The sequence below is a fragment of the Bifidobacterium sp. LH_730 genome, assembly GCF_056355835.1.
In genome coordinates this window covers 1-57,671 of sequence record NZ_JBKETB010000006.1, presented here as the reverse complement: position 1 = coordinate 57,671, position 57,671 = coordinate 1, and the positions used below count along the sequence as shown (strand labels likewise).

Annotated in this window: 44 protein-coding genes, 2 tRNA genes and 1 pseudogene (1 of these 47 running past the window's edge); 31 read left to right on the top strand and 16 right to left on the bottom strand. The window is 63.4% G+C overall.

Annotated features, from left to right (window positions below):
* Positions 1-209, top strand: partial view of a DUF3566 domain-containing protein gene (locus tag AC1AUD_RS08535; protein ID WP_476573925.1) — the 3' end only. Its footprint begins 343 nt before the window's first position; the window shows 209 of its 552 coding nt (coding positions 344-552); its start codon lies off the left edge, out of view; its stop codon occupies positions 207-209.
* Positions 210-306: 97 nt separating this feature from the next.
* Here the strand turns inward: AC1AUD_RS08535 and AC1AUD_RS08530 are convergent, their stop codons facing one another.
* A complete protein-coding gene (locus AC1AUD_RS08530; RefSeq protein WP_476573924.1) occupies positions 307-1,347 on the bottom strand; it encodes a LacI family DNA-binding transcriptional regulator in 1,041 nt (346 codons plus the stop codon).
* A 124-nt stretch (positions 1,348-1,471) separates the two neighbouring features.
* Between AC1AUD_RS08530 and AC1AUD_RS08525 the strand changes: the two genes are divergently transcribed.
* The 6 genes from AC1AUD_RS08525 (at position 1,472) to AC1AUD_RS08500 (ending at position 9,738) form a co-directional block, all read left to right on the top strand.
* Positions 1,472-2,818 (top strand): ABC transporter substrate-binding protein, encoded by a 1,347-nt coding sequence (locus AC1AUD_RS08525; RefSeq protein WP_476573923.1) that lies wholly within the window; start codon positions 1,472-1,474, stop codon positions 2,816-2,818.
* A 316-nt stretch (positions 2,819-3,134) separates the two neighbouring features.
* Positions 3,135-3,584 carry a hypothetical protein gene (locus AC1AUD_RS08520; RefSeq protein ID WP_476573922.1) on the top strand — a complete coding sequence of 150 codons (450 nt, stop codon included), beginning with the start codon at positions 3,135-3,137 and terminating at the stop codon, positions 3,582-3,584.
* 55 nt (positions 3,585-3,639) lie between these two features.
* A complete protein-coding gene (locus AC1AUD_RS08515) occupies positions 3,640-5,538 on the top strand; it encodes an ABC transporter ATP-binding protein (protein ID WP_476573921.1) in 1,899 nt (632 codons plus the stop codon).
* Entirely contained in the window at positions 5,535-7,352 is a 1,818-nt protein-coding gene (locus AC1AUD_RS08510; RefSeq protein WP_476573920.1) for an ABC transporter ATP-binding protein, read from the top strand. Before AC1AUD_RS08515 ends, AC1AUD_RS08510 begins: the two co-directional genes overlap by 4 nt.
* 173 nt (positions 7,353-7,525) lie before the next feature.
* Positions 7,526-8,035 (top strand): hypothetical protein, encoded by a 510-nt coding sequence (locus AC1AUD_RS08505; RefSeq protein WP_476574012.1) that lies wholly within the window; start codon positions 7,526-7,528, stop codon positions 8,033-8,035.
* Between the two features lie 53 nt (positions 8,036-8,088).
* Positions 8,089-9,738, top strand: a complete 1,650-nt coding sequence (locus tag AC1AUD_RS08500; protein WP_476573919.1) for an RNA-binding domain-containing protein — start codon at positions 8,089-8,091, stop codon at positions 9,736-9,738.
* A gap of 204 nt (positions 9,739-9,942) precedes the next feature.
* Here AC1AUD_RS08500 and gdhA read toward each other — a convergent pair whose 3' ends face one another.
* A complete protein-coding gene (gdhA, locus tag AC1AUD_RS08495; RefSeq protein ID WP_476573918.1) occupies positions 9,943-11,289 on the bottom strand; it encodes an NADP-specific glutamate dehydrogenase in 1,347 nt (448 codons plus the stop codon).
* A 184-nt stretch (positions 11,290-11,473) separates the two neighbouring features.
* Entirely contained in the window at positions 11,474-12,865 is a 1,392-nt protein-coding gene (locus AC1AUD_RS08490) for an ABC transporter substrate-binding protein (protein ID WP_476573917.1), read from the bottom strand.
* A gap of 245 nt (positions 12,866-13,110) precedes the next feature.
* Here AC1AUD_RS08490 and AC1AUD_RS08485 point away from each other — a divergent pair, with 245 nt between their 5' ends.
* Positions 13,111-14,454: an MFS transporter gene (locus AC1AUD_RS08485; protein ID WP_476573916.1), complete on the top strand. Its 1,344-nt coding sequence runs from the start codon at positions 13,111-13,113 to the stop codon at positions 14,452-14,454.
* On the top strand, positions 14,454-16,589 hold the full coding sequence (locus AC1AUD_RS08480; protein ID WP_476573915.1) for a CocE/NonD family hydrolase: 2,136 nt from the start codon (positions 14,454-14,456) through the stop codon (positions 16,587-16,589). The genes AC1AUD_RS08485 and AC1AUD_RS08480 overlap by 1 nt, the downstream gene beginning before the upstream one ends.
* A 4-nt stretch (positions 16,590-16,593) precedes the next feature.
* Here AC1AUD_RS08480 and AC1AUD_RS08475 read toward each other — a convergent pair whose 3' ends face one another.
* A complete protein-coding gene (locus tag AC1AUD_RS08475; RefSeq protein WP_476573914.1) occupies positions 16,594-17,916 on the bottom strand; it encodes an ATP-binding protein in 1,323 nt (440 codons plus the stop codon).
* A 317-nt stretch (positions 17,917-18,233) separates the two neighbouring features.
* On the opposite strand from AC1AUD_RS08475, the gene AC1AUD_RS08470 reads away from it, so the two are divergent.
* From AC1AUD_RS08470 to hxlB, 6 genes are all read left to right on the top strand, one after another.
* Positions 18,234-19,256 carry a LacI family DNA-binding transcriptional regulator gene (locus AC1AUD_RS08470; RefSeq protein WP_476573913.1) on the top strand — a complete coding sequence of 341 codons (1,023 nt, stop codon included), beginning with the start codon at positions 18,234-18,236 and terminating at the stop codon, positions 19,254-19,256.
* Positions 19,257-19,448: 192 nt separating this feature from the next.
* Positions 19,449-20,774, top strand: a complete 1,326-nt coding sequence (locus AC1AUD_RS08465; protein ID WP_476573912.1) for a gluconate:proton symporter — start codon at positions 19,449-19,451, stop codon at positions 20,772-20,774.
* A gap of 53 nt (positions 20,775-20,827) precedes the next feature.
* Positions 20,828-21,571 carry a sugar phosphate isomerase/epimerase family protein gene (locus AC1AUD_RS08460; protein WP_476573911.1) on the top strand — a complete coding sequence of 248 codons (744 nt, stop codon included), beginning with the start codon at positions 20,828-20,830 and terminating at the stop codon, positions 21,569-21,571.
* A 76-nt stretch (positions 21,572-21,647) separates the two neighbouring features.
* A complete protein-coding gene (locus tag AC1AUD_RS08455; protein ID WP_476573910.1) occupies positions 21,648-22,619 on the top strand; it encodes a sugar kinase in 972 nt (323 codons plus the stop codon).
* Entirely contained in the window at positions 22,616-23,239 is a 624-nt protein-coding gene (locus AC1AUD_RS08450; protein WP_476573909.1) for an orotidine 5'-phosphate decarboxylase / HUMPS family protein, read from the top strand. The genes AC1AUD_RS08455 and AC1AUD_RS08450 overlap by 4 nt, the downstream gene beginning before the upstream one ends.
* Complete coding sequence (gene hxlB, locus AC1AUD_RS08445) at positions 23,236-23,820, top strand: 6-phospho-3-hexuloisomerase (RefSeq protein ID WP_476573908.1); 585 nt, start codon at positions 23,236-23,238, stop codon at positions 23,818-23,820. Before AC1AUD_RS08450 ends, hxlB begins: the two co-directional genes overlap by 4 nt.
* A gap of 97 nt (positions 23,821-23,917) precedes the next feature.
* Here the strand turns inward: hxlB and AC1AUD_RS08440 are convergent, their stop codons facing one another.
* From AC1AUD_RS08440 to AC1AUD_RS08420, 5 genes and pseudogenes are all read right to left on the bottom strand, one after another.
* A complete protein-coding gene (locus AC1AUD_RS08440; RefSeq protein ID WP_476573907.1) occupies positions 23,918-25,228 on the bottom strand; it encodes an MFS transporter in 1,311 nt (436 codons plus the stop codon).
* Between the two features lie 289 nt (positions 25,229-25,517).
* A tRNA-Ala gene (locus AC1AUD_RS08435) sits at positions 25,518-25,590 on the bottom strand.
* 69 nt (positions 25,591-25,659) lie between these two features.
* Positions 25,660-25,733 (bottom strand) — tRNA-Ile (locus tag AC1AUD_RS08430).
* A 155-nt stretch (positions 25,734-25,888) separates the two neighbouring features.
* A pseudogene (locus AC1AUD_RS08425) lies at positions 25,889-27,968 on the bottom strand (DHA2 family efflux MFS transporter permease subunit).
* A 128-nt stretch (positions 27,969-28,096) separates the two neighbouring features.
* Positions 28,097-28,300, bottom strand: coding sequence for a hypothetical protein (locus tag AC1AUD_RS08420; RefSeq protein WP_476573906.1), 204 nt, complete (start codon positions 28,298-28,300; stop codon positions 28,097-28,099).
* A gap of 175 nt (positions 28,301-28,475) precedes the next feature.
* Here AC1AUD_RS08420 and AC1AUD_RS08415 point away from each other — a divergent pair, with 175 nt between their 5' ends.
* Positions 28,476-29,024 (top strand): M48 family metallopeptidase, encoded by a 549-nt coding sequence (locus AC1AUD_RS08415; protein WP_476574011.1) that lies wholly within the window; start codon positions 28,476-28,478, stop codon positions 29,022-29,024.
* Positions 29,025-29,307: 283 nt separating this feature from the next.
* Here the strand turns inward: AC1AUD_RS08415 and AC1AUD_RS08410 are convergent, their stop codons facing one another.
* The gene (locus AC1AUD_RS08410; protein WP_476573905.1) at positions 29,308-29,787 is read right to left on the bottom strand and encodes a Dps family protein; all 480 of its coding nucleotides are present in this window, start codon (positions 29,785-29,787) and stop codon (positions 29,308-29,310) included.
* A gap of 153 nt (positions 29,788-29,940) precedes the next feature.
* Entirely contained in the window at positions 29,941-31,272 is a 1,332-nt protein-coding gene (locus AC1AUD_RS08405; RefSeq protein ID WP_476573904.1) for a hemolysin family protein, read from the bottom strand.
* A 216-nt stretch (positions 31,273-31,488) separates the two neighbouring features.
* Here AC1AUD_RS08405 and AC1AUD_RS08400 point away from each other — a divergent pair, with 216 nt between their 5' ends.
* Both AC1AUD_RS08400 and AC1AUD_RS08395 read left to right on the top strand, forming a co-directional pair.
* Positions 31,489-32,748, top strand: coding sequence for an MDR family MFS transporter (locus AC1AUD_RS08400; protein ID WP_476574010.1), 1,260 nt, complete (start codon positions 31,489-31,491; stop codon positions 32,746-32,748).
* A 181-nt stretch (positions 32,749-32,929) separates the two neighbouring features.
* The gene (locus AC1AUD_RS08395; protein ID WP_476573903.1) at positions 32,930-35,890 is read left to right on the top strand and encodes a cation-translocating P-type ATPase; all 2,961 of its coding nucleotides are present in this window, start codon (positions 32,930-32,932) and stop codon (positions 35,888-35,890) included.
* 300 nt (positions 35,891-36,190) lie between these two features.
* On the opposite strand, the gene AC1AUD_RS08390 is transcribed toward AC1AUD_RS08395, so the two are convergent.
* On the bottom strand, positions 36,191-37,756 hold the full coding sequence (locus AC1AUD_RS08390) for a hypothetical protein (RefSeq protein ID WP_476573902.1): 1,566 nt from the start codon (positions 37,754-37,756) through the stop codon (positions 36,191-36,193).
* 109 nt (positions 37,757-37,865) lie between these two features.
* Positions 37,866-38,447 carry a dCTP deaminase gene (dcd, locus tag AC1AUD_RS08385; RefSeq protein ID WP_476573901.1) on the bottom strand — a complete coding sequence of 194 codons (582 nt, stop codon included), beginning with the start codon at positions 38,445-38,447 and terminating at the stop codon, positions 37,866-37,868.
* Positions 38,448-38,729: 282 nt separating this feature from the next.
* On the opposite strand from dcd, the gene AC1AUD_RS08380 reads away from it, so the two are divergent.
* From AC1AUD_RS08380 to AC1AUD_RS08370, 3 genes are all read left to right on the top strand, one after another.
* Positions 38,730-39,584 carry a hypothetical protein gene (locus tag AC1AUD_RS08380; RefSeq protein WP_476573900.1) on the top strand — a complete coding sequence of 285 codons (855 nt, stop codon included), beginning with the start codon at positions 38,730-38,732 and terminating at the stop codon, positions 39,582-39,584.
* A 17-nt stretch (positions 39,585-39,601) separates the two neighbouring features.
* Complete coding sequence (locus tag AC1AUD_RS08375; RefSeq protein ID WP_476573899.1) at positions 39,602-40,342, top strand: alpha/beta hydrolase; 741 nt, start codon at positions 39,602-39,604, stop codon at positions 40,340-40,342.
* Positions 40,343-40,493: 151 nt separating this feature from the next.
* Positions 40,494-41,318, top strand: coding sequence for a sulfite exporter TauE/SafE family protein (locus AC1AUD_RS08370; RefSeq protein ID WP_476573898.1), 825 nt, complete (start codon positions 40,494-40,496; stop codon positions 41,316-41,318).
* A 2-nt stretch (positions 41,319-41,320) separates the two neighbouring features.
* Here AC1AUD_RS08370 and AC1AUD_RS08365 read toward each other — a convergent pair whose 3' ends face one another.
* Positions 41,321-41,455, bottom strand: coding sequence for a hypothetical protein (locus tag AC1AUD_RS08365; RefSeq protein ID WP_476573897.1), 135 nt, complete (start codon positions 41,453-41,455; stop codon positions 41,321-41,323).
* A gap of 244 nt (positions 41,456-41,699) precedes the next feature.
* On the opposite strand from AC1AUD_RS08365, the gene AC1AUD_RS08360 reads away from it, so the two are divergent.
* Complete coding sequence (locus tag AC1AUD_RS08360; RefSeq protein ID WP_476573896.1) at positions 41,700-42,149, top strand: nucleoside deaminase; 450 nt, start codon at positions 41,700-41,702, stop codon at positions 42,147-42,149.
* Between the two features lie 287 nt (positions 42,150-42,436).
* Entirely contained in the window at positions 42,437-44,737 is a 2,301-nt protein-coding gene (locus AC1AUD_RS08355; protein ID WP_476573895.1) for an alpha-galactosidase, read from the top strand.
* A gap of 290 nt (positions 44,738-45,027) precedes the next feature.
* On the opposite strand, the gene AC1AUD_RS08350 is transcribed toward AC1AUD_RS08355, so the two are convergent.
* On the bottom strand, positions 45,028-46,236 hold the full coding sequence (locus AC1AUD_RS08350) for an ROK family transcriptional regulator (protein WP_476573894.1): 1,209 nt from the start codon (positions 46,234-46,236) through the stop codon (positions 45,028-45,030).
* Between the two features lie 187 nt (positions 46,237-46,423).
* Between AC1AUD_RS08350 and AC1AUD_RS08345 the strand changes: the two genes are divergently transcribed.
* The 8 genes from AC1AUD_RS08345 (at position 46,424) to ilvA (ending at position 56,463) form a co-directional block, all read left to right on the top strand.
* Positions 46,424-47,707 (top strand): ABC transporter substrate-binding protein, encoded by a 1,284-nt coding sequence (locus tag AC1AUD_RS08345; protein WP_476573893.1) that lies wholly within the window; start codon positions 46,424-46,426, stop codon positions 47,705-47,707.
* Between the two features lie 30 nt (positions 47,708-47,737).
* Positions 47,738-48,652, top strand: a complete 915-nt coding sequence (locus tag AC1AUD_RS08340; RefSeq protein WP_476573892.1) for a carbohydrate ABC transporter permease — start codon at positions 47,738-47,740, stop codon at positions 48,650-48,652.
* A 1-nt stretch (position 48,653) separates the two neighbouring features.
* Complete coding sequence (locus AC1AUD_RS08335; protein ID WP_476573891.1) at positions 48,654-49,550, top strand: carbohydrate ABC transporter permease; 897 nt, start codon at positions 48,654-48,656, stop codon at positions 49,548-49,550.
* A 334-nt stretch (positions 49,551-49,884) separates the two neighbouring features.
* Complete coding sequence (locus AC1AUD_RS08330) at positions 49,885-51,708, top strand: alpha-glucosidase (RefSeq protein ID WP_476574009.1); 1,824 nt, start codon at positions 49,885-49,887, stop codon at positions 51,706-51,708.
* A 222-nt stretch (positions 51,709-51,930) separates the two neighbouring features.
* Positions 51,931-53,094, top strand: coding sequence for a hypothetical protein (locus AC1AUD_RS08325; RefSeq protein WP_476573890.1), 1,164 nt, complete (start codon positions 51,931-51,933; stop codon positions 53,092-53,094).
* Positions 53,095-53,177: 83 nt separating this feature from the next.
* Positions 53,178-53,885 carry an ATP-binding cassette domain-containing protein gene (locus tag AC1AUD_RS08320; RefSeq protein WP_476573889.1) on the top strand — a complete coding sequence of 236 codons (708 nt, stop codon included), beginning with the start codon at positions 53,178-53,180 and terminating at the stop codon, positions 53,883-53,885.
* Positions 53,882-55,162: a hypothetical protein gene (locus AC1AUD_RS08315; RefSeq protein WP_476573888.1), complete on the top strand. Its 1,281-nt coding sequence runs from the start codon at positions 53,882-53,884 to the stop codon at positions 55,160-55,162. Before AC1AUD_RS08320 ends, AC1AUD_RS08315 begins: the two co-directional genes overlap by 4 nt.
* 35 nt (positions 55,163-55,197) lie before the next feature.
* Positions 55,198-56,463, top strand: coding sequence for a threonine ammonia-lyase (gene ilvA, locus AC1AUD_RS08310; protein WP_476573887.1), 1,266 nt, complete (start codon positions 55,198-55,200; stop codon positions 56,461-56,463).
* A 5-nt stretch (positions 56,464-56,468) separates the two neighbouring features.
* Here ilvA and AC1AUD_RS08305 read toward each other — a convergent pair whose 3' ends face one another.
* Complete coding sequence (locus tag AC1AUD_RS08305) at positions 56,469-57,221, bottom strand: Sir2 family NAD-dependent protein deacetylase (protein ID WP_476573886.1); 753 nt, start codon at positions 57,219-57,221, stop codon at positions 56,469-56,471.
* Between the last annotated feature and the right edge of the window lie 450 nt (positions 57,222-57,671).

Genomic DNA, 57,671 nt, shown 5'->3' with positions numbered 1-57,671 from the left:
TCACGCAGATCGTCTCCTCCACCGGCCTCGACACCGAGAGCTTCGACCTGGCGAATGTGTTCAGTCTCGGCACCGTGCTGAGCGCCGTGACGATCTTCTCGATCGTCGAGATCGTCATCATCACACTGCTGGCGACCATCGGCGCGCTGCTCTATAACGTCGTCGCCTCGCTGGTCGGTGGTGTCCATGTGACGCTGGGCGACGACTGATCTCTACGGCGTTTCGTTTTCTACCGCAACTGTTCGCGCGGCCCGCAGTCCCTCATCGGACTGCGGGCCGCGGCCGTATGCTGGCTTGTGTGGTTGGTCAGGCGGATTGGCGTGCGACGATGCGCGTCGGCAGGATCACGGTCTGTTCCTGGATCGCTTCGCCGCGCAGCTGCCTGAGCAACAGGTTGGCCATCGTCTCGCCGTGCAGCATGGAGTCCTGATGCACGGTGGTGAGCTTGGGATTGGCCAGCAGCGCCATCTGCGAATCATCGAAGCCGGTGACTGCGATGTCTTCGGGAACGCGCCGGCCCATGCGGTTGATCTGGTTCATCGCCCCGACCGCGATACTGTCGTTCGCGCACACGATGCCATCGATGTCATCCAGCTTCGATTCGAAGGCGAGCACCGCCAACTCGCCGCTGGTGATCTCCCAGTCGTCGGCGTAATACACGAGATTCTCGTCGTAGCGCTCCCCCATCGCCGTTCTGAACCCGTTGAGACGGTTCAGCGAGGTCGGCGAATATCCGGGGCCGCAGATGTAGGCAAGCCTCGAACGACCCTTGTCGAGCAGATACCGGGTGATATTGGCCTGCCCCTCCTCGTTGTTGAAATCGACCGCCGGATAGTTGAGATCGCCGCGATTGCTGACCTCGGATCGGACGACAGGCCGGCGCGTGTCGAGGAAGGTGCGTGCCAATGAGTTGTCGTTGCTCATCGAGAACAGCAGATATCCGTCGGCGAAATCGCTGTGGACCAGCTGGGTGATGCGCTCGGTCGATTGGTCGGTGTTGGCGATGAGCGTGACCATCTGGTATCCGGCGTCGCCGAGCACCTGGTTCGCGCCGGACATCGCCATGGAGACGCTGGCCTGCACGATGGTGGTGTTGTTCTCGACCTGGATGATCAGGGCGACGGTCGAGGTGCGCCGGTGGGCCAGCGAGCGGGCGGCGTTGTTGGGGGTGTATTCGGTGTCCTCGATGGCCTTCGCGATCTGCGTGGCGGCGGCCTGCGAGACATGCGCGCTGCCGTTGAGATACCGGGAGACGGTGCCATAGGAGACGCCGGCCAGCTTCGCGACATCGCGGATGGTCGTTTTCTTGCGCTCCGTCATGGTTGTCATCATATCGTCGTCGATCATCGTTCGCTCCTATTGCGACACGCCGGTGTGTAACCGGTCACAAGCCAGTATATACTATCGCATGTAACCGGTCACACAAACGATGTTGTACTGCGTGTGACGCCCAAGGAAGGGAAGGAATATCATGGCATTCTCTGCGAAGAAGTCCATCGCGCTGCTTGGCGCCGCCGCGATGCTGGTGTCCGTGGCCGCCTGTGGCTCCGACACCGCGAACTCCGGCGACTCCGCCGCCAAGTCCGACGGCGGCAAGACCGAGCTCACCCTCTGGGGCTGGGACGGCACGCTGCCCGAGGTCATCGAGGGCTTCGAGAAGAAGTATCCGGACATCACGGTCAAGCTGTCCAACGTCGGCACCTCGGCCGAGACGCAGACCTCGCTGAACAACGCGCTGGCCGCCGGCAAGGGCGCGCCGGACGTGGCGCAGATGGAATACCACTCGATCACCCAGTTCGCCCTGTCCGATGGACTCGAGGATCTCACCGATCTCGCCGGCGATTACCAGGACTTCTATCAGGAAGGCACTTGGAAGGGCGTGCAGGTCGGCGGCAAGACCTATGGCATGCCGCTGGATTCCGGCCCGAACGCCCTGTTCTACAACAAGGAGGTCTTCGACAAGGCCGGTGTGACCGAGGCGCCGAAGACCTGGGACGAGTTCTATGAGGCCGCCAAGAAGATCCATGCGCTCGGCGACGACTATTACATCACCTCCGACGCCGGTGACAACAGCCAGTCCACGACGTTCATGTCGCTGGTCGCCCAGGCCGGCGGCGAGCCCTTCACCGTGGACGGTGAGAACGTGGGCATCAACCTGACCGGCGACGAAGGCACCAAGAAGACCGTCGACTACTGGCAGAAGATGATCGACGAAGGCCTGATCAACACCAAGGTGACCTCGTGGTCCGACGAGTGGAACCGTGGCCTTGGCGACGGCACGCTGGCCTCGCTGGTCATCGGCGCCTGGATGCCGACCAACCTGCTCAACGGCGCTCCCGGCGCCTCCGGCAAGTTCCGCGTCGCCACTGTTCCGCAGTGGTCCGACGGCGAGAACGTCAACTCCGAGAACGGCGGTTCCGCGCTCGTCATGCCCAAGGGCACTAAGAACAAGGACGCCGCGTGGAAGTTCATGGATTACGTCTCGCACGACGCCGAGGGCATCAAGCTCCGCGTCAACGACGGCGCCTTCCCGGCCGACAATGAGACGCTGAAGGAAGACTACTTCCTCAAGGGCACCGAGAAGCTGACGACCTACTTCGGCGGCCAGGCCTACAACGAGGTGCTCGCCGAGGCGGCCTCCCAGAAGATCGGCGACTTCCAGTTCCTTCCCTTCTGGGCCCAGGCGCAGAACACCTTCGGTGATTTCGCCGGCAAGGCCTACCGTGGCGAGGAGAAGCTGACCAAGTCCATGGAGGACTATCAGAAGTCCCTCGTCGACTACGGCAAGAACCAGGGCTTCACCATCAAGGAGGGCTGAGCCTCACATCACTGATTTCGACTTCATCTGAATCTCCTTTCTGCAAGCGGGACGTTCCTTCGGGAGCGCCCCGCTTGTCGTCTGCCACGCGTGTCGAACGGATGTTATGCCACACTTCCCGCAGCATTGTGGATAAATGTGGACAATGTGGATAACTTTGTGGATAAGTGTCGTTGTGAACGGGTGATGCGGCGTGACTCGGCTATATTTGCGTTTGTCTGAAATCGGACTATTATGCTGTAATTGTCTGTAATCAGACAAAAGTGCGGAGATGGACGGAATGAACCGTCATATGAATGTCGAAAGGAGCGGCGGTATGGCTGAGGCGGATGCATCGCCGCTGGAACGACTGAACCGGATCTGGAAGGAAAGCGACCGGATCTACCACGATGTGGCCCGTCGCTCGAGGCTGTCGGACTGCGCGTTCTGGATCATGTATGGACTGATGAACATGGACCGGCCGCTGCCGCAGAAGGATATGTCCCAATCGTGGCAATACAGCCGTCAGACCGTGGCCTCGGCCCTGCGTCAGCTGGAGGAACGCCGGCTCATCACCGTGCGGCTGGCCGACGGATCGCGCTGGGACAAGGTGATCGAACTGACCGACGCAGGCGCGGAATTCGTCGAACGATACGTGGCCCCGGTCGTCCTCGCCGAACAGACGGCTTTGCAAGGCATGGGAGATGACGCCGAACGGCTCATCGACATGATGCGGCTGTATGTGCAGCTGCTCGATACGTCTTTGAGTGTGCAAACGGAACCATAACCGAATGTGACCGAATGTAACCGAATGCGGAAACGAGGGAAGGAGTGACGCCCGCATGAGATTGCTGCTGAGATTCCTCAAACCATACAAAGGCCTGATGGCCGCGACGCTGTTCGCGCTGCTGCTCGACGTGGCCGGCGCGCTGCTGGTGCCCACGATCCTGGCCGAGATGATCAATGTGGGCGCCGACGGCGGCACCGAACATATCCTGCCCACTGGCATGGTGATGCTCGCCATCACCGTCGTCTCCGGCGTGGGCGCGCTGGTCGGCAGCTACCTGTGCGCGAAGCTGTGCGCCAATGTCGGCCGCGATATGCGCAACGCCATCTACGATTCGACGCTGAAGTATTCCGACGGCGATTTCAAGGAATTCGGCACCGGATCGATGATCACGCGCACGCTGAACGACATCAACGTGATCCAGCAGACCGTGATGATGAGCTTCCAAATGCTCATCCCCGTGCCGATTATGTTCGTCATGGGCATTTCGCTGGCCTTCATGCTCGACGCACTGATGGGATGGGTGCTGCTTGGCACCGTGCTGATCGTCGTGGCGCTCACCGTCGTCATCGTGGCGAAGGCCGCGCCGATCTTCGACAAGCTGCAGCGCTTCATCGACCGCATGAACACCGTGCTGCGCGAGAACATCACCGGCGTGCGCGTGATCCGCGCATTCGGCCGCGACCGGCACGAGCGCAAGCGTTTGGATAAGGCCTTTTCCGACTATGCCGACAGCGCCATCCGCGTGAACCTGCTGTTCGCCGGGCTGGACAGCTTCTCGTTCTTCTTCATCAATATCGTGATCGTGGCCGTGATGTGGCTGGGCGGCGATCGCGTGGGCGTGCACGCGATGCAGATCGGCGATATCACCGCGTTGATCGAATACGCCATCCTGATTCTCTTCTACATCATGATGGCCGGTTTCGTGATGTTCATGGTGCCGCGCGCGTTCATCTGCCTCGGGCGTGCGAAGGAAGTCATCGACCGCGAGCCGTCGATCAAGGATCCGGCGGGGGAGATCCTTCGACTGCGCGCTGTGCGCTCCGCTCAGGATGACGGTGAAGTGGCGTTGCGCTCCGCTCAGGATGACAGTGAAGCCGCTATTCAGGATGACGATAAAGCAATTTGTCATCCTGAGCGGAGGCCGCAGGCCGGAGTCGAAGGATCTCTTCCAGCCGCCGGCGAGAAAATCGCCTGCTTCGATCATCTCTCGTTCCGCTTCGCCGACGGTGCGGAGGACACCCTGCAGGATCTCACCTTCTCGTGCCGGCGCGGGCAGACCACCGCGATCATCGGCCCTACCGGTTCCGGCAAGTCGACGATCGCGCGGCTTATGCTGCGCCTGCTCGATGCCACCGACGGGCAGGTGAAGATCGAGGATCGTGACGTGCGCGGCATGACGCAGTCCGAACTGCGCGAGCATATCGCCTACGTTCCGCAGAAGGCTTGGCTGTTCTCCGGCACCATCGCCGAGAACCTGCGCTACGGCGACCCCAATGCCACCGACGATGACCTGTGGCATGCGCTCGACGTGGCCCAGGGCTCTTTCGTGCGCGAACTGCCCGACGGGCTCAACAGCCGCGTCGCACAAGGCGGCACGAATTTCTCCGGCGGACAGCGTCAGCGCCTCGCCATCGCCCGCGCGCTGGTCAAGAAAGCGGATCTCTATATCTTCGACGATTCGTTCTCGGCGCTCGATTTCGCCACCGACGCGGCCCTGCGCCGCGCGCTGGCGGACGAACCGGCGATCAAGGACGCGGCGATGCTCATCATCGCGCAGCGCGTGAGCACCATCGTCAAGGCGGACCAGATCATCGTGCTCGTCGACGGCAAGGTGCGGGGGCGCGGCACGCACGACGAACTTATGGAAACCTGCCCCACATATCAGGAGATCGCCCGCAGCCAGATGAAGGCGGGGGAGGAGAACGAAGACACCAAGGAGGTGACCCGATGAACGAACAGACCGATGCCTACGAAGAGGAGCTCGAAGTTCCCCGCGATTTGAAGGCCACCGTGCGGCGCCTGTGGGGTGTTGCCAAGGCGCAGCACTGGCGCATCTTCACCGTGTGCACCGGCATTGTGTTCTATGTGGCCATCACGCTTGCCGGACCGATGTACACCGCATATCTCATCGATCTGTTGTGGGAGAAGATCCAGGTGGCGTGGGCCGGCGGCGAGACCTTCCGCATCGGATGGCTCGACGGCGGCGTGCAGATCCTCGGTCTGTTCGTGATCTACACGCTGCAATGGGCCTTCTACTCGATGCAGACCTTCGTGATGGCCGGCTTCGCCGAGCGCATCAACCTGGTGCTGCGCAATCAGGTGGGGGAGAAGCTCACCAAGATGCCGCTCAAGTATTACGACGCGCATCAGCCCGGCCGCATCATCAGCCGCGTGACCAACGATCTCGACAAGATGAGCGAGGTCATGCAGACCGGTCTGCTGCGCCTGCTGGTGGCCATCGGGCAGGTGACCGGCGCCGTGGTGATGATGGTGTATATCAACGTGTGGCTGGCGTTGGTGTTCGTCGTCTTCGCCGTCGGGTCGAGCTTCGTGACGAAGATCGTCGCGGCCAAGACGCTGGTGCTGGCCGCCGAACGCCAGCGCGTCGTCGGCATCCTCACCGGGCATGTCGAGGAGGCGTATTCCGGGCGCTCGATCATCCGCGCCTTCAACCAGGAGGAGGCCAGCTCCGCGCGCATCCACAAGGCCACGCAGGAGGTGGCCGATGCGATGCGCCGCGCCGATTTCATGACCAACGCGATCAGCCCGGCCATTCGCCTGATCGTGCGTTTGTCGCAGGTGTTCATCGCCGTGATGGCGGGCCTGATGCTCGCCGCGGGGCAGCTCACCGTCGGTGTGTTCCAGGCGTTCTTCCAATACATCAACCAGGCCTCCGAACCGCTGACGCAGATGTCGTTCACGATCAACTCGCTGCAGTCGGCGCTGGCGTCGGTCGAGCGCGTCTTCGACATCCTGGACGAGGAGGAGATCGAACCGGAGCCGGCCGAGGACGAGGCGCAGCATGTCGCCGAACCGTTGCGCGGACAGGTTTCCTTCGAGCATGTGCGATTCGGATACGACCCGGAGCGCCCGCTGATGAAGGATGTGACCTTCACGGCCGAGCCGGGTCATCGCACGGCCATCGTCGGCGCCACCGGCGCGGGCAAGACCACGCTGATCAACCTGCTGATGCGGTTCTATGAGATCGATGGCGGGCGGATCACGCTTGACGGCGTGGATACGCGGAAGATCAACCGCACCGAGCTGCGCGGCGAGTTCGGCATGGTGCTGCAGGATGCTTGGCTGTTCGATGGCACGATCGCCGAGAACATCGCCTACGGCCGGCCCGATGCGACGCGCGAGGAGATCATCGCCGCCGCGAAGATGGCGCGTGTGGACTATTTCGTGCGCACCTTGCCTGACGGCTACGACACGAAGCTGGCGAATGACGCGGAGAACATCTCGCAGGGCCAGCGTCAGCTGCTGACCATCGCGCGCGTGATTCTATGCGATCCGAAGATCCTGATTCTCGATGAGGCGACCTCGTCGGTCGACACGCACACTGAGCAGGAGATCGGCAAGGCAATGAACACGCTGATGCACGGCCGGACCAGCTTCGTCATCGCGCACCGTCTGTCGACAATCGTCGACGCCGACCTGATCCTCGTCATGGACCACGGCACGATCATCGAACAGGGCACCCATCGCTCCCTGTTGGCCGCCGGCGGCGCCTACGCCCGCCTCTACAACAGTCAGTTCGCGTAAGTCGGCGGTGAAACCTCGCGCCATACACAGGGCGGCGGGCATGCTCATCCAGCGTTCGGCGGCCTCGGCGGGCGACCGTGACTATGCTCACCGTCGGACTCGCCCATCCTGGCTACTCCCACGGGTGCGAGAAGTATTCGAAGTTCGCGTATTCCTCGCGGTTCGGGTTCTCCATCACACGCTCGAACCCGCCTTTGGAGGAGTTCGCGCCCGACAGCATGCTGGCGGTGCGTGTGGACGGGCGTCTTTACGGCAAGGAAGCGGCTGCGGTCGATGCTTCCGGGTGGCCGGAGATATCGATGGGCGGAACTGGTTATGGGGTCGTCTGGTCGCCGTGCCCGGGCGTGCGGGTGCGCACGCGCGTCGAGGCGACCGCCGACGGGCGCGAGCGGGTGCATGAAATCGAGGCCGAGCGGGCCTGCGAGGTCGAGGATCTGACGGAAGGTGCGGCCGGCGAAGCCGTGGTCATCCGTTCCGGCCCCAATGCCAATCTCATCGTCCCCAAAACCGTCATTCCGCGGTCCACCACGGCATCCCTGCCGGCACCACCACCATCCGCACTGCCGTGCGCTATCTGTGAGGTGTGTTTCAAGCGCGCGTTTGAGGAATTTGAAGGGTGTTTTGATTACAGGAATATGCTGCTCGTTCCTTGCAAGGTTTCTTTGCGTGATGCTAACATGTAAGAATATTAATATAACATGTTAGCATTTTGCAAGATTGGTGAAAGGAGTGGACGGTGCTGCCGGATACGGAATCCTTGACGGTTGAGTTTAAAAGTGAGAGTAAACGTCCGCAATCCGATGATGAGATTGTGGAGAATGTCGTTGCCCTTGCCAATACGCAAGGCGGCACGTTGTATCTTGGCGTCGAGGATGATGGTACGCCTACAGGCATTTCCAAAGAGCATGGTAATCTCAACGGACTTGCGGCCTTTGTGTTTAACAAAACAGTGCCGCAACAAACGGTTCGCACGGAATTATTGCATGAACAGGGTCACTCTGTGGTGGCAATTGAAGTAGATAACAGCCAGCAGATTGTGTCGACCAGTGGAGGCAAGACTCTGCAACGCCGATTGAAAGCTGATGGCAAACCTGAAGTGGTGCCATTATTCGTTGCCCAATTTATCAGTCGTTTATCGCAGCAACGCAACTACGATTACAGTGAACAACCCGCTCCTGAGGGTAGTCTCTCAGATTTGGATGGCGAATGTCGTAACCGGCTACGAAGCCGTATTCGTGAGACTAATGCGCAGAATGCTTTGCTGGCGTTTGACGATAAGGATTTTGACCGGGCACTTGGTCTGGTGTCAGGTCCTGAGGGCGAGGAATTGCCGACTATCGCGGGTGTGCTGACCATCGGCACTGCGGAATCCATCAAGCGATGTGTGCCCACTGCTTCGGCTGTGTTTCAGGTCATGGATGGCACGAAGCCAAGAGTCAATATCGATCCGTTCGTTCTGCCTTTAGTTGATATGTTCGATAAGATTAGCGACTTGATGCAGCCGTGGAATGCCGATCATGAAGTGATGAGCGGTCTGGTGCATGTGAGTGTGCCGGATTTCGACCATCAGGCTTTTCGTGAGGCTATGGTGAACGCTTTTTGCCACCGCGATTATGCGCGCATCGGCAGTGTACGGTTCATGGTCGATGGTGATGGTTTGACCATTTCCAATCCCGGCGGATTCATCGAAGGGGTAACTGAAGACAATCTGTTGACCGCACAGCCTCGGTCACGCAATCCGCAACTGGCGCTGATTCTGAAGGCGGCCGGCTTTGCTGAACGCACCGGGCGTGGCGTGGATAAGATCTATAGTGGTTCGTTGGCCAGTGGTGGTGCGATGCCCGATTACTCGGAATCCACTGCTAGTGAGGTCAATTTGTTCATTCGCAGGGCCGTTCCGGACGAGGCGTTTATCCTGATGGTCTCCGAGGAGGAAAAACGGCGTGGCGGAGAGCTTTCAGTGTGGGCGCTTATCGTACTGTCCTTGTTGAAAGAGCATCGGCGTCTCACCATGTCGCAGCTGTGTGAGTTCTCTAGACTGGAGAAACGCCGAGTGGTGGGTGCCACGGAAGATTTGGTGGAATCCGGTGTGGTCGAGGCATCAGGGAGTGGCGTATCGCGTTCATATATCTTGAGTTCCAAGGTGTATAAGGAGGCAAATGCCTTGCCGGCATATGTGAGGCAAAGCAACATCGCTGCTACTAGGCGCAGGGGTCTGGTGCTTGAATTGGCTGAGAAAAACGGCGATGGAGTAAGCTCTTCGGAGGTTATGGAGCTGCTGGGATTGAGCTACATCAGCGCGTATCGGTTACTTAAGAAGATGGAAAGCGAGGGTAAGTTGCGTCATGAAGGCAACGGTCCCTCGTCGAGGTATGTCATAACGTGATGGTGGTATGCAGGTTTGTGGGCAAGTGCATGACGTTCGTGGTTAAGCTTCGTGGGTGCCCTTCTTGCACTGAATTTACAAAATTCTAGCATGTTGAAATTCTTAGTTAACATGTTAGAATCTTTGTAAGATGAATGAAAATGGTGGCTGGATATCAATGCGATATCCAGCCACCATTTGTTTAGGCAAACAAACAAAATAGCGTCACAGCACGCCCTGGGCGACCATGGCGTTGGCGACCTTGACGAAGCCGGCGGCGTTGGCGCCGAGCATGAGGTCGCCCTCGTGGCCGTATTCCTTGGCGGCGGCCAGGGAGTTGGCGACGATGGACTCCATGATGGACTTGAGCTTGGCGTCGACCTCCTCGAAGGTCCAGGACAGACGGTAGCTGTTCTGGCTCATCTCCAGGCCGGAGACGGCCACGCCACCGGCGTTCGCGGCCTTGGCCGGGCCGTAGAGCAGACCGTTCTTCTGGTAGGTCTCGATGGCCTCCGGAGTGGACGGCATGTTGGCGCCTTCGCACACAACCTTGCAGCCGTTCTTGACCAGAGCCTCGGCGGATTCGCCGTTGATCTCGTTCTGCGTGGCGCAGGGCAGCGCGATGTCGCAGGGCACGGTCCACACGCCGGAGCAGCCCTCGTGATACTCGGCGCCCGGCACGCGCTCGGCGTACTCCTTGATGCGGCCGCGCTCGACTTCCTTAATCTGCTTGACCACATCGAGCTTGATGCCGTCCTTGTCGACCACATAGCCGTTGGAATCGGACATGGTGATGACATTGGCGCCGAGCTGCTGGGCCTTCTGGCAGGCGTAGATCGCGACGTTGCCGGAGCCGGAGATCACGACGGTCTTGCCTTCGAAGGAATCGTTCTTGAGCACGCGCAGGGCTTCCTGGGTGTAGTAGCAGACGCCGTAGCCGGTGGCCTCGGTGCGGGCGAGCGAGCCGCCGAACTCCAGGCCCTTGCCGGTCAGCACGCCGGAATACTCGTCGCGGATGCGCTTGTACTGGCCGAACAGGTAGCCGATCTCACGGCCGCCCACGTTGATGTCGCCGGCCGGCACGTCGGTGAACTGGCCGATGTGGCGGCACAGCTCGGTCATGAAGGCCTGGCAGAAGCGCATGACCTCGGCGTCGGACTTGCCCTTCGGGTTGAAGTCGGAGCCGCCCTTGCCGCCGCCCATCGGCAGCGTGGTCAGCGAGTTCTTGAGGATCTGCTCGAAGCCGAGGAACTTGATGACGCCCTCGTTCACGGTCGGGTGGAAGCGCAGGCCGCCCTTGTAGGGTCCGATCGCGGAGTTGAACTGCACGCGGTAGCCGCGGTTGACCTGCACCTTGCCTTCGTCATCGGTCCAGGCGACGCGGAACTTCACCACGCGCTCCGGCTCGACGATGCGCTCGAGCACGCCGGCCTTCTCATACTCCGGGTGCTTCTCGACGACCGGCTGCAGGGTCTCGAAGACCTCGCGCACGGCCTGCAGGAACTCGGGCTGGTCGCCATCGCGCTGCTCGACCTGGGCATAGACGCGCTTGACGTACTCGTTGGTGAACATAGAAATCCCCTTTTGGATTGGGCTATCAATACGCCCTTGATTTTAAGCGCGCCCCGCCCCGCCGACAATGTCCCGCCCATCATTCGGGAAACGCCGTGCGCCGATGTAATATGCCCGAAAACTGCCGTTAACACAGGCTGGTGCGGGCGCGCAATTCACAGCGCACCCGCACCGGTTCCGCGTCTTACTTTGTGGTCTTCGTGGTGATTTCGAACCCCTGCGACTTGCCGTAGGTGGCGAGCATATCTTGCCACTGCTTGATATGGTCGCTCAGACGGGATCCGTCGATGAAGCCGGGGCCGATCGCGTCGGTGTAGACAGTGCGCGCATACACCTCGAAGGGCAGGAACTCGAAGCCGGGCTTGACCTCGGCCGCGGCCTGTGCCAGCACCTCGTTGAAGGCCTGGCCTCCGAAATAGTCCACATCCTTGCCATCCGAGTTGCGGATGGTGGTGGCCTTGAGGAAGTCCTCGCTTTCCAAGGTGCCGTTGTCGGCCGGGAATGCGCCGAGCTTCACGCGGGTGTCGATGCCCTCGCGGCTATGCGTGGCGTATTCGAGGAACTGCCAGGCGGCTTCGTTGCTCTCGGAGCCGGCCACAAGCTGCAGGCTTGAGCCGCCGTTCTCGGCATTGACCCGAGGGCCGCTCGCCGACCATTGCGGAATCGGGGCCACGCGCCACTGCCCGGCCGCGGATGGCGCGCCGGAGACGAGGTTGGCGGGCATCCACGCGCCCTTGATCGTCGCGGCGATCGAACCGTCGCCGAAGCCACGGTTCCAGTCGTCGGTCCAATCCTTGGTCGTTGTGTCGATGAGGTCCTCGTCGATGAGTCTCTGCCATAGGTCGAGCACCTTCCTGACGCCCGCGTCGGAGGTCAGCGACAGGCTCACGGCGTTGTCCTTGGTGACGAACGGCGTGCCGCCGGCCTGCCACACCATGCTTTCGAAGATGCCCACATCGCCGGTGTCGTTGATGATATACGATCCGGTGGCGCGGATCTTCTTGGCGGTCTCATAGAACTCGTCCCAGGTCTTCGGCGCCTCGGTCACGCCGGCCTTGTCGAAGACGGTTTTGTTATAGAAGAACGCCATCGGGCCGGAGTCCATCGGCAGGCCGTAGACGCCGCCGGCGTAGTTGACCTGCGACCAGGTGCCCGGGGTGAAGAAGTCATCCCAGCCCTTCGTGCGGTCCTTGAGATCGACGAGGCTTCCTTTGAGCGCGAACTCGGGGATGGACTCGTATCCGACCTGCACGACGTCCGGTGCGCCCGAGCCCGCGGACATCGCGTTGTTGAGGGCGGTGTATTCGTCGTTGCCGGTGCCGACGTTGGTCAGGGAGACCTTGATCTCGGGATGCGCCTTGGCGAAGTCGTCGGCGACTTGCTTGAGCGTGGGCTCCCAGGCCCATATGGTGACGGACTGCTTGTCGGCGTTCGTCGAGCCGCATGCGGCGGTGGCGACCAGCGTGGCGCAGGTGAGCCCGAGCGCCGTCGCGCGGATCAGCCTGCGGCCCCGATTGGGGATGAGCCGCCGGGTGCGGGGTTGCGTTGAATGAGTTGGATTATGCGGATGAACCATGATCGGCCTTTCTCTCATGGCACCCGTGGCGAAGGGTTGTCGGCGACGTTGAGTCGCGTTGACGAAGATCCATCATACCGTGTCTGTAAACGCTTACAAAAAGCGGTATCCAGCATAGGGACACCATGGCCGCGCTGTTTCCGGTTTGTCCCATATAATGTCGGCCGGACCAGTGAGCTCGGGGGCGGCGGAACATCCTCCGAACCGACCGATCTGCGTTACAGAGAACTAGGGAAGAGGAACGCATGAACCCAATCGCCCGCAAGCTGTCCCAACTCGGCATGGGGGACAAAACCCGGCGCAATTTCGTCACCATATTGCTGGTGGCCGCCGGCGGCGCCATCATCTACGGCCTGCCGTATGTGCACTATGACTATTACGACGCCTACGCCTCCGTCTATCACCTGACCAACACGCAGATTGGCGTGCTCGGCAGCGTCATCGGCGTTTTCGGCATGATCTCCTATCTGTTCGGCGGTTTCCTCGCCGACAAGGTGAGCATCCGTCTGCTGCTGTCGGTGTCGCTGATCGGCACCGGTCTCGGCGGTTTCCTGCATCTGCTGCCGCTTAATTTCGTCTCGCTTGTCGTGCTCTACGCCTTCTGGGGCTTCACCTCGCTGTTCGCGTTCTGGCCCGCCTGCGTCAAGGCGGTGCGCGTGCTCTCCAGCCCCGAGGACAAGGGCAAGTCCTTCGGTTGGTTCGAAGGCGCCCGCGGCATCGTCGCCGCCGCGATGGCCTGGGCCGCGATCCTCGCCTTCCGCATCGGCGTCGGCCTCGGCGGACACGGCGGCAATGATGACGTCACCGGCATGATGGCCGTCATCGTCTACTATTCCGCGCTCACGGTGCTCGCCGGCCTGCTGGTCCTCTGGAAGATGCCGAAGTCCGACCATATCGAGGACAGCGAGAAGGTCACCTTCAAGGATCTCGGCACGGTGCTGCGCATGCCCGCCGTGTGGATCATCGGCATCGTCACCTTCTGCAACTACGTCTACACGATGTCGGTCTACTACTTCACGCCCTACGGCACCTCGCTGCTGGGCATGAGCGTGACGGCCGGCGCGGTGCTCGCCGCATGCAAGCGTTTCGTCACGCCGGTCTCGAATGTCGGCGGCGGCTATCTCGCCGATAAATTCGGCACCAGCCGTCTGCTGTTCATCTCCTTCATCGCGATGGCCGTCGGCATCTTCGTCATGCTGCTGCTGCCGATCGGCCCGGCCTCCGTCGTGTGGTTCGTGATCCTGTTCCTCGTCGTCTATTTCTTCTACAACGTCAACTATCCGCTCACCTGGGCCATGATGGACGAGGGCGCGATCCCCGAACGCGTCTCCGGCACGGCCGCCGGCATCATCTCGACGATCGGCTACCTGCCCGAGATCTTCTGCTCGCTGCTGGCCGGCGCGCTGATCGACGCCCACCCCGGCCCGACCGGATACCGTCTGTTCTTCGCCTTCCTCATCGGCATGCTGCTGTTGGGCGCCGTGTTTGTGGTGGTGTGGAGCAAGTATCTCAAGCGCCATGGCATGGGCAAGGCGGCCGCTGCTCCCGGCGCCGCCGCTCCAGCCGCCGACGCAGTGACGGAGGTCTGATGAGCGACCAGTACGTCGCCGCGCCGCAATCCACGCACACCGATATCCCTGACGTCTCCGCGGCTCCGGATTTCCCGGAACCGACCCGTCCCACGCGGGACTGGGCGCGCTGCCGTTTCGCCCGCGTGTGGGTCGAGACCCCGGTGGATACCGACGGCGACGGACTGGCCGATCTGGTGGCCGTGTATCTGCGCCTTCCCGAGGGGGCGGACGCCGCGCACCCGGTTCCGGTGTTGTATGTGGCCGATCCATACATGCTCGGCTGCGATGACGACGGCTACCGCCCGCATGCGACGGTCGGTCGGCTCAAGGCCTTCCCGCCTTCCGAGACGACCTGGGCCGACGTGAGCGAGGGGGAGGGGCCATGCGCCATCGACCCCGACCATCGTCCGACCCGCCGGCGGCCGACATGCGCCGGCGAGCCGGTGCCGGCGCCGTCCTGCGCGCCGCGGGAGCTCGAGTGCATCAGCGAGTATTACAGCTACTACAACTGCTGCGGATACGCGACGGTTTTCTGCGCCGGATTGGGCACCTTGGATTCCGAGGGATACAACGACTGCGGCTCACCCGAGGAGACCGCAGCGTTCCGCGCCGTGATCGACTGGATGTGCGGACGGGCGCGTGCCTACGCCGACCCGGCGGGCTCGCAATTGGTCGAAGCCGACTGGTGCACCGGCAAGGTGGCAATGACCGGCAAAAGCTATCTCGGCACCATGTGCGTGGCCGTGGCCTCCACAGGCGTCGAGGGGTTGGAGGCCATCATCCCCGTCGCCGGCATCTCGAATTGGTATGAATACTACCGATGCAACGGCCTGGCACGCCCCGCGCTCGGTTGGCAGGGCGACGACATCGACCTGCTGGCCTCGTATTGCTTCTCCCGCCGCAACACCCCGGGCCTCGACGAGGCCGTCCTGCGCGGATATCAGGCGCATCTCATCGGCATCGGCGCGGCGCAGAACCGTGACGAGGGCGGATACACGGCATGGTGGAACCGCCGCGACTATCTGCGGCATATGACCGACCATCCCTGCCCGGCGCTGATCGTGCAGGGGCTCAACGACTGGAATGTCAAGCCTTCGCAGGCCATGCGCATGGCGCGCGCCTGGCATGAGCGCGGCGCCGTGTGCTCGATGCTGCTGCATCAGGGCGACCATATCTACGCGCATGATCTGAAGGGCTCTCCGGCGCACGAGCTGATGCACCGGTGGCTTGACCACTGGCTGCTCGGCGTCGACAACGGCGTGCCTGATGATGTGCCGGCCGTGATCACGCAAAGCAACCTCGATCAACGCGTCTGGATGGCGTCGGACGGCATGCCCGGCGTCACCGCCACCGCCTGCCGTGTGGATGACGCCGACATCGACGCCGTGTTCGCCGATGCGACGACGTTGGCGCTGAGCGCCGACGAAGTCGCGGCGCCGAGCGCCGGCGAGGCTGCGCCGTTCCCGGGCGGATGCGTCTCTGCGCTTCCCCTGCCCCAGGATGCGTCCGAACTGCCATTGGGCACGATCATCGACGATACCTGCGGGCTGTCCGACACAGATGGCATCGCGGACACCTTGCTGTTGGGCCAGTGGCGCGACCGCATGGCCCTGGGGCGCGGCGCGCGGCCGCATGACGCGCTGCGCCTGACCGGCGAACCGCTGGCGGCCGACATGCGGCTGCGCGGCGAACTGCTGGTGGAATTCGACGCGGGCTTCTCCACGCCCACCGCCGCCATCGGCGTCATGCTTGTCGAGCTCGGCGAGCGGTGCCGTCTGACCGCGCATGTCGAGGATGCGCCGGGGAAACCGGTGCAGTGGGGTGAGCATACGCCGTCCACACGGCTGAAGCGCTTCCGCGTGGAGGAATCGCCGTCGCGCTACCGCATCCTCACCAGGGGGTGGACGAACGCGCAGAATGTCCACGGCGCCTTCCGCAAGGAGCGTCTGCTACCCGGCCGTCGCTACCATTACCGCCTCACCACCGAGCCGATCGACACCATCGTGCCGTCCGGCTCGCGTCTGCGCTTGGTCATATTCGGCGCCGATTCCGAGGCCACCGTCACCCCTGCCGAGCCCATCGCCTTCGCCGTTGACCCCGCCACCGTCGCCGCCCGCATCCACATCGCTCCCGCCGATGCCGGGCGTCTGTAGGACGTCATCTCAGCGGCTCTGCGGTGAACAGTCCGATGGCATACACAGGCAGATAAGTGATGCGCCCATCCGTCTCGATATTGTCACGGCACAGCACGTAGGTTTCATCGACGTGGCAGGCAGCGGATGCCAGGGCATTGTCGAGGGCGGCGTGGGTCCGATATGACTTGCCGGACTTCACCTCGAAGGCGACGACCGTGCCGTCGGGACGTTCCACTGCGGCGTCGATTTCTCCGATTTTCTTCGAAAGGAAATACCGCGGGGGCAGTCCATGGGCGGTGAGCTCCTGCACCACGAAATTCTCGTATGTGCCACCGAGGTTGACGCTGGGGGTGTCATCCAAGATATCCTGACTGGCTTCCTTGGAATAGGCTCCGGTCAGCAGCCCGACATCGGAATGGAACAGTTTGATCAGATTGCGGTTCTCGGAAAGCAGGAAGGGATGCGCCAGCTCCGCGATATTGTATTGCGCCAAGGCCACGCCTGCGTTGATGAGCCAGAGGAACTCGTCCTGCACCTGTGTGAACCGCTTGACCTCAGGTATCGAACTCAGACGGAAACGCCGGTTGGGATGCAATAGTTCGGAGGGAATCAGATCATAGATGTTCTGGATGACCAGCCGTCTGTCGCGTGGGGCGTATTTGCTGATGTCCTGTCCGTAGAATCTGCGGATGTCGCTCTGGACGACGCGAACGGGATTGACGTCATTTGACGTAAGGAATGTGTTGACCGCATCGGGCATGCCGCCGACAAGCAGATATCTTTTGAAGAGGTCGAACAGGCGGTTGTGCAGATAATCAGGCACTGGACTCAGCGAGGAGACGCAGTCGCGCAGCATGGTGAACGCGGTGTCAGGCAACCCGTTCGCCCAGCAGAATTCTTCGAAGTCCAGCGGGAACATCCGGATCTCGGACAGATATCCCACGGGAATGGAACGTATGTTGTCCAGCGCGACGCCCAGCATCGAACCGGACAGGATGTAGTCGTAGGTGCCCTTGTCCGCCAGATATTTGATATAGGTGACGATTTGCGGGCATTCCTGAACCTCGTCGAACACAATCACCGTGCGTCCCGGTTCCATCGGGGCGTCGGCCATCACCGAGATGCGCAATTCGAGATCCTGGGCGCTTTCGGCCTGCGCGAAGGAGCGGCGTGCTCTGTCGTTTTCCACGAGATCGAAGAACACCGCATGCGTGTATTCCGTTTCGGCGAACTGACGGATGAGATATGACTTGCCGACCTGCCGGGCGCCCGTCACCAGCAGGGCCTGCTTGGTCTTATGGGATTTCCAGAAACGGAAGCGTTCCAAGGCCTTTCGTCTGAGCATCGACCTCCTCCTCAGTCTCACAATGGGCTTTCTTCATATTGTATGAATCCGCGACAACATTTTTCCATAATTTTGGAACTGTCATTATGGCATTTTTCCAAGATTTAATAGTCGTTGAAATAGCATTTTAGCGAAATTATGGATCTGTGTATTCCTCTTCAAAGCAGGGATGGATGTCTGCCTTGAGCATGTGACACACTGTTCGGCACTACTTTGCCTTTGATCTGCCCCATCATGTGCTTCACATCCTCGGGGTCCCCGATGCGCTCGTGCGGTATTGTGGCAGGTAGGCGTTCGGAACGAGCGAAGGTAAGGACATGGCGAATAGGCAGACGGGCAAGCGCAAGGCCAGCATGGGTGATGTGGCCGCCGCGGTGGGGGTGTCGAAGACCACGATCTCGCGGTATCTGCATGGCGAATTCGGCTATATGTCCGATGAGACGAAGGCACGCATCGAGGCGGTGATCGCCGAACTTGGATACCGGCCGAACCGGATGGCCCAGGGGCTCAAATCCACGGTGAGCAACATGGTGGGCGTGACCATCGCGAACATCGGCAATCCGTTCAGCTCCCAGCTCATCAAAGGCATCCAGGCCGAGTGCCGTGCGCGCGGCGTGCAGTTGCTGGTCAGCGATTCCGATGATGAGTCGGGCATTGAACGGGCGAATATCGAATCGCTGCTCGACGCTCAGGTCGACGGCCTGATCGTCAACACCGTGGGGGGCAACGACGATTACCTGCGCGCTTTCTGCGCTGCCGCAGGCCATAAGCCGATGGTGATGCTCGATCGTTTCGTGCAACCGATTGTGTGCGATGCCGTGGTCACTGACAACCATGGCGGTGCGTTCGAGATGCTTGACCATCTGGTCGCCCAAGGGTATGAGTACGTGGTGTTCGTGACGCGGCCCGCCGACGGCGTGAGCACCCGCACGATGCGCCGCGAAGCCGTGGAGCAATATTTGCTCGACAATCGGTTGGAAGGCGAGACGCTGGTGTATCGTGCCGAGCCCTCCGAATTGGGGGAGCGGGTCGCGGGCATCATCGCCACTCACCCGGGCGAAAAGATATGCCTGTTCGCCAACAACGAGGAAACGACGCGCGATATCCTGTCCGCCGTGCCGGCCGCCACCGACGGGTCGCTTGGCCTGTGCGCGTTCGCCGACGCCGAGTGGGCGCGGTATAGCGGGCGCGGCATCACCTGCCTCGACCAGGATCCGGTGCGCATGGGGCGCACCGCCGCAAAAGCGTTGTTCGCGCGCGCCTATGAAGGGGCCGACGCGCCCTACGAGCTCGCCGAGATCCCGGCGACGCTGAACGCCTTCGCTTCGACCGGCGCCTGAGTCGTCATCCAATTGCAGTCGTTGGCGGCATCGATATATGCGCGCCTCTGCTTGCGACACGCCGTAGTTAACCGGTACACGTCCTGTTGTGTATGATGATTGTTAACCGATAAACGTAACCGATACACTAAATCGGTAAACGGAATCGAAGGACAGTAATCGAAACCCTTCCAGCTCAAGGAGGAGCGCACAATGATCATGTGGATCATGGGCATACTGCTCATCGCTTCGTTCGCCTGTTTCGTCATCTACGCGATGCGCGGCGGCAACCTCACCGTCGGCTTCTTCATCCTGACCATCGTGTGGACCTCGATCTATTTCCTCGGCGTGCCCTTCGGCGTCGGCGAATCCTTTGACGTCATCGAGGAAATATTCGCTCAACCGGCCCTGACCTACGGCCCGACGATCATCCAGATCATCTGCGGCGCGTGGTTCGGCCGCGTGCTCGTCGACACCGGCATCGCCGCCTCCATCTCCTACCGCACCGCCAAGGTCGGCGAGAAAAGCCCGCTGCTGGCCACCATCGCCGTCGCCTTCGTCACCTGCCTGATCTTCTCCAGTGCCTACGGCGTCGGCTCGGCAATTGCAGTCGGTGTGATCCTCTTCCCGATCATGGGCCGCCTGGGCGTCCCCAAGCGCGTCGCCGTGCCCGTCTTCACCCTCTCCATCGGCGCGGCCATGTGGATCAACAACGTGATGTTCGTGCAGTTCGCCGCCTTCTACCAGGGCTACGAGTCCCCCGACGGTCAGGTCATCGAATGGGGCAACCATTACCTCGGCTTCGGCATCCCCGCCATGATCGTGCAGATGATCGCCGTCGTCATCTTCATCCTCATCAACTCCAAGGCCATCAAGAACGGCACTCCGTATGAGGTCGGCGATCCCAGCGAACGCCCGGCCGACATCCCGCAGGTGCCGGTGTGGACCTACGTGCTGCCGATCGTGCCCGTCGCGCTGAGCATCCTGTTCCAGTGGGATTCCGTGCCCGCGCTGTTCCTGGCCTCCATCATCGCCTTCCTCGGCACCGGCCATATGAAGACCTACAAGGGCTTCGTCTCCATCCTCAACTCCACCGCCAAAACCGCCATCGGCGACATCGGCAGCCTCATCATCATGCTGCTGGTGCTGCGCTTCTTCCAGCAGACCGCCGTCACCGTCATGGGCGACTTCGGCCCGGCCCTGACCTCCATCGTGCCGAACAACGAGATGATCCTGGCGATCGCCGTGTGCATCCTCGCCCCGCTGGCCCTGTTCCGCGGCCCGCTCGAGCTCTACGGCGCCGGCTCCGCGGTCATCGGCATCCTCATGGGCATGGGCATCTTCGACGCCTGGTTCCTGTTCGCCATGCTCGTCGTGCCGTCGATGACCTGCATCTCCAGCTGCGTGACCCAGTCCTGGAACATGTGGGCCGTGGAATACGCCGGCCTCAAGCCCAAGACCTTCCTCAAGAACGGCGTGCCGGTCTACTGGCTGTGCACCTTCCCGATCATGGGACTGGCCGCGCTGCTGCTGTTCTGATCCGCTCTGATTCGTTCTGAACGTCATCCACCCAACTCGCAAAGGAGCATTCCATGACCACCATCGGCATCAACACCCTCGTCTACATGGCCGAGCTCGCGGCCGGCACCCCGCAGTCCGCGCTGCTGCCCGTCATCGCCGGCCACGGCGTCACCCTCGCGGAGGTGCGCCGTGAATACATCGCCGATGACGCCGAATTCGACGCCATCGCCACCGCGGCCAAGGAACACGGCCTCGACCTGTTCTACTCCGTGCCCGAATCGATCACCATCGACGGGCGGGCGCACCCCGGATTCGAAGGATTCCTCGATGAGGCCGTGCGCATGGGCGTCAGGAACGTCAAGTTCAACCAGGGCGATGTGAAGGACGTGCCGGCCGAGGTGATCGCCGGAATCGACGCGGCTGCCGCCTCCCGCGGGCTGACACTCACCATCGAGAACGACCAGACCCCGGCAAACGGCACGCTCGCCTGCACGCTCGCCTCGCTCAGGCACATCAAGGAAGTCGGCGGGCATATCGGCTACACCTTCGACCTCGGCAACTGGTTCTGGCGCGGCGAGGACGCCGCCGCGGCCTTCGCGCAGCTCAAGCCGGCCATCACCGTGTTCCATCTCAAGAACGTCAACGGCGGCATGCCGGGCGAGGATCTGACCACCACGATGCTCGGGGATGGAGTGATCGACTGGCGCGCGATGCTCCCGCAACTGGGCAGCGATGTGCCGGTGTTCCTCGAATTCCCGATCCCCGCCGAGCGCGTGGGCGAGCAGGTCGCGCTGGTGCGCGATGCCGTCGCCTGAATCGCTCCAATCCGTAACCCTGTGTAATTCCGCACAACCTCACGTCAGTCCACGTAATCCCAGAAAGAAGCGCATCATGTCCGAAGTCATGACCATCGGCGAGCCCATGGTGAATCTCATCGCCGACTCCTCCGAGACCTATATGGAAGCCCGCACACTGCCCCGGCAGATGGCCGGCGCCGAGTTCAACGTCGCGATCGGCGTCAGCCGCCAGGGCCATTCCATCGATTACGTCACCACGCTCGGCCACGATTGGCAGGGCGACCTCATCATCGATTATATGAAGGGCGCCGGCATCGGCACCGCCGGCATCCGACGCAAGGACGGCGCCGCCACCGGATACCAGCTCAAGGTGCGTTCCAGCGACGGCGAGCCCAAGGTGATCTATTTCCGCGCCGGTTCCGCCGCGTCCCAGACCACCCCCGATATCGTGGACGAACTCGATTTCACCGGAGTGCGCATCCTGCATGTCACCGGTATCTTCTCCGCGCTTGCGGCGAACACCTACGACACCGTCACCCGGCTTGTCGACGAGGCCAAGGCGCATGGCGTCACCGTGTGCTTCGATCCGAACCCGCGCCCCACGCTGTGGGAGAGCGAGGCCGCGATGATCGAGGCGACCAACCGTCTCGCCGCCAAAGCCGATGTGTTCATGCCCGGCCTGGAGGAGGGGCGCCTGTTCTCCGGACTTGACGATCCGCGCGCCATCGCCGATTTCTACCTCGACATGGGCGTGAGCAAGGTCATCATCAAGCTCGGCGACGCCGGCTCGGCGCTGTTCGAGCGCGATGCGTCCGGTGTGCGCGTGGAAACCGTCGTGCCCAGCTTCGTGGTCGAAGTGGTCGACACCGTGGGGGCCGGCGATGGCTTCGCCTCCGGCGTCATCACCGCGCTGCTCGAAGGACTCAACGACGAGAAGCTGCTGGAACGCGCGAATGCGGTCGGCGCCATCCAGGTGACCAGCGTCTCCGATTCCGAAGGCCTGCCCACGGCCGATGAGCTCGCCGCGTTCATCGCCGGCACCCCGCGCAAGGAGGTGTCGCTGTGAAGCTGCAAGTGGCCATTGACCGAGTGACTGTGGAACGGGCCTGCGAGCTGACGCGGGAGGCCGTGGCGGGCGGCGCCGACGTGATCGAGGTCGGCACCTCCCTGACCAAAGAATTCGGCGTGCGTGCTCTCGGTTCGATAATCGAAGCGGCCGGTAGCGTGCCGGTGCTAGGCGATATCAAGACCTGCGACGAAGGTAAATACGAATTCGACCTCGGGTTCGACTGCGGATTCGCCTATCTGACCATCATGGGATCGTCGTCGATGGGCACGCTCGAGGCATGCGCCGCCTCGGCGGCCGCGCACGGCGGAACGATGATGATCGACCTGCTGGAATGCTCGGAGGAGCGCACGGCGGCCATCGCCGGGTTCCCGGACGCCGTCTATTGCCTGCATACGTCGGTTGATTCGGGCGGGGCCTCCGACCCCGTGGCGCAGGTGCGTGCGTTCCGCGAGCGTTTCCCGCAGGTGCGCCGCATCGCCGTCGCAGGCGGCATCAAACCACATCAGCTTGCCGCGCTTTCGGCCGAGGGCGTTGACATCGTCATCATGGGATCGGCCATCACCAAGGCAGAGGACGTCACCGCCGCCTGCCGAGCCTGCAAGGAGGGGCTGCAATGAACATCACTACCACCACCGCTAATGCCGACGCCGCGAGCGAGCCGCGTATCCTTGACCAGATCCAGGAGGAGATCGCCGGGGTCATCGCCAAAATGGACGAAGGCGACCTCATCGCCGCCCGCGACGTCATCACCCGCGGTTCGCGCGTCTATGCCGCCGGCGAAGGCCGCTCCGGTTTCCAAGCGCGCAGCTTCGCGATGCGCATGATGCACATCGGCTACACGAGCTATATGATGGGCGAAACCATCTGCCCCTCCATGCACGAGGGCGATGTGCTGCTGGCGATCTCCGGCTCCGGCACCACCCGCCGCACCGTCGAGGACGCCGAAGCCGCGAAGAAGCTCGGTGTGAAGGTCGTGGCCGTCACCTCGAAGCCCGAGTCGCCGCTCGCGGCCACCGCCGACGCCGTGATCGTCGTGCCCGGGCGCGTCAAGGGCGAGGCCGGTGGCTCCATCCAGCTGCTGAGTTCCCTGTTCGACCAGTCCGTGCATATCGCGCTCGACGCGCTGTGTCTGATGATCTCCCGTCGCGACGACGTCTCCGACGCCGACGCCAATGCCAACCATGCCAACGTGGAGTGAGGCCGCGCTTCTAGGCGTATGAACGGTCCGCGGTGTCCGATGCTTTCGATCGGATGCCGCGGGCTTTTGCATGTTGCCATGAAACGGCTGGAATCACCTAGTTTCGCGCATCACGCGCATGAATCATATGCGCCGAGACGGCGTACAGCGCCAGCGCGGCCGGCACCACCAGCATCATCGTCGGGTAGAACCACGCGATCGGCGCGTGCTCATACAGGAAGCCGGCGATCAACGGCCCCAGAGACATCCCCAGATCAATGCCGATGTAATACGTGCTGTTGGCGATGCCGCTGCGCTCGCGTCCGGCGATAAGCACCGCCTGCGATTGGGTGACCGAGCTCATGATGCCGTAGCTTGCGGCGGTGAGGATGCCGGCGGCCAACATCATCCAGTCATTCGTCATCACAGTCAGGCATGCGAGCATGCCCAGCAAACACACCGAGCAGCAGATCAGGAACCGGCGGAAGCCCCATCGGTCGAACAAATCCCACATCGTCAATCGCAGCACGAACAGCGCGGCGGCATACAGCGGGAAGAACAGGCTGGCCTCGACGTGCAGGTGGCGCGCGCCCACATAGGTGACGAGGAATGATTGGTTGGCGAAATACGGCAGCGCGAACAGCATGAACGCCAGCGCCAGCGGCACCACGCGCGGCTCGACGACGGCGCGGAGGATACGGCGCGGGGCGGAGGGTTGGGATGCTTCTGGCGTGCTGTTGGCGTCGTCGGAGGGCGATGCTCCAGCGGGTCGCTGCGTAGTGCGGGGCGTCGAATCACTGTTTGCCGGCGATGACGTCGGCTGTTGGCGGGCGGGGCCACCACTTGGCGCATCCGCCGCCCTTCCGCCGTTCTTCACCAGCAATACCGCCGTCACCATCAGCACCGCCAACGCAGCCGATATCAGAAAGGTCGCGCGATATCCGATGATCTGCTGCGCCTTGATGCCAATGGCCGGTCCGACAGCCATGGCCAGCGCGTTCATCGTGCCGTAAAGCCCCATGCCCGCGCCCATATGCCGCAACGGCAGCAGCATCGACATCCAGGTGGCCAGGCAGACCGAGCAACAGGCGAAGCCGATGCCGTTGAGCATGCGCGCCGCGATCAGCGAGGCCGGCGAGGCTGCCGCCGCATACCATATGCTCGACGCAAGATAGAGCGCCGCGCCCGCGCCCACCAATATGCGCTTGCTCGCGCGATCCGACAGCAGCCCTGCGATCGGGCGGCACACCAGCGAGACGATGCTCATCGCTCCCGAGGCCAGTCCCATCACGGCACCCGTCGCGCCAAGCGATTCGGAATATCCCGCCATCAGCGGAGTGACCAGCATATTCGCGGCGAAGAAACAGAACGCAGCCGCCATCACCAGCGCCACATCGCGGGTCACCAACCGGTCCCGTTCCCGCCGCATATCCATCCCTCGCCTCCTATTCGCCGCCATATCGTCGTCGCGCCCACCGTGGTCCGCACGCCATGTGATGGCGCGTTGGTAACGCTGGGAATGCGCTCAGCGTTACCGCGACTCCAGTGGCTGGCGCTATGGTAACGCTAAGACCAGTGAGCGTGGTCCGCACGCCATCAGATGGCGTGCTGGTAACGCTGAGGGGCCTCTAAGCGTTACGGGTTATAGGCCAGTGAGTGGCACGAAGACAACGCGATATCAATGTCATATGAGGCGCAAGAAGGAGAGGGGTTGAAAGTGGAGCATACCGGACTCGAACCGGTGACCCTCTGCTTGCAAAGCAGATGCGCTACCAACTGCGCTAATGCCCCGTGATTCCGCCGTTCTGCGGTATCAGCTGAGAAAAAAAGAGCGGCCATGAAGCCGCTGCAATTTTCCTGTGGGCCCGGGAGGACTTGAACCTCCGACCTCATCCTTATCAGGGATGCGCTCTAACCACCTGAGCTACGGGCCCGAACCTGCGCGCCAAAAGCGCACAAGCAGTTATAATACCGTCCCTAGCCGATATGTCAACACCGCTTGCTTGCGCGTGTCGCGCAGGAGCATGTTCAATTATAGGTGCCTCCGTGGCGCGGATGCGCAGGCGATGCCGGCGATTCGCGCCACGGGTCACCGCTCCGTTCCCGCCGCTTCCGCTCCGCCTTCCGGCAGTTCGTTGTGGAACATCACATTGAACGCGAATTTGACGATGGACTTGCGGCGGATCACGCCGATCAGCCGCCCCTGCCCATCCACGACCGGCAGCTTCTTGAAGCGTTTGTTCGACAGCGTGCGCGCGATCTGGCCAATCGTCTGCTCGGCGCGCGCAGCCACCACGCGGCGGGTGGCGAGCTCCATGACGTTGCGGTTCTTGAGCCTCCCGATTTTCTCATCGGTCGTCTCGTCGTCGAAGAACACCATCGAATCGGTGCCGCCAGTGAAGATCGAGCGTGGCTCGAAGGAGCTCAGCGCGTGCATGATGTCGCCGTCGGAGATGAAGCCGACCACGCGCCCGTCCTCGTCCACCACCGGCAGGCTCGACACCTTGAGCCGGATCATCTGGTCCGCGACCTCCATCATCGTGGCGGTGTCGCGCACGGCATAGGGCTGCTTGTCCATGAGATCGCCGATCGTCGCGGTTTTCGCCTGCTCGAACAGGGAATCGGCCGGCGCGACGTAGCCGCCCGCGTAATGGTGCTCGCGCCGCGCGGAAGCGCCTGCGTCGGCACCGCCCATATTCTTCTTGATATCAGCCATATCAGGCCTCCTTTGCCTTGATAACAGTATGATTCCTGCGCGGGTCACGCACGGTGGCGACGCACCAGATCATCGTGACGAACGCGATGGCGGCGCAGATGAGATAGGTCATGCCCACGCCGGCGACCGTCGCGGCGGCCTGCCCCTGCGAGACGTGGCCCTTCTGCACGCTGGACATCACCGTGACGATCAGCGCGGTGGTGATGGCGCCGAAAACCTGGCGGCCCGTGTTGGCGATGGCATTGCCGTGCGCGATCATATCGTTCGGCAGCGCGTTGATGCCCCAGGTGTTCACCGGCATATTGGCGAAGGCCTGGCCGAGCGCCTGCAGCGCGCAGAACACGGCCACCAGCAGCACGGAGGAGCCTCCGTGGACGAGCAGGCCCATCCCGCCCATCGCCAGCGCCATCAGCAGCGTGCCGATGATGGACACGGCGCGAGCGCCGAATTTATCGAACAGCGCGCCGGAAATCGGGCTCATCACCAGGCCGATCAGCGCGGCCGGCAGCATCACCGCGCCGGTGACGGTGGCGGAGACGCCCAGGCCGTTCTGTAGCAGCAGCGGCAGGGTCACGTTGGTCACGGCCACCGAGCCGTTGATCAGGGTGACGATGATCGCGGCGTTGCGGAAATTGCGCGTGGCAAGCGTATCGACGCGCAGCAGCGGCTCGTCCAGCTTGATCTGCTCCCAGACGAAGCCGGCGAAGGCCAGCGCGCCCACGATGATCGGCACGATGACGACCGGGCTGGCCCAGCCGGCGTCGGAGGCGGTGGAGAAGCCATACAGCAGTCCGCCGAAGGCCACGGTCGACAGGACGATGGACAGGATGTTGAGCTTGGGATGCTTGAGCTCGCCGACGTTCTTGAGCATGAAGACACTGGCCGCGAGAATCAGCGCGCCGACGACGGCGATGCCGATGAACATCGCGCGCCAACCAAGCGAATCGATGACGGCGCCGCCGACCACCGGTCCGATGGACGGCCCTGCGGCCATCACGATGCCTGCGATGCCCATGGCCATGCCGCGCCGCTCGGGCGGGTAGACCAGCATCGGCACCACGGCCACCAGCGGCATCAGCACGCCGGAGCAGGCGGCCTGCAGCACACGCCCGAGGATGAGCACGCCGAAATTCGGTGCGATCGCGCCAAGCAGCGTGCCGACGATGAACGCGGCCATCGAGGTGAAGAACAGCTTGCGCGTCGAGAAGCGGTCGATGAAATAGGCCGAAATCGGCACCATGATGCCGGAAACGAGCATATAGATGCTGGTCACCCACTGCACGGTGCCCTCGGAGATCGCGAAATCGCGCATCAGGTTGGGCAGCGCGGGCGACATGACGGTCTGGTTGAGCAGCGCGATGAACGCGCCGAGCGTCACCGCGCCGACGATGAGCACCCGGTCGCGTCCCGGCACTTGGGATGGGTCGGTATAGGGCTTGGTTGATGTGGTCACAACATACCTCGAAATAAGTTGCAATTATGGAATACGAATACGCATGCGGAAATGGCATGGGAGTGTGGAAAGGCATCGGCGGGCAGCGAGCCGGATATGCCGAAGGAGACGCTCGAAACGGGCGGACTCTAGACCAGCATCGCGCTGAGCGCCATCGCCGGAATCGCGTAGGGCAGATGACCCACGTATCCGAATGCATGCATGCGACGGCGGCGATTGAACCAGACTCCCATCACCGCTGCGATGAAGCGGGTGGGGATGCGGCGGCGCGCCGGTTCGGCGGCTGCCTGCGCGAGCGCGCGGACACGGGACGGTGACTGCCAGACAAGCATGCCGAATCCTCCCTGTGGGCGCCGTTGATGGAAATGGCCCGAATGGGCCAACAGCCAACACATAGCCTATCATGCCCGAGGACGGCGCGCTCCCGATTTCGCCGGAGGGCACAGCGCGGACCATGGCAGGCGGGACAATGGAGGAGTGAACAAGCCAAGCGCGCGAACGGTGATGATGGAGGTGGACGGTCTTGAAGTGGCCGTCACACGAAAGCCCATCAAGAACCTCTATCTGCGCGTGCGCCCTGCGACCGGGGCCATCGAGGCATCCGCGCCGTTGCGGATGGATGATGCGCGCATCGCCGCGTTCGTGCGGCAACGCAGCGAGTGGATCGACCGGCAGCGCAAACGTGTGATGGAGCAGACCAAGCCCGGCGGCTTCGTATGGACCGATGAGCTGCGCCGCAGCGCACAAAGCAACGTCGAGGCGGCCCTGCCTGGATTGCTGCGGCAGTGGGAACCGGTGGTCGGCCGCGCGCCCACGCATATCACGTTGCGCATCATGTCCTCGCGCTGGGGTTCGTGCACACCGAAAACCGGGCGCATCCGCCTCAACCTGCAGCTGGGGCTGATGGAGCCGAAGTTCCTTGAATACGTGCTTGTCCACGAGATGACGCATCTATGGGAGCATGGCCACGGCGTGGGCTTTCAGCGGCGCATGGACGGCTATCTGCCCGGCTGGCGAGCCTTGCGGCGCGAGCTCAACCGCCGCGTTGTGATGTAGACGTCGAGGGGCCGATTCAGGCGGATTGCGGCGGATTCATGGCGTGGTCTATGCCGCGCCAGGCGGTTTCATGTCTTTGCGAACGGCGACAAGGCATGTGGAAGCGTTGCTAATGACATGATTCTCAAACTGTTGGTTGTTTTGGCCTTCTGTTGGTGGTTCCGTCCGAAAACGCAAATGGGATTGGCTTGAAATCAAGCCAATCCCACTCAGGTTTCAACGGCCAACTACCAACAGAAGGCCAAAACAACCAACAGTTTGATCAAGATGTCGGGAAGAGCCCTCACACCAGGTGGCTGCGCATGAACCACTGGAATTTTTCGAGCTCCGCCACGTGGTCCTGGATGATGTTGGAGGAGACGAGGTCCAGCTCGTCCAGCTCGGCGATGGCCTTGCGGTCGTCGGCGATGAAGGCGTCGTAGTACTCGATCAGGGCCTTGAGATAGGCCTCAGTCGACTGGCGGCCTTCGAGGTCGAAGGTGCCCCAGGTGCGGTTGCGCGTGATGTCATCGGCGCGGCCGTCGGGCGCGCCGCCCATCGTGGCGATGCGTTCGGCGGTCTCATCGGCCATCGCGAGCACGGCCTCGACCTGCGGGTCGAGCATCTCGTGCACGGCGATGAAGTTCGGGCCGGTCACATTCCAATGCGCGTGCTTGAGGATCAGCGCAGCCTCCTGCTCCTGGCTCAGGCGGTTCTGCAGAATGGCGATTGCCTTCTCCGAGGCGGCCTCGTCCAGCCCCGGAACAACGAAAGCGAGTGTCATAATATCCTTCCTTTCGGTGAAGGGTTGCGTTTTCCAGTCTACGGCGCTGCCTCCGTTTCCGCTGTGCGGAACGCGCCGGGAATATGCCATATTGCCATCCTGGAATTTCTTCGACTCCGCGCCGCGCGCTTCGCTCGGCATGACGGGTGGCGGTCACGCTTCCGCGTCATCCGGCAGCGGCGCATGATCCGGAGCGCCGGCCTTGCGCACCTCGATCGTTTCGATGCGCCGTCCATCGACCGCGGTGACGATCATGTCGTAGCCGTCGTCGGAATGCAGCACATCGCCCACCGCGCCCATCTTGCCGGTGTGCGCGAGGAAATACCCCGCCACCGTCTCATAGGGGCCGTCCTCGAGCTCGATGCCGGTCAGGTCCTCGAAATCCTCGAGCGTCGTACCGCCCTCGATGGTGGCGCGCCCGTTGACGAAGGCAGTGCGCGAGGTGCGCTCGCCGCCCTTCTCGGTCGGCAGATCGTATTCGTCGCGGATGTCGCCGACCAGCTCCTCGGTCATATCCTCGAGCGTGACGATGCCGTCGGTGCCGCCGTATTCGTCGATGACGACGGCCAGGTGGATGCCGCGTTTGCGCAGCAACCCAAGGCTCGGCAGCAGCTTCGAGGTGCCGGGCAGCGAGATGCCTTCGCGGGTGACGTCGGCCACGACCTTCGCCTCCGGGTCGCGCACGTCGAGCAGGTCGCGCACATGCACGAAGCCGAGCACATCGTCGAAATCTCGGCCGATGACCGGATAGCGGGAATACGGTTTGTCGCGCACGAAGGCGGCGGCCTCCTCGATCGGCTGGTCGCCGTCGATGAAGGTGACGTCGGCGCGCGGGCGCATCACCTCGGCCACGATGGTTTCGGAGGCGTCGAAGACGTCGTCGAGGATCGTGCGCTCGTCCTTGCTCAGGGACGAGTTGGAGTTGACGAGCACGCGCAGCTCCTCGTCGGAGACCTCGGAATCGGTTTCGTTCGGATCGAAGCCGAGCAGCCGCACGATGCCGTTCGTGTTCTTGCCGATGAGCCAGATGATCGGGCGGCAGATGGTGGCGAAGGCGCTGATCGCGGGCACGACGGCGCGCGAGATCTGTTCGGCGCGCTGCATGGCGATGCGCTTGGGCACCATCTCGGAGATCACGATCGAGCAGTAGGAGATCACGAGCGTGAGCACCACGGTGACCAGCGGGTTCGCGACGCCGGCGGGCACGCCCCAGCCGGTCACGACCGGAATGATGAACGGGGCGATCGAGGAGGCGCCGAAGGAGGCCGATAGGAAGCCGGAGAGCGTCACGCCGATCTGCACGGTGGATAGGAAGGTATTCGGATCGCGGGCGATTTTCGCCACGCGTGCGCCGCGGGCGTCCTCCTGTTCCATCTGCTCGATCTGCGAGCCACGCAGGGACACCAACGCCAGCTCAGTGCCGGCGAACACAGCGCCTATCAGAAGGAATACGAATATCAATACGATGTTCAATCCAAGTGACATAGTGCTCCCCAGCTTAGGGGAGGGGCGCGTCATCGCCGTGCGCCGTCACTGATCCGTCCGTTCCGTGCATCGATGCGTCGCCGGTCGATCCGATGACCTGCGGGGAGGAAGCCGCCAATCGGACGCGTTCTCGTATGGGCGGGTTTTCCGCCATGGCCGGCGGTATAGTGCTTGCTGTCTGTATGTGGAAGAGCGGTGGGAGAGGCGATGGAGCGGATGCGGGCCGGGCGGAGTCTCTTTGGTTTGCCGCTGCTGTACTGGGGCCTGTGGCTGGCGATCCTCATCCTGTGGATGGGACGCTTCGTCATGTCGTTCCTGTCGATCTATCTGGTTTCCCAACTGCATATCGACGAGGCGGTGGTCGGCACCGTCGTGTCCATGTATGGCTTCGGTGCGATTATTGGATGCCTATTTGGCGGTGCGCTGTCCGACCGCTTCGGCCGCCAGCCGATGATTGTGATTGGCGAGGTCGGCGCCGCCGCGATGCTCGTGACCATCGCGCACCTGACTGAGCCGCTTGCGTTGGGCGGCGCTTTGTTCGTTTATGGCGCGGTTGCTTCGCTGCCCACTCCTGCCATCGCCGCTTACATCGCCGACGTGGTACCTGCCCGCGACCGGCAGCGCGCCTATACGCTGCAATCATGGGCGCTCAACTTCGGCTATGCCATTGGCCCGATTATCGCCAACCAGCTGGTGAAGATCTCCTATTCGCTGATGTTCTACGTCGAAGCCGCCGTGCTGATAGGCGTCACTTTGCTACTTGTCACGTTCTTCCGTGAGGCTCGCCATCTGGGAGTGGTGGTTCCCGGAGTGCCTCACAGCGCCGCCAATGGTTCGGGCAAGCCGTCCGCCGGCCGCGTATCGATGGCGCGCAACTATCTGCGCGCCGTCACCGATGTGCCCTTCGTGCTGTTCGTCGCGCTTGTCTTCGGATATCTGCTCGTCTACTACCAATCCACCTCCGGCCTGCCGATCGCGATGACCAACCTGGGCATGGGCACGGCCGAGTATTCGGTGCTGCTGACCATCAACGGCGGCATGCTGTGCCTGCTGCAGATCCCAGCGATGAAGGTGTTCAAGCGTATGGGCAATTCGCGCGTGATGATTGTGGGTCTGGCCATCACCGCCGTGGGCTACGGCGTGCAGATCATGGCCGATTCATGGGGCGGTTTCGCGCTCGCCGTCGTGCTGTGGACGCTCGGCGAGCTCGGCACCTTCCCGATTGCCGCGACCACGGTCGCCGCCCTCGCTCCGGCTGACGCGCGCGGCACTTACCAAGGCCTCTACAACGTGGCGATGTCGCTGGCGCTGGCCTTCGCCCCGATGGTCGGCGGCGGCATCATCGGCGCCGCCGGCGGCCGCACCCTTTGGATCTGCTGCACCGTGGCGCTCGTCCTCGTCACGCTCGGCCTGTGGGCCACGAAGAACTCCCGCGAACGCGAGATCGCCCGCAACCTCACCGAGATCGACGTGTGAGGCCCGCGGTTCCGGGCGTTTCGCCGGTTGCATATCACGATATGAAATAATTGTGGGATACGCGCCAGTGGCATGAGCCGCGGGCGTCCATAACCGCGCAGCGCGGGCGCGCGGACGGACCGGGAAGGGCCGGGCGAGCGCTGGCGTTGACTACTCCGCGGCAATCTCAAAGGAGAATGCCATGGTTGATCAACGGAACGATCAATCGGTCATGTCCACCGCCCCCTCTGCCTTGCCCGCTGACGTTGACCCCAGCTTGGTCGACGCGGTCGATGTGGCACGGGCGCTCAACGTCGATCCCAACGTCGGCTTGAGCGCGGAGGAGGCCGCCCGCCGTCTCGAACGATTCGGGCCCAACGAACTGGCCGGCGCGCCACCAGTGCCCAAATGGAAGAAATTCCTCGCACAGTTCAAGGATCCGCTCGTCTATCTGCTGCTCGGCGCCACCGTGATTTCGTTGATCGCATGGTTCATCGAACGCGCCAATGCCGTCCCCGGCGGCGAGGGAGGCGAGGCGTTGCCCTTCGACGCGATTGTCATCGTGCTCATCCTCATCGTCAACGCCGTGCTCGGCTACATCCAGGAAGCCAAGGCAGAGGCCGCCGTTGAGGCGCTGGCGCAGATGACCGCCCCCACCACCTCCGTGCTGCGCGGCGGGCAGGTCGTGCGCATCAACACCGCCGACGTGGTGCCGGGTGACGTGCTGGTGCTGGCCGAAGGCGATTCGGTGTCCGCCGACGGCCGACTGTTCACCGCCGCCTCGCTGCGCATCGCCGAGGCATCCCTGACCGGCGAATCCGTGCCCGTCGGCAAGAAACCCGACCTCCTGAGCCAGGCCAAGGCGCTCGGCGACCGCGCCAATATGATCTTCAACGGCACCTCCGTCACGCAGGGCACCGGCCGCGCCATCGTCACCGCCACCGGCATGGGCACGCAGGTCGGCAAAATCGCCGATATGCTCTCCGCCACCGAGGATGAGAAAACCCCGCTGCAAAAGGAGATGGACTACGTCTCCAAGATCCTGGGAATAGCGGTGTGTGCCATCGCCGTTATCGTGCTCGTCGCGCTTGCGGTGATGGAAGGCTTCCATGACATCCACGACGTCATCGACTCGCTGCTGCTGGCCGTATCGCTGGCCGTGGCGGCCGTGCCCGAGGGTCTGGCCGCGATCCTCACCGTCGTGCTCGCGCTCGGCGTGCAGCGCATGGCCATGCACAACGCCATCGTCAAGAAACTCCATTCGGTCGAAACGCTCGGCTCCGCCTCCGTGATCTGCTCCGACAAAACCGGCACGCTCACGCGCAACGAGATGACCGTCGAACGGGTCGTCACGGCCTCCGGCGAGGTGACGATCACCGGCACCGGATATGCTCCCGAAGGCAAGATGGTCGGCGTCGATGGCTCCGCGCTCGCCGACCAGCCGGCCCTCGAAACCGATGCGTTGGCCACGCTGGCCATCGGCGCGCTCGCCAATGACGGCGACCTGCGGCCCGGGGAACAGCCGGGTTCATGGGATATCGTCGGCGACCCCACCGAGGTGTCGCTGATCGTCGCCGCCCGCAAAACGCATGCCGACAAGGGATACGTCCAGTTCCACCGCGTGGCCGAGGTGCCGTTCACCTCGGAGCGCAAACGCATGTCCATCATCGCCAAGGACGAGGCCGAAGGCGGCAAGCTCACCGTCTTCGCCAAGGGTGCGCCCGACGTATTGCTCGGTTTTTGCGATCGCATCGCCGTGGGCGGGGCCGTGCGCCCGCTGACCGACGGCGACCGGCAGGATATCCTCGCCACCGTGGAACGGCTGTCGGGGCAGGCCTACCGCACGCTGGGGCAGGCCTATCGTCCGCTGGAAACCGCGAGTCTGTCCGATGTGCCGGGCATCCGCGCCAACGCGGCCGGGCAGGTCGTCGATATTGCCGACCAGGCCGAGGCCATCGAAACCAAGCTCATCTGGACCGGTATGGTCGGCATCATCGACCCGCCGCGCACCGAGGTGCGCGACTCCGTGGTCGAGGCGCGCCGCGCCGGCATCCGCGCCGTGATGATCACCGGCGACCATCCGCTCACCGCCGCACGCATCGCCTCCGACCTCGGCATCATCGAAGCCGGCGGCCGCGCCCTCACCGGCGAACAGCTCGACGGCATCGCCGCCCAAGGCGAGCGGGCCTTCGACGAGGCCACCGCCGAAGTGTCCGTCTACGCGCGCGTCGCTCCCGAACACAAGCTGCAGATCGTCGAATCCCTGCAACGGCAGGGCAATATCGTCGCGATGACCGGCGACGGCGTCAACGATGCGCCCGCCGTCAAATCCGCCGATATCGGCGTGGCGATGGGCATCACCGGCACCGAGGTCACCAAGCAAAGCGCGAAGATGATCCTCGCCGACGATAACTTCTCGACCATCGTCGCCGCCGTGCGCGAAGGCCGTGTGATCTTCGACAACATCCGCAAATTCCTGCGTTATCTGCTGAGCTCCAACGTCGGCGAAGTGTTCACCGTGTTCCTCGGCGTGATGCTGGCCGGTTTCCTTGGCATCCGACAGCCCGAATCCGTGGGCGTCACCGTGCCGCTGCTGGCCACGCAGCTGCTGTGGATCAATCTGCTGACCGATGCGGCGCCCGCATTGGCGATGGGCGTCGATCCGCAGACCGAGGATGTGATGAACCGCAGCCCGCGCAAGCTCACCGATCGCGTGATCGACGGTCAGATGTGGGGCGACATCATCTTCATCGGTCTGATCATGGCGGCCGTCACGCTGATCGGCATGGATATGCATTTGGCCGGCGGCCTGTTCGAGGACCGTTCGGTCGCCGCGCTCGGTCACGAGGCGCAGATCGTCGAGGCGCGCACCATGGGCTTCACGATCCTCGTGTTCGCCCAGCTGTTCAATGCGCTCGCCGCCCGCTCGCATCTGCAGTCGGCCTTCGTCGGCATGTTCGCGAACAAGTGGCTGTGGGGCGCGATCGGTCTGTCCACGGTGCTGCAGCTCGTTGTGATCTACGTGCCGTTCCTCAACTCGGCCTTCGGCACGGTGCCGCTGGGGCCGCTGGCCTGGGCCGAATGCTTCGGCCTGGCCGCCTTCGTGCTCATCGCCTCGGAACTGCGCAAATGCGTGCTCCGTGCGATGGCGAAGCGGCGGTGACGCGCAAGCCGGTTCGTTGATTGGCCGTCGCTGTTGTCTACGCGCCTGATCTGCTGCCAGTCTGTTCATCGGATTGCCGGCAGATCAGGCGCCGTACGTTTCTGAGCAGTCTGACGCAGGGACTGCGCACAATCGTACGTTCGGCATCCGCACGGGTACGTTTATGCGCAGGGTGACGAAAGGTGTGTTCAGAAACGTACAATACGGGACCGTGGACGTACGTTTCTGAGCAGCCCCACCGTCAGACTGCGCACAAACGTACGCATGGCGGCGCTCAGCGTACGTTTCTGAGCAGTCGCCTCAGTTGGCTCCGCCGGCGCGGCCGGAGATGTCCTCCGGATTCGTGCCGTTGGCGCCATTTCCGCTGTCGCCGCCGGGCTGGTCCATGCCGTTGCCCGAGCCATTCTGCCCCAAATCACCGGTGCCGGCGCCCGGATCGTTCTGACCCGAGTTGTCGGGCTGGGTCTGGGGCTGCTCGGTCTGGTTCTGCGCGGCATCCGCCTGTTGCCTGGCGCTGATAGAGGCATTCACATCGGCCATCGCCTTCTCCAGCGCGGATTGCGCATTGCTCACCTCGGCCTGCGACGGATTGCCCTTGGCGGCCACATTGTTCGCGTCCGCGATGGCGCTTTGCAACGCGGTGCGCGTGCCTTCGTCGGCCACGAGTCCGGCTGAGTTGTTGAGCATGCTTTGCGCCTGCTCGATGGTGCCGGTCAGCGACTCCTTGAGTGCATTGGATGACTGGTCGCTCTGGGTGCTCTGGCTTGAGGTCACCGCATTCATGGCCTGCTTGAGTTCCTGGGCTTTTTCCTTGGCATCCTCGGCTGCATCATTAAGGTCCTCGGCCGTGTCCTTGAGTCGGCCTTTGGTCATATTCGACGAGCAGGTCTTCGCCACATCCTCGACGTCGGACTGGGCGTCGGCGATTTCCTGGTTGAGCGTGGTGAGCGTGTTCGGGTCGGCCACTTGATCGGCGGACGTGGAGCTGGCCGTCGTCTGTGCCGCGGCCAGCTGTTTGTCGAAGTCCTTGATCGCACGTTTATAGGCGGCGGACGCCACCTTGCATTCGGTCAGCGCCACCGTTTTGCCGCCCTTGGAGGTGAGCCAGACCACGCCGCTGGCGATCAGTGCGATCACGACGAGCGCCGCGATGACGATGCCGACGATCTTGCCGGTGTGTTTTTTCCGCGGCGTGCCATGTCCGTTTCCGTCGCCGGAGTTCCCGTATGCCGGCTGGCCGTATTCAGGCGGAAGCGCCGGCGGCGGCACCGCGGGTTGGGACGCCGAGGTCGCGCTGCGCCCCTGCGATGGCGCGGCGGCGGGCTGCGTCGGTTGCAGGATCTGCGTGGGCTCATCCTCGACCGAGGGCGCTCCGAACGTCTGCGTGGGCTGGGTTGGTTGCGTGGGTTGCATCGCCGGAACAGTCTGAGGCATCGGCATTGTCGGGCTTACTTGAGTCGGAGCCGAGGACGTCGATGCCGGTCCGGGCATGCCAAACGCCTGTGTTGGTTGATCCGGTTGTGCCGTCGGCGTCGCCTGGCCCATCGGCATCGTCGGAGTCGACTGCGCCGTAGCTGCGGACGGGAATATCAAAGCGGGCACATCGAACGCCTGCGTCGGTTGCCCTGCCTGAGTCGTCGGCATGGTTGCCATCGGTTCGGTTGCGCCCGTCCATACGCCGCTCATAGACATGGCTTGCGTCGGCTGTTCGGCCTGTGCTGGCCCCTCATACGCCTGCGTGGGCTGTCCATCGGCTGCATATCCCTGCGCCTGCGTCGGCGCGTCGGCGCTCGCCGGCGGCATTGCGTTGCCCGCCGCCTCCTTGCGTTGGAAATCGAACTGGAAATCCCCGTCGCTATTGGTCATCGTCCCTTCCTTTCGATACAAGCCCGGCTCTGTAAACCGAAGCCCGGGCCAAAGTCATCCGAATACGACGACACGGCCGGAACTATCCGGCCGTGCCCCGCGCCGCGCGTCAGTCCTCGATATGGGCGCGGTAGAAGTTCACATACGAACGGCTCGGCGTCGGCCCCCGCTGCCCCTGGTAATGGGAGCCCGTGCCCTGCGATCCGTAGGGATGCTCGGCCGGCGAACTCAGCTGGAAGAAGCACATCTGGCCGATTTTCATGCCGGGCCACAGCTTGACCGGCAGCGTCGAGACATTGCTCAGCTCCAGTGTGATATGCCCCTCGAAACCGGGGTCGATGAAGCCCGCGGTCGAGTGCGTCAGGATGCCGAGGCGCCCCAGCGAACTCTTGCCCTCCAAGCGCGCGGCCATCGTCGCATCGAGCTTGACGTATTCCCAGGTGGAGCCGAGCGCGAATTCGCCCGGATGCAGGATCCACGGCTCGTCGGCAGCCACCTCGAACTGCTCGGTGAGCGCGCCTTGGTTCTCGGCCGGGTCGACATAGGTGTAGGCGTGGTTGTTGAACAGGCGGAAGAACCGGTCGAGCCTCACATCGATCGACGCCGGCTGCACCATCTCGGGGGTCCAGGGGTCGAGCGAGATGTGCCCCGCTTCGTGCGCGGCAAGGATATCGCGGTCGGACAGCAGCATGGGAACCTCCTGACGGCTTGCCTATTCCGACCCTCAGTCTAGTGCGACGACGCCCCGGAGCACGAATTCTCAGGAAGTTATCAGATAACGCCAGAGTTAGCCCCAGCATCGGATGTTTATATGGGACATGTCGACGGAAGCCGACCAGGAACCGCAGCAGTTCCCGACAATTGAACCCTTTCTTCTTCTCTCCTTTCTCTCCCCGGCGTCGCAAGCGCCGGGGTTTCTTTTTGCGGCGTAGACTTAGGGGAAAGACGGCGATGCGGCCGGAAGGGGATGGATATGGACGACAACTACGATTTCTTCGCCGGAGAACCCGAAGGATACGACGGGCGGCGCGGCGCACGCGTGCCCAACCGTCCCCGCCGGGGGCGCCACGGCCGTGCCGTCGGCGGTCCGGCCGCGGTGCCGCAGGGGAGCGGCAGACTTGCCAGGGCGGACACCCCGGCAAGCCGCGCGCTGTCCGCGGCCGCCGCCATCGTCGGGGTGCTGGCCATCGTGGCGGCGGCCGCATTGGCCGTGCGCGCCACCGCGCCGGCCTTCGTCCCCCTGCTGCAACCGATCGGCAAACGGGTGTTGGCCGTCGTCGCCGTCTCTCTTATGGTGCTTGCGCTGGTGCTGATCATCGCGGCGCGGCGTGTGTTGCCGCCCGGTGCCAGCCGCCATGGCGTTGCTTCCGGCGGTATCGTGGCCATGCTGATGGCCGTGCTGCTGCTCACCTTCGGACTCGTCGTCGGCGTGCTCTTCCGCGACGGACTGATCCGGCCCCATGTACGCGACGAGGCGCCCGTCGGCGACACGGAGAGCATGGAATGGAGCATGGCGCGCGTCACCGGCGAATGCACCGGTGGATGGCAGGCGATCGATGTGAGCGGCTATCCCGGGGTCGATGCGGCCTCGGTGTGCCCGGACACGCGCGTGGCCTTCGTCACCTTCGACAGCGAGGCCATGGCCAAGCTCGGCAAGCCGATGGTCAAGACGAAGATCGCAGGGCTGCTGGAGGGATATGCCGACGACGAGCGGGCCCAGGGCGATTGGCGTCTGCTGACCGGCGGAAAGTGGATGGCCTTCGGTGACAAAACCGCCATGGGGGCCCTCGAATATGAGTGGGGCGGCACGCTCGAGCCGGTGGAATGACGGGTATATTGGGCCCTATGAGCGAAGCTTCGAATCTCGTCGGCCGTGAATCCGACGTCGTGCCCGGCCGATTCGGCGAGCCCCTGACCGTTACCCATGTCCGTACTTCGCGCGGCGGCGGCAACGCGCAGCCGGCCCGTCCCATGTTCCTCTGCCTGCATGGGTGGGGATCCAACGAGGACGATCTGGCCGATATGATGCGCTATGTCGCGCCATACAGCGACTACGTGTCCCTGCGCGCGCCGCTGACGCTGCAGCCGGCGAACGAATTCGTTCCGGGGGCGTATTCCTGGTTCCATGATTGCGTTCCCGCGGGAGAGGATCTCGACCGCGATGCCTTCGCCGCGGCCAGCGCCATCGACGCGTGGGTGGCCGAGCATATCCCCGCGGAGCGCGAGGTGGTGCCGATCGGCTTCTCGCAGGGCGGATTGCTGGCCGTGCATCTGCTGCGCGTGCATCCCGAACGCTACCGTGCCGCGATCAGCCTGTCCGGCTTCCTCGCGCCCGGTCTCGTCGAAGGCGCTGCGCCGGCCGACGAGCGCGTCGCCGAGCTCAACATCCCGGTCTTCTTTGCCTATGGGCGGGCCGATACCGTGATTCCCAAATACGAGCTGTCCGCGGCGGCCGCGTGGATGGAGGAGCACACTTGGCTCAAAACCAACAGCTACCCGGGGCTTGACCATGCGGTGAGCCTGAGCGAGTTCTCCGACCTGCGGCAGTGGTTGTCGGATAACAACATCGCCTCCGGGGTGCTTTGAGCCCGGAGGCCTGGGGCGGGTTTTCCCGTTCCGTGATGCTTTCGCTTGCGGCAGGATGGGCCGGAATCGGTGGCAGGATGCGTCCGCGGCGGCCGTAGACTGAGGCGGAGGCCCTTCCATGGGCTTCGACGGATGCAAGGAGCGGATGACCATGGCCAAAACCAGTCCAGCGGTGATGAATCCCAACGAAAACCATATCGACGAGTCGCCGCGCGGCCTCGCGATCATGGTCGCGGTGGGCGTGGCCGTCGGCATGCTCTCCGGACTGTTCGGCATCGGCGGCGGCACGGTGATCGTGCCCGCGCTCGTGTGGCTGGGCCTGACCCAGCGGCACGCGGCCGCCACCTCGATGCTGGCCATCGTGCCCACCTCGATATCGGGCGTCATCTCCTATGCGGTCAACGGCAATGTTGACTGGATGGCGGCGCTGTTGGTCTTCCTCGGCATGCTCGCCGGCGGTCAGGTCGGTTCGTGGCTGCTGGCGCGTCTGCCGGAACTCGTGCTGCGCTGGGCCTTCGTTGTCTTCCTGGTCTTCGTGATCGTCAACCAGGCCATGTCGTCGCCGTCGCGTGACGCGCAGATCCACCTGCATCTCGGTTCCATCGTCGGACTGATCGCCTTCGGCGTGGTCGCCGGACTTCTGGCCGGTCTGCTGGGCATCGGCGGCGGCGCGATCTGCGTGCCCGCCCTGTCGATCCTGTTCGGCGCTTCCGACCTCATCGCTCGCGGCACCTCGCTGCTGGCCATGTTCCCCAACGCGATCACCACCTCCGTGGCCAACGTGCGCCGCCGGATGGTGCATGCCAAGGCCGCGCTGATCATCGGCGTCACCGCCGCGCTGATCACGCCCTTCGGCACATGGGCCGCCGGCGCCATCTCGCCGCGCATGGGCGCGATCCTCTTCACCGTCTATCTCGCCGCGCTGCTCGTCCGTTCCCTGTGGGTCGCCGTCAAAGCCAGCCGCCGCACGGCCTGACGCTACCGCCGCGAGTCCGTGTCGACGCTCATCACATAGACGTTATGGCGCATCGCGCGGGCCTGCGCCCGCGTGATCTCGCCCGCGTCGAGCATTTCGTCGAGTTCCTCGGCCTTGGCCTTGCGTGGCGCCGGCAACCCGGTCGCGGCGACCGCGAAGATGCCGGAGACGTGCGGATGTTTTTAAGAGGGGCACGGCCTCTGCTTGCAGCGAATCGTTCTCAATAAGAAAAATGCGAAGAAATGCACATATCTCAACAAGCGCACATATATCGTTTCGTTGAAACAGAGCCGATATATGTCCGTGCGTGTGCGATTTGGTGAGTGTGATGTTACGCACTTTTCTTATTGAGAATGATTCGCTGTGAGTAGACTGAACGATATGAATGACCATGAAGCCATGGCACAGGCCTTGCTGCTGGCCCGCCGGGCCGGAGAAGCAGGGGATGTGCCGGTTGGGGCCGTTGTGCTTAATGGCACCGGCGCCGTCGTGGGGCGTGGCTTCAACACTCGCGAGGCGCACGGGGATCCGCTTGCACATGCGGAAATCGTCGCCATGCGCGAGGCCGCGGCGGCTCTTGGCGACTGGAATCTGGCGGGCTGCACGTTGGTCGTCACGCTCGAGCCCTGCCCGATGTGCGCCGGCGCCTGCCTGCAGACGCACATCGGCCGCATCGTCTTCGGCGCGTGGGATGCCAAGCTCGGCGCCTGTGGCTCGGTCTGGGACATTCCCCGCGATCCGCACATCGGGCACGTCCCCGAGGTCATCGGCGGGGTGAACGAGGCCGAATGCGCGGCGTTGCTCGCCGATTTCTTCGCCGGGAGACGCTGAGACGGGCTCCGTGGACGAACAGTTGGCGGTTGAGGGCAACAGTTGGCGGTCGTCGGCGGAGCCGGGCGCGGGGTCTGTCTCCCAAAACGGCTTAACACCGCGGTTCCATACAATCGGCTTGGGGACCATACGCGTCGCCAAGTGCCAACTGTTGCCTCAAAAACCGCCAACTGTTTGCCCGAATAACTTTCCTGATGTGACGGACACTCCGGCACAAGGCAACAAACCGGCCATCGCGTACCATCGAAATCACGTTGAACACCACCACAATCATCAGGGGGTACGCAATGCCGCGCATCAATCAATTCCAGGGAACCGCAGCCGATGGCACTGCCATCGCGGTTGTCTATGCCGAACAGCCGCAGGCCGGGGTGGCCTTCGCGCTTGCCTTCCCGGGCAACGACCTGCCGCGCCTCATCCATTGGGGACGTCCTGTCCCGCATCCCGAGACCTTGGTCTCCGCCGTCGACGCTTTGAAACCGCAGCGTGTCTCCGGCGCGTTGGATGACACTCCGTGGCCGTCCATCCTGCCCACGCAGTCTGAAAGCTGGATTGGCGAGCCGCGTCTGACGCTGCGCCGTGACGGCGTCGAACTGTTCCCGAAGTTCGTGGTGACGAAGATTGCGTTCGGGGACAAAGACAATAACGAGGATTATTCCGGTGTGCTGGAAGTCCCGTGCGAGTTCGAAGCCCGCGAAGGACTGCCGTCGACGCCGGTGCGTGAGCCGCGGCGCGTGCCCGGTGTGTGGGTCGAGGCCGAGGACGCCGAGCTTGGCGTGGGGCTCGAATGGCATATCGAGCTGCTGGATGGCGGTCTGATTCGTCAGAAGGCAAGGATCACGAATCTGAGCACAGGCAATCTTGAGGTCGGCAAGGTCGAGCTCGGGTTCCCTCTGCCGGCGGTCGCCACCGAAATCATGACCACCACCGGCCATCATCTGCGCGAACGCTCTCCGCAGCGACAGCCGCTGACCGTCGGTCGTTTCGAGAAGCCGCAGCTGGCAGGTCGTCCCGACTTCGACGCCACGCTGCTGACCTCGGTCGGCGTGCCCGGCTTCGGCTTCGAGCATGGCGAGGTGTGGTCGCTGCATGTCGGCTGGTCCGGCAACGCCGTGTCCGCCGTCGAACGCCTGCCCTACACCCAGGCCGTGCTGAGCGGCGGCGAGCTGCTGTTCGGCGGCGAAGTCACCTTGGTCAAAGGCACCGCGGATAACACTTACGAGACCCCGTGGGTCTTCGGCTCCTATGGCGACGGCCTCAACGAGGTCTCCGCCCGCTTCCACTCCTACCTGCGCGAGATGCACCCGGCCCTGTTCGCCAAGAAGCGCCCGGTGATCCTCAACACGTGGGAGGCCGTCTACTTCGACCATGACTTCGACACCCTCAAGGCTTTGGCCGACAAGGCCGTCGAATCCGGCGTCGAACGCTTCGTCGTTGACGACGGTTGGTTCGGCGCGCGCCGTGACGACACCAAGGGCCTGGGCGACTGGTGGATCGCGTCCGAGGTCTGGCCCGAGGGCGACAAGTCCCTGAAGGCGCTCGCCGACTATGTGCATGCCAAGGGCATGGAGTTCGGCCTGTGGTTCGAGCCGGAGATGGTTAACCCCGACTCCGACATGGCCCGCAACCATCCCGACTGGATCATGGCCCCGGCCCCTGGCCGTCTGCCGATGCAGGGCCGCACCCAGCAGGTCGTCGATTTGACCAATCCGGACGCCTTCGATTACGTCTTCGGCGCGATGGACAAGCTCGTGGGCGAGCTGGGCATCGACTACATCAAGTGGGACCACAACAAGCTCGTCACCGAGGGCGTCTCACCGCGCACCGGCCGCCCGGCCATCCACGAGCAGACGCTGGCGGTCTACAAGATCTTCCGCGATCTTAAGCGCAACCATCTCGGCCTGGAGATCGAAAGCTGCTCCTCCGGCGGCGGCCGCGTGGACCTCGGCATCCTGTCGATCGCCGACCGCATCTGGGCCTCCGACTGCGTGGACGCGGTCGAGCGCGCCGACATCCAGCGCTACACCTCGCTGCTCGTGCCGCCGGCCATGATGGGCCAGCACGTCGGTGCCAGCCCCGCCCACTCCACGCACCGCCCCGCCAGCCAGGAACTGCGTATGGCGATGGCCTTCTTCGGGCATATGGGCATTGAATGGAATCTGCTCAAGGAGCCAGCCGAGGCGTTGGACAAGCTCGCCGTGTGGGTGGAGGAGTTCAAGAAGCATCGCGAATGGTTCGCCATCGACACCTGCGTGCACGGCGACACCCCCGACCCGGCCGTGCGCCTCGACGGCATGGTCAAGCCGGAGCGGGACGCGGCGATCTACCGCTTCACCCAGCTGACCACCAGCCAGACCTATCCGGCCGCGCCCGTGCGTCTGCCTGGACTTGACCCCGATAAGAACTATCGCGTCAAGCCGTTGCCGCCGAGCATGGATGTCAGCTGGATCGGTAACGGTCAGAGCCTGCTCGGCTGGTGGAATGAGGAGGGTGCGGTCATCTCCGGTGCCACGCTTGCCAACTACGGCCTCCGTCCGCCGAGCCTCCACCCGGCGCAGGCGGTGCTGTTCTCGGTCGTCGCGGAGTAAGCCAAGGCCTGGCCGGGTTTTCCCTCCCCGTCATTTTGCGGAGCGTTTTCCCGCCATTGGCCGGAGTGACTTCCCCTGTCATTTTGAGCGAGCGGAGCGAGTCGAAAAATCTCATCACCACGCAATCGTGCGGAATGAGATTCTTCGACTCCGGGGCTGCGCCCCTGCGCTCAGAATGACAGGAACTCCAAGGACTACGCCCCTACGCTCAGAATGACAGGAACTTCAGGGGCTACGCTCCAGCGCTCAGCATGACGGGGAACTCCGTTCTCGTCGCAGAACGGCCATGCTCATCCGATATGCCGCACGATGACGCGGGAGGCGGCGGCTTTGGCCCAGAGCTGCCAGTCGTGGTCGGCGACGGTGAACGGCACCGGCGCCGCCTGACTGTGCCGATAGCGGTTGATGCCGTCGCGCACCGAATCGGGGGCGAGCTTGGCCAAAAACGCCGACTCGCCCGCGATCATCACGCGGCTGGGCATCGCGAGATTCGCCACCGTGGCGATCAATGTCCCAAGCCGGAAGCATGTCCGGTTCACCAATTGGGCGGCCTGCGCCACTCCGGCGCGCGCATCCGCCGCGAATTGGTCGAAGCTCATCGGTCGGCCGACGATGGCCGAATACTGTTCCGCAATCGACACATCGGTCAAACATTGCGCGCAGCCGATATGCCCGGCCACGCATTGCGGTCCCTCCGGGTCGATGAGCACATGTCCGCACAGGCCATAGCTCTTGTCCGGATAGGTGACCGGCTCCCCGTGCACGGCGAGCGAATAGCCGATGCCCACGCCGATCGTCACCACGGCGAACATCTCCAATCCCACGCCGGGGCCGAACCAGCAGGCGTCGACCAGCAACGAGTCGATGTCGTTGAACACGCCGCACGGCAGGCCGGTCCGCTGCCACACCTTCGCCCCGAGATCCACATCCCCGTCCCAGTGCAGGAACGGCGCGAAGGTGACCACCGAATCGTCGCGCACATGCCCGCCGACCGCCACGCCCACGGCCGTCGGCGCCGGCAGGCCGGAGGCCTTGATATCCTCCGTGCATTCGGCAACCAGCGCGGCAATAGTCCCCGTCACCGTTTCCGGGCCTTGGTCCGGAAACGTCTGCTCATGACGCCCGGAGACGACCTCGCCGTGGGCGTTGATCGCGGCCGCCACGGCATAGGTGCCGTGCACCTTCACCCCGATGAAGGTCTTCGCGTCCGCGCACAGGGCCAGCGCCGTCTGCGGGCGCCCGCGGCGCTCGGCGCTTTCCTTCGGCACGAACCCCTCCGGGAGCGCGCCGTGCGCTGCGCCGGCCTCGCTGGGCAGCTCCTTGACGACGCCGGCGTAGATGAGGTCGCTGGTGATGCGCGACAGCGCGCCCTGCGACAGCCCCAGCATCTGCGCCAGCGTCGTGCGTGCGATGGGCCCGTATTGCGCGATCGCCGCCGCCACGCGATGCGTGTGCTCCGAGCCGGTGAACCATGCGGGAATCGCGTTTTCGTGCGCCATGGCAGCTCCCTTGCGATGTTTTTCTTTCCTTGGTATCAAAAATACCTTTCTTTAGTTTTCCTGCGCAAGAAGACGCGCAGTCGCTGGGAATGAAAAAACCGGTTCGACATAATGGAGCCACTTCCCGCCGCAGGGCGCAGTTGCCGGCGACGAAAGCATATTGGGTATAAGCACAAAGGAGTCAGGTATGAAGGATTCCCCAATGACATCGGTCGGCAAGCGGCGTCGTGCCGTGCTGCGCCGTGCGGCCGCGGTGGTGTGCGCGGCTGCGGTCGGCATCGGTCTGGCCGGCTGCGGTTCGGACACCGCCGGCACCGTGACCCTCGATTTCTTCCAGTACAAGGCCGAGGCCAACGATTGGTTCAAGGCCAAGGCCGCCGAGTTCAGCGAGGCCAATCCGAATATCAAGATCAAGATCAACAATGCGGGAGACCTGCGCACCCGCTTGGTCAAGAACCGCGAGCCCGACGTGCTCACCCTCAACGGCGACACGAACTTCGGCCCGTTGGCCGAGGCCGGCGTCTTCCATGACTTCACCGACGATCCGGTGGTCGACGAGCTCAACCCGGGCCTGGTGAACATCGCCAAGGCGCTGGTGCAGACCGGCGACAAGTCCGACCAGCGCCTCTACGGCCTGCCCTTCGCCGGCAATGCCTCCGGATACATCATCAACGTGGACCTGTGGGAGCAGGCCGGCGAGGACCCGAACAACCCGCCGACCACCTGGAGCGAGTTCATCGACCTCCTGCAGCGTTTCAAGGACAAGGGCATCGCCCCGATCGAGGCGAGCTTCGCCGACGCATGGACGCTCCAGTCCCCGCTGTCGAGCCTCAACGGCACGCTCGTGCCCGAGTCCGAATACACCGACCTCAAGAACGGCACCAAGACCTTCTCCGAGCTGTGGAGCCCGGTGGCCGAGAAGCTGGTCGAGATGTACCAGAACTACACGCAGAAGAACCCGTCGACCACCTACCAGCAGGCCACGCAGGACTTCGCCAACGGCAAGGCCGCGATCCTGACTCTGGGCACCTTCGCCATCCCGCAGGTGCGACTGATCAACCCGGAGATGAACCTGCGTTTCGCGCAGATGCCGGCCACCGACGACCCCGATGAGCAGGTGCTCGTCGCAGGCGACGATGTGCTGCTGACCATGGGCGCGCACACCAAGCATCCCAAGGAAGCGCGTGCGTTCATCGACTTCCTCATGACCGACGAGAACATCGAGGAATATTCCAAGGCGCAGGCCTCCTTCTCCCCGAAGAAGGATACGACGGTCGGCGACCCGGCGCTGGAGGGCGTGCTCGACTTCTACAAGGCCGGCAACCTCGCCGACTTCTGCGATCACTACGTGCCGTCGAGCGTCAACATCGCCGGCTACCTGCAGTCGCTGGTCAACTCCGGCAACGTGGACCGGTTCACCGCGAGCATGCAGACCGAATACGACAAAGTCCAGGCGCGCAACTTTCGCTGAGCGAAGGATAGAAGGATCTAAGGAGAGAATATGTCATCCCAACCGTCCCACACCGCGCGCAAGCCGCGCGTGAGCAAGTACTCCAAGCGCAAGGTGGACCGCGCCTACTACTGGATGGTCATTCCCGCGCTTGTCTTCGTGTGCGTCTTCCTGTACTGGCCGTTCCTGCAGGGCGCGGCGTACTCGTTCACCAACTCGCAGGGCTACGGCAGCTTCGAGTGGATCGGGTTCAAGAACTACATCGCGATGTTCCAGGATGGGCGCGTCGGCCACGCCTATATCTTCACGATCCTGCTGGCCATCGGCATCACCGTGCTCACCAACATCATCGCCATGTTCCTGGCGGTGATGCTCAACGGGCGCATCGGGTTCAAGAACGGCTTCCGCGCCATTTACTTCATCCCCTACACCCTGTCGGTGCTGGTCATCGGCTACGTGTTCAAGTACATCTTCATGGTGCCGCTGCCGGAACTCGGCGCCAAGCTCGGCATCGGCTGGCTGTCCGAATCGATGCTGACCAACCCCGACCTCGCCTGGCTCCCGATCATCTTCCTGTCGGTGTGGCAGGGCGTCGCCTACACGACGCTGCTCTACCTGGCCGGCCTGCAGACCATCGACACCGAGGTCTACGAGGCCGCGAGCATCGACGGCGTGAACGCATGGCAGAACTTCTGGCAGATCACCTTCCCGCTGATCGGACCCTTCTTCACGATCAACATGGTGCTGAGCCTCAAGGGCTCGCTGGGTGCCTTCGACCAGATCATGGCCTTGACGCAGGGCGGCCCCGACTCGAAGACCGAGACCGTCTCCTACCTCATCTTCAACAACGGCTTGAACAACGGCGAATATTCGTACCAGATGGCCAACGCGGTCACTTTCTTCATCGTCCTCGCCGTGCTCGCCTTCGTCCAGCTCAAGTTCTTCGGTTCCAAGGAGAAGATCTGATATGACTGCCGCAACGTCCAACAATGTCATCCTGAGCGAAGGCCGCAGGCCGGAGTCGAAGGATCCCAAGCCGCTCAAGTTCCGCAAGGACCACAAGATCAACTGGCTGCTGACCGCCGTCGCGGCCGTGCTGAGCCTGACCATTTTGATCCCGCTCTACTTCACGATCGTCACGGCGCTGAAGACCCCGGCCGAGGCCGGCACCTTCGGCCTGCCGACCACCTGGCAGTGGAGCAACTTCGTCGATGCGTGGAACAAGGTCGACTATCCGCGCGCCGCCCTCAACTCGGCCATCATCACGGTGTGCGCCATCGTGCTCACGCTGCTGACGAACACCTTCGTGGCCTATGCGGTGGCCCGCAACATGGACAAGCGCTTCTTCCGCTTCTGCTACTACTTCTTCCTGGCCATGATGTTCGTGCCCTTCACGGTCATCATGCTGCCGATCGCCAAGGAGATGGGTGCTCTGCACCTGGACAACCAGGCGGGCCTGATCGTGCTTTACACGATCCTCGGCCTGGGCACGAACCTGTTCATCGGCATCGGCTTCATCCGCTCGATTCCGGTTTCGCTCGAAGAGGCGGCTCGCATCGACGGCGCGAGCACGTGGCGCATCTTCTGGAAGATCATCTTCCCGCTCATGGGACCGATCAACGCGACCATCGCGATCATGACCGCCCTGTGGGCTTGGAACGACTTCCTGCTGCCGCTGATCGTCCTGACCGATCAGACCAACCAGACGATCCCGATGGCGCAGTACATCTTCCAGAGCCAGTTCACCTCGAACTATCCGATGGCCTTCGCCTCCTACCTCATGGCCATGGCCCCCGTCCTCATCGTCTACGTCTTCGCCCAAAAGTGGGTCGTCGGCGGCGTGATGAGGGGAGCCGTGAAGTAGAGGTGACGAACTACGTTCGTCCCTCGCGGTAAACCGCTCGCCTCGCCTAGGGGAAGCCCACTGGGCTTCCCCTTTTTACAGTTCGGCCTGTGGGCTTTCCGTTGACGGCTCCGAGCGGGGCTGGGGCCCCGCTCGTCAATATTGAGTCCGCCGAAGGCGGTCCGCTCTTGCAGGACGCGGTGAAATAAAGCAAAGCCCACCGGACTTCGCGTTCCCTGCCGCATCGCCCGGAATTACTTTCCGACGCGCCAACAGATAAGCCCGATGGGAAAGAAACCCATCGGGCTTTTATATTGGCCTCACATGAAAACACAACAAATCAGAAAGGCCGATGATGACCGATTTCAACCGCTCCGCGCTGCCCGATGACGTGCGCACCAACGGCGCCACTCCGAATCCGTGGTGGGCGAACGCCGTCGTCTACCAGATCTACCCCCGCTCCTTCCAAGACACCAATGGCGACGGATTCGGCGATCTCAAGGGCATCACCTCCCGCCTCGACTATCTCGCCGACCTCGGCGTCGACGTCGTGTGGCTGTCCCCCGTCTACAAGTCCCCGCAGGACGACAACGGCTATGACATCTCCGACTACCGGGACATCGACCCGCTTTTCGGCACGATCGACGATATGGACGAGTTGCTGGCCGAGGCCCATAAGCGCGGCCTGAAGATCGTGATGGATCTGGTCGTCAACCACACCTCCGACGAGCACGCTTGGTTCGAGGCATCGAAGGACAAGAACGATCCGCACGCGGATTGGTATTGGTGGCGCCCCGCCCGCGAGGGCCACGAGCCGGGCACCCCGGGCGCCGAGCCGAACCAGTGGGGCTCCGTGTTCTCCGGCTCCGCATGGCAGTACGATCCCAAGCGCGGCGAATACTATTTGCACATCTTCTCGAAGAAGCAGCCCGACCTCAACTGGGAGAACCCCGCCGTGCGCCATGCGGTCTACGACATGATGAATTGGTGGCTTGACCGCGGCGTCGATGGCTTCCGCATGGATGTCATCACGTTGATCTCCAAGACGCTGGACGAGAACGGCCGCCTGCCGGGCGAGGATGGTTCGCTGATCGCCGATGGCCCTGTGGGCGAGGAAGGCTATTCCGACGTGAGCCGGTGGAGCGCCGACGGTCCCCGCCTCGACGAGTTCCTCGCCGAGATGCGCCGCGAGGTCTTCGATGGCCGCGACGGCTATATGAACGTGGGCGAGGCCCCCGGCATCACCGCCGGGCGCAACGAGTTCATCACCGACCCGGCCCATCGCGAGCTCGATATGCTTTTCCTCTTCGAGCATGTCGACGTCGACAACGATGGCACCAAGTGGAATCCGATTCCGCTGGATCTGCCGCGCTTCAAGTCCGTCATGGCCGGCTACCAGGCCGCGGTCGCCGACAAGGGCTGGGCCAGCCTGTTCTTCGACAACCACGACCAGCCGCGTTCCGTCTCCCGCTGGGGAGACGACTCCACCGAGGAGGCGCGCGTGGCCTCCGCCAAGGCGCTGGCGCTCACGATGCACCTGCACCGCGGCACGCCATATGTCTACCAGGGCGAGGAGCTGGGCATGACCAACGCCCACTTCACCTCCCTCGACCAGTACCGCGACTTGGAGACCCTCAACGCCTTCCGTCAGCGTGTCGAGGAGGCCAAGGTGCAGTCGGCCGAGTCGATTATGGAGGCTTTCGCCGCGCGCGGCCGTGACAATGCCCGCACGCCGATGCAGTGGGATGGCTCCGCATACGCCGGCTTCACCGCCGCCGACGCCGCCACCGAGCCGTGGATCTCCGTCAATCCGAACCATGCCGAGATCAACGCCGCCGCCCAGTTCGACGATCCGGACTCCGTGTATGCCTTCTATAAGAAGCTCATCGCGCTGCGCCACGACAATCCGGTGGTCGCCGCCGGCGACTGGCGTCTGATCGACGCGGGGGACCAGCATGTCTATGCCTTCGTCCGCACGCTGGAGGGGCATGGCACGCTGCTGGTCGTGGCCAACCTCTCCGGGCGCACCGTCGATCTGCCCGCCGAATCCGCCGACTTGGTCGCCGCCGGCGTCGAGGAACCGCGGATCGTCCTGTCCACGCACGGCGCCTCCCACGCCGTCGTCTCCCTGGCCAACCGCGAGCTGGCCGCTTGGGAGGCCGTCGTCGTCGAGCTGTGACGATTCAGTATCTCGCTGATACTCTGCGCCGGGTTGCCGATGATTCTTCGGCAGCCCGGCGTTTCATATGCGTGTCCATTTCTCGGATTGGGCAACGGACTCCTTGACAACCTTCACTGAAGCCCCATATCACTTGGCTGTCGTCATACGGATGACAACAGTGATTGGCGCGCGATGATGCGTGGGGCATGATCGGTGGTGGCGGCGAGCAAGGAGGCTGGGATGAAGGGGAAGATACCGAAGTCGGGGCGTGCGGAGCGCAGGGCTTCGCGCAATGCGGTTTCCGCATCGATTGTCGTGCTATTGGCGCTGGTCATGCTGGCCGTGGGGTTGGGCGGGGGATTCCTGCTCACGCGATCGCGCATCCCATCGTCATTGACTTCGTCGACCGCCGCCGGCACCGTTCAGGTGAGCGCGGCGCCATTTGACGATGCGCGTTCGGTGTCGTTGAAGGTGAGCCTCGGCTCCTCCTCCACCGTCGCCGCACCCAAGGGCGGCATGGTGACGGCCTCGGCCTGCGCGCCTGGCGGCGTGATCTCCTCCGGCGGTTCGCTGATGGAACTCGACGCCGTGCCGGTGCTCGTCCTGCACACACAGACTCCTCTCTACCGCACCCTGACCAGTGGCACCAGCGGCGCTGACGCCTTGGCATTGAACCAAGCGTTGCGCTCGCTGGGATATGGGGCACCCGATTCCGACTGGATGACCTGGGACACCGTCGCCGCCTACAATGCGCTCGCCGCCACCATCGGCGCGCGGCAGCTCGTCGCCGCGGACAACTGGGCCATCGGGCCGGATTCCTTCATGTGGCTGCCCGCGGATTCGCTGGGCATCGCCTCCTGCTCCGTCGCCGTCGGCCAGCGGATCGAGCCTGGGGCGGCGGCATTCGCCTCCGCGGCCACGCCGGTCAAGGCCACGCTGCCCGCCGATTTGAGTGGCGTCGTGGCGGGCGACCGCATGCTTGATATCAATGGACAGACCTTTGACGTGACAGCCGGCACCACCGAACTTACGGATGGATCGCTGTTGTCGGCCATCACGGCCAGCAATGAATATCGCGTGGCCATGCTCACCGGTGGCGTTGGCGGTTCCGGCGGCGGCGCATCCGGCGGTGGCGCGTCCGGCGCGTCCTCCGGCGCATCAGCCGGCGGCTCCATCAACATCTCCTACACATGGAAGTTGAAAACGCCGATCGACGCGATCACCGTGCCGCCCTCGGCTGTGATCCAAGCCGCCGACGGCGTGGGGTGCGTGGCATCCGAAGGGAAATCCGTGCCGGTGCGCATCATCTCCAGCCAGCTGGGCAAAACCATGGTCGCTCCCGAAAACGATGCCGCCATCACCACGGTCGAGGTCAAACCCGCCTCCGCGAAGCCATGCAGGTGACTGCCATGTCTGCGTCCCCCGACACTGTCACACCTGATATGTCTGTATTAGACACGCCCACGCCTGATGCATCGGTGCGAGTTATGCCCGGTGACGCGGCCCCCGATGCCTCTGCGTCCGGGTGGCCGGAACCACGCGCCGTGATTCTGAGCGACGTGGGGCACACCTTCGACCGCACCGGCGAGGATATGTTGTTCCAACATCTCAGCCTGACCCTGCTGCCGCGGCATGTCTATGCGCTGACCGGCCCCAGCGGCTCGGGCAAATCGACGCTGCTGTCGATTATCGCCGGCTGGACGAAGCCCTATGCGGGCGAGGTGAGGTGCGTTGGCTGCGGGCGCGTGGCATGGGTGTTGCAGAACCCGCATGGCGTGGCCCGTCGAGCGGCGCTGGACCATGTGGCGCTGCCCTTCGTCGCACGCGGCGAACGCCGCCGTGACGCCGAACTCCATGCGCGGGAGCTGCTTGACGCCTTTGGCCTCGCCGAGGTCGCCAATAAGCCTTTCAAAGACCTCTCCGGCGGCGAGGCGCAACGCCTGATGCTGGCGCGCGGCGTCGCCTCGGGCGCGGGACTGCTGCTCGTGGACGAACCCACCGCCCAACTCGACCTCACCACCGCGGCCACGGTGAACGAACGCCTCAACGCCCTCTCGATGTCCGGCGCCATCGTCGTCATCGCCACGCATGATCCGCGCACGCGGGACGCCTGCACCGACCTCATCGACCTGCGCAACTATCAGGGCGTCGAATCTTCCGCCGATGCGCAATCCGGCGAGGAGGTGGCGGAATGACGATGCATGATAATCCGCATACCTTGTCTGAGCAGAGCCATAGCGGCAACGCATCCCGTCCCGTCATGCGGCTCGCCGGCGTCATCTCGGAAGCGTGGCGCAATCTCATCACCGGCACCACGCACGCCTGCGCCTTTGCCCTTGCGCTTGCCCTGTCGGTTGCGCTTTTGGCCGGAGCCGACCTGCTCGCCATCGGCCGCATCCAGACGCAGGTGGACGAATTCGTGGCATCGGGCTCCTCCACCTACGCCATCGATTATGCGGGGCGCATCGATCCGGTCGCCTGCGAATCGCTGGCCTCGGTCAGCGGCGTGCGTGCTGCCGGCGCATTGCGGCAGTCCAAGGACCGGATCACCTTCGCCGTGCTTCCCTCCGCCAGCGTCCCCGCCTATGAGGCGACCGAAGGCGCGATCGCGCTCTTCGCCGACTCCGCCACCGGCGTGGTGTCAGGCGGAGGCGTATCCGGTGGAAACGCGGCGTCAAGTGAAGACGCCGCATCGGGCGATGCCGCGGCTGACCTTGCCACTGCCTCAAGCGTCCCAGGCAACGGAAGCCTTGCGTCTTCCGGCCTCTGGCTGTCCGCCGAAGCGGCGGATCCGCTGCACGCCGTTCCCGGCGAAACCATCGCCTTGAATGACGGCCGGCAAGCCACCGTCGGCGGAATCTACCAATGGCCGGACGACGGACGCTCAACCGGATATTCCTACGCGGCCCTCGAACCAGTGCCCACCGACCGCGCCGAACGCTTCGATTCCTGCTGGGTCAAGGCTTGGCCTGTGCCGGAGAATATCGAAAGCCTGCTGCACCTGGCCACCGTCGGGGATGCGTCGGGCAGCGTCGAGCAACAGGGGCGGGCCGTGATCTCGCAGCTCAATACCTCGCATGGCGCCGATCTCGATGCCGTGGCGTTGTATCATCGGCGACTCACCGCGTGGGCGCCGGTTGTGGCGCTCGCCGTCGGGCTGTTACTCGGAGCCATCGCCATCCGTATGCGTCGGCTGGAACTGGCCTCCGCATTGCATTGCGGCGTGCCCAAGCGCGCGCTGATCGCCCAACTGATGGTGGAAACCTGCGCATGGCTGGCGTGCGCGATGCTGCTGGAAAGTCCGTTGCTGGCCTGGGTGCGGCTGGCCGATGGCAGCGCGGACGCCGCGCCGCTGACCGATACGCTGCTGCGCGTGCCCGTCGCGGCTATGGTCGGCGTCATCGTCGGCTCGGCGCTGGCCGCCGCATTCATCCGCGAGCAGCGCCTGTTCCGATATTTCAAGAACCGCTGACGGCTTGTGCGCCGCCGACCTTAGAATAGGCGCTTATGGAACAGAAGGACGTGTTGAAGGCATTGCAGCGTGACCATGCGGCCGAGCTCAAGCTCGCCGCCGAACGGCTCAAGGGCACCGCAAGGCACACCGAGATCATCCCCTCGCAAGTGCTGAGCGAGATGACCGGGCATGACATCCGTTTGAAGCCGGAGAACCTGCAGGTCACCGGCTCCTTCAAGATCCGCGGCGCCTATAACAAGATCGCCTCCCTCAGCGACGAGGAACTGTCCCACGGCATCGTCACCGCCTCCGCCGGCAACCATGCGCAGGGCGTGGCCTATGCGGCGCGCGAACGTGGCGCCAAGGCCACGATCTGCATGCCGCAGATCACCCCGCCGCTTAAGGTCGATGCCACCAAGGCCTACGGCGCCGATGTGGTGCTGTTCGGAGAGGTCTTCGATGAGGCCGCCGCGCACGCGCAGGAACTGAGCGCGAAGCAGGGCATGATCTATGTGCCGCCCTTCGATGATTACGAAGTGCTCTGCGGCCAAGGCACCATCGGTCTGGAGATCCTTGAGGACGTGCCGGATGTCACCGATGTGGTCGTGCCGCTTGGAGGCGGTGGCCTCGGTGCCGGCGTGGCCCTTGCCATCAAGACCTTCAAGCCCGAGGTGCGTGTGATCGGCGCGATTCCCGAGGGCAGTCCCGCGTGGAAGAATTCGCTGGCCGCCGGCCGCGTCGTGCCCGCCGACCAGGTGCTCACCTCGGCCGAGGGCGTGGCGGTGAAGCGTCCGGGCGATTTGACCTTCGCGTTGCTCAATGAATTCCTCGATGATGTGGTCACCGTCACCGAGCGCGATATCAACGAGATGATCCTGCTCATGCTGGAAAAGCACAAGCTGGTCGTCGAGGCCGCCGGCGCGGTATCGCTGGCCGCCTTGGAACATCTCAATCTGCGCTCGCGCAAATTCGCCGCGGCCGGCGGCGACCATGTGGTTGTGCCGATTCTGTCCGGCGGCAACGAGGATACGGTGTCGATTGGCGCGGTCATCCAAAAGGGCATGATCGCCCGCGGCCGCATCATGAATTTCGAGGTCGAGCTGCCGGACACCCCGGGCCAGCTGGTCAAGGTCGCCACGATCCTCGCTCAGGAGCGCGCCAACGTCATCGCCTTGGACCACGACCAGTTCAAGGCCTCCGGCCATTACACGGATGCCGTCTCGCTCGGCGTCACCGTCGAGACCAACGGCCCCGAGCACATCGACCAGGTTTTCGCCGCCCTACGCGCCGCCGGTTATTCCCCCAAGCGCATCTACTGAAGCCGTCAGCCTTCCGCAATCGTTTCGTCCACGAGCTGCGGCAGCGCGGTGGCGATGTCCTCGCGGATCAGCCGCGCGGCCAGGCGGTCATACTGCGTGCGCCCCATATTCATAATCGTGATCGGCACGCCCGCTTGCGCGGCCACCGGCACGATGCTCGCCGCCGGCATAACCTCCAGCGTCGAACCGATCACCCACAGTTCGTCGGCCGTGGTCGCCAGCCGATAGGACTTCTCCATCGCGCCCTCCGGCAGTGCTTCGCCGAAATAGACGACATCCGTTTTGATCATGCCGTTGCATGGCATATCCCCGCGATACGGCAGCTTGCGATGGCAGCGCGGATCCGGTTCCTCGTCGAGCCGCGCCATGATATCGGCGGTGTCATATTCCATATGGCATTTCATGCAATGCGAGGTGCCGATAGTGCCGTGCAGGTTCACGATCACGTCGGCGCTGTTGCCGGCCTTCTCGTGCAGCGCGTCGAAGTTCTGCGTGGCCAGCAGCGTGAGCATGCCTGCCTGCTCCAGCTTCACCAGCGCCTTGTGCGCGGCGCCGGGCTGCGCGTTCCACACCGGCGATTCCTTCTGCCAGCGCCATGAATATTCGCGCTCCTCCTGATCGGACAGGAAGGCATCGATGTCATAGACGCTCATCTGCTCGGGATGCTTCGTCCACACGCCGTCGGGTCCGCGGAAGTCGGGGATACCTGCGGAGGTCGAGATCCCCGCGCCAGTCAATACAGCAATCTTCTTAGCCATGCCTTCATCCTAGTTCGGCGAAGGCCGCCGAGGGCCCGGCGGCCGCCTGCGGCGGCGGAGAGATCTCCATATATACGCAAGGCGCTCCGGCCACGCGGCCGTTTCAATTTTTGTGAACAGCTCGCGACACGCCGGTGAAGAATGAATTTCATGCCTGAAAAGCGCTTTTCAGGGCGTTACACTGGTCATATCGAAGACGAAAAGAGCGATTTCGACACGCCGATGAAGGCCAGTGTTTCCAACGCTTTTCGTCTTCTTCCCATGCCTTGATTTGCGCGATGTCCCCTTCGGGAGTATGTTTATCTCTTGCTGCTCAGCACGGCGGCCTCCTCTCCGAGAGATGAGGAAGTCTGCTGGTGCGGTGGTGGTTTGAGAACTCAAGAGTGTGTTTGTACTACTTCTTTATAGTCAATGATTGCCAGTTCACTGGCCGCCCGCCTTTGGGTGGGT

Excerpts from the sequence above, each read along its gene's own strand:
- AC1AUD_RS08530 (WP_476573924.1), bottom strand. The coding sequence starts at position 1,347 with ATGATCGACGACGATATGATGACAACCATGACGGAGCGCAAGAAAACG.
- AC1AUD_RS08525 (WP_476573923.1), top strand. The coding sequence starts at position 1,472 with ATGGCATTCTCTGCGAAGAAGTCCATCGCGCTGCTTGGCGCCGCCGCG.
- AC1AUD_RS08520 (WP_476573922.1), top strand. The coding sequence starts at position 3,135 with ATGGCTGAGGCGGATGCATCGCCGCTGGAACGACTGAACCGGATCTGG.
- AC1AUD_RS08515 (WP_476573921.1), top strand. The coding sequence starts at position 3,640 with ATGAGATTGCTGCTGAGATTCCTCAAACCATACAAAGGCCTGATGGCC.
- AC1AUD_RS08510 (WP_476573920.1), top strand. The coding sequence starts at position 5,535 with ATGAACGAACAGACCGATGCCTACGAAGAGGAGCTCGAAGTTCCCCGC.
- gdhA (WP_476573918.1), bottom strand. The coding sequence starts at position 11,289 with ATGTTCACCAACGAGTACGTCAAGCGCGTCTATGCCCAGGTCGAGCAG.
- AC1AUD_RS08490 (WP_476573917.1), bottom strand. The coding sequence starts at position 12,865 with ATGGTTCATCCGCATAATCCAACTCATTCAACGCAACCCCGCACCCGG.
- AC1AUD_RS08485 (WP_476573916.1), top strand. The coding sequence starts at position 13,111 with ATGAACCCAATCGCCCGCAAGCTGTCCCAACTCGGCATGGGGGACAAA.
- AC1AUD_RS08480 (WP_476573915.1), top strand. The coding sequence starts at position 14,454 with ATGAGCGACCAGTACGTCGCCGCGCCGCAATCCACGCACACCGATATC.
- AC1AUD_RS08475 (WP_476573914.1), bottom strand. The coding sequence starts at position 17,916 with ATGCTCAGACGAAAGGCCTTGGAACGCTTCCGTTTCTGGAAATCCCAT.
- AC1AUD_RS08470 (WP_476573913.1), top strand. The coding sequence starts at position 18,234 with ATGGCGAATAGGCAGACGGGCAAGCGCAAGGCCAGCATGGGTGATGTG.
- AC1AUD_RS08465 (WP_476573912.1), top strand. The coding sequence starts at position 19,449 with ATGATCATGTGGATCATGGGCATACTGCTCATCGCTTCGTTCGCCTGT.
- AC1AUD_RS08460 (WP_476573911.1), top strand. The coding sequence starts at position 20,828 with ATGACCACCATCGGCATCAACACCCTCGTCTACATGGCCGAGCTCGCG.
- AC1AUD_RS08455 (WP_476573910.1), top strand. The coding sequence starts at position 21,648 with ATGTCCGAAGTCATGACCATCGGCGAGCCCATGGTGAATCTCATCGCC.
- hxlB (WP_476573908.1), top strand. The coding sequence starts at position 23,236 with ATGAACATCACTACCACCACCGCTAATGCCGACGCCGCGAGCGAGCCG.
- AC1AUD_RS08440 (WP_476573907.1), bottom strand. The coding sequence starts at position 25,228 with ATGCGGCGGGAACGGGACCGGTTGGTGACCCGCGATGTGGCGCTGGTG.
- AC1AUD_RS08420 (WP_476573906.1), bottom strand. The coding sequence starts at position 28,300 with ATGCTTGTCTGGCAGTCACCGTCCCGTGTCCGCGCGCTCGCGCAGGCA.
- AC1AUD_RS08415 (WP_476574011.1), top strand. The coding sequence starts at position 28,476 with ATGGAGGTGGACGGTCTTGAAGTGGCCGTCACACGAAAGCCCATCAAG.
- AC1AUD_RS08410 (WP_476573905.1), bottom strand. The coding sequence starts at position 29,787 with ATGACACTCGCTTTCGTTGTTCCGGGGCTGGACGAGGCCGCCTCGGAG.
- AC1AUD_RS08405 (WP_476573904.1), bottom strand. The coding sequence starts at position 31,272 with ATGTCACTTGGATTGAACATCGTATTGATATTCGTATTCCTTCTGATA.
- AC1AUD_RS08400 (WP_476574010.1), top strand. The coding sequence starts at position 31,489 with ATGCGGGCCGGGCGGAGTCTCTTTGGTTTGCCGCTGCTGTACTGGGGC.
- AC1AUD_RS08395 (WP_476573903.1), top strand. The coding sequence starts at position 32,930 with ATGGTTGATCAACGGAACGATCAATCGGTCATGTCCACCGCCCCCTCT.
- AC1AUD_RS08390 (WP_476573902.1), bottom strand. The coding sequence starts at position 37,756 with ATGACCAATAGCGACGGGGATTTCCAGTTCGATTTCCAACGCAAGGAG.
- dcd (WP_476573901.1), bottom strand. The coding sequence starts at position 38,447 with ATGCTGCTGTCCGACCGCGATATCCTTGCCGCGCACGAAGCGGGGCAC.
- AC1AUD_RS08380 (WP_476573900.1), top strand. The coding sequence starts at position 38,730 with ATGGACGACAACTACGATTTCTTCGCCGGAGAACCCGAAGGATACGAC.
- AC1AUD_RS08375 (WP_476573899.1), top strand. The coding sequence starts at position 39,602 with ATGAGCGAAGCTTCGAATCTCGTCGGCCGTGAATCCGACGTCGTGCCC.
- AC1AUD_RS08370 (WP_476573898.1), top strand. The coding sequence starts at position 40,494 with ATGGCCAAAACCAGTCCAGCGGTGATGAATCCCAACGAAAACCATATC.
- AC1AUD_RS08360 (WP_476573896.1), top strand. The coding sequence starts at position 41,700 with ATGAATGACCATGAAGCCATGGCACAGGCCTTGCTGCTGGCCCGCCGG.
- AC1AUD_RS08355 (WP_476573895.1), top strand. The coding sequence starts at position 42,437 with ATGCCGCGCATCAATCAATTCCAGGGAACCGCAGCCGATGGCACTGCC.
- AC1AUD_RS08350 (WP_476573894.1), bottom strand. The coding sequence starts at position 46,236 with ATGGCGCACGAAAACGCGATTCCCGCATGGTTCACCGGCTCGGAGCAC.
- AC1AUD_RS08345 (WP_476573893.1), top strand. The coding sequence starts at position 46,424 with ATGAAGGATTCCCCAATGACATCGGTCGGCAAGCGGCGTCGTGCCGTG.
- AC1AUD_RS08340 (WP_476573892.1), top strand. The coding sequence starts at position 47,738 with ATGTCATCCCAACCGTCCCACACCGCGCGCAAGCCGCGCGTGAGCAAG.
- AC1AUD_RS08335 (WP_476573891.1), top strand. The coding sequence starts at position 48,654 with ATGACTGCCGCAACGTCCAACAATGTCATCCTGAGCGAAGGCCGCAGG.
- AC1AUD_RS08330 (WP_476574009.1), top strand. The coding sequence starts at position 49,885 with ATGACCGATTTCAACCGCTCCGCGCTGCCCGATGACGTGCGCACCAAC.
- AC1AUD_RS08325 (WP_476573890.1), top strand. The coding sequence starts at position 51,931 with ATGAAGGGGAAGATACCGAAGTCGGGGCGTGCGGAGCGCAGGGCTTCG.
- AC1AUD_RS08320 (WP_476573889.1), top strand. The coding sequence starts at position 53,178 with ATGCCCGGTGACGCGGCCCCCGATGCCTCTGCGTCCGGGTGGCCGGAA.
- AC1AUD_RS08315 (WP_476573888.1), top strand. The coding sequence starts at position 53,882 with ATGACGATGCATGATAATCCGCATACCTTGTCTGAGCAGAGCCATAGC.
- ilvA (WP_476573887.1), top strand. The coding sequence starts at position 55,198 with ATGGAACAGAAGGACGTGTTGAAGGCATTGCAGCGTGACCATGCGGCC.
- AC1AUD_RS08305 (WP_476573886.1), bottom strand. The coding sequence starts at position 57,221 with ATGGCTAAGAAGATTGCTGTATTGACTGGCGCGGGGATCTCGACCTCC.